The organism is uncultured Ferrovibrio sp., assembly GCF_937960835.1.
Classification (GTDB): Bacteria; Pseudomonadota; Alphaproteobacteria; order Ferrovibrionales; family Ferrovibrionaceae; genus Ferrovibrio.
Genome location: NZ_CALGPC010000003.1, coordinates 1 through 57671 on the forward strand (window position 1 = coordinate 1; position 57671 = coordinate 57671).

Annotated in this window: 51 protein-coding genes (1 of these 51 running past the window's edge); 28 read left to right on the top strand and 23 right to left on the bottom strand. The window is 62.3% G+C overall.

Annotated features, from left to right (window positions below):
• The first annotated feature begins 295 nt into the window (after positions 1-295).
• From Q0603_RS02340 to Q0603_RS02360, 5 genes are all read left to right on the top strand, one after another.
• Positions 296-994: an LON peptidase substrate-binding domain-containing protein gene (locus tag Q0603_RS02340; protein WP_298721470.1), complete on the top strand. Its 699-nt coding sequence runs from the start codon at positions 296-298 to the stop codon at positions 992-994.
• Positions 995-1007: 13 nt separating this feature from the next.
• Complete coding sequence (locus tag Q0603_RS02345; RefSeq protein ID WP_298721473.1) at positions 1008-1235, top strand: Trm112 family protein; 228 nt, start codon at positions 1008-1010, stop codon at positions 1233-1235.
• A 6-nt stretch (positions 1236-1241) separates the two neighbouring features.
• Complete coding sequence (locus Q0603_RS02350; protein WP_298721476.1) at positions 1242-1625, top strand: DUF971 domain-containing protein; 384 nt, start codon at positions 1242-1244, stop codon at positions 1623-1625.
• A gap of 132 nt (positions 1626-1757) precedes the next feature.
• Positions 1758-2141, top strand: coding sequence for a YciI family protein (locus Q0603_RS02355; protein WP_298721478.1), 384 nt, complete (start codon positions 1758-1760; stop codon positions 2139-2141).
• Complete coding sequence (locus tag Q0603_RS02360; protein ID WP_298721481.1) at positions 2138-3397, top strand: RNA polymerase sigma factor; 1260 nt, start codon at positions 2138-2140, stop codon at positions 3395-3397. The genes Q0603_RS02355 and Q0603_RS02360 overlap by 4 nt, the downstream gene beginning before the upstream one ends.
• 8 nt (positions 3398-3405) lie before the next feature.
• Here the strand turns inward: Q0603_RS02360 and Q0603_RS02365 are convergent, their stop codons facing one another.
• Positions 3406-4689, bottom strand: coding sequence for a UbiH/UbiF/VisC/COQ6 family ubiquinone biosynthesis hydroxylase (locus tag Q0603_RS02365; protein ID WP_298721483.1), 1284 nt, complete (start codon positions 4687-4689; stop codon positions 3406-3408).
• 118 nt (positions 4690-4807) lie between these two features.
• On the opposite strand from Q0603_RS02365, the gene Q0603_RS02370 reads away from it, so the two are divergent.
• From Q0603_RS02370 to pgi, 4 genes are all read left to right on the top strand, one after another.
• Positions 4808-5671, top strand: a complete 864-nt coding sequence (locus Q0603_RS02370; RefSeq protein WP_298721486.1) for a DUF1194 domain-containing protein — start codon at positions 4808-4810, stop codon at positions 5669-5671.
• 133 nt (positions 5672-5804) lie between these two features.
• A complete protein-coding gene (gene glpX / locus Q0603_RS02375) occupies positions 5805-6767 on the top strand; it encodes a class II fructose-bisphosphatase (RefSeq protein WP_298721489.1) in 963 nt (320 codons plus the stop codon).
• A 16-nt stretch (positions 6768-6783) separates the two neighbouring features.
• Entirely contained in the window at positions 6784-8421 is a 1638-nt protein-coding gene (locus Q0603_RS02380) for an alpha-D-glucose phosphate-specific phosphoglucomutase (protein ID WP_298721494.1), read from the top strand.
• A gap of 31 nt (positions 8422-8452) precedes the next feature.
• A complete protein-coding gene (pgi, locus tag Q0603_RS02385; protein ID WP_298721497.1) occupies positions 8453-10111 on the top strand; it encodes a glucose-6-phosphate isomerase in 1659 nt (552 codons plus the stop codon).
• Positions 10112-10128: 17 nt separating this feature from the next.
• On the opposite strand, the gene Q0603_RS02390 is transcribed toward pgi, so the two are convergent.
• From Q0603_RS02390 to Q0603_RS02430, 9 genes are all read right to left on the bottom strand, one after another.
• Positions 10129-11535, bottom strand: coding sequence for a hypothetical protein (locus Q0603_RS02390; protein WP_298721501.1), 1407 nt, complete (start codon positions 11533-11535; stop codon positions 10129-10131).
• Complete coding sequence (locus tag Q0603_RS02395) at positions 11532-12641, bottom strand: hypothetical protein (protein ID WP_298721506.1); 1110 nt, start codon at positions 12639-12641, stop codon at positions 11532-11534. The genes Q0603_RS02390 and Q0603_RS02395 overlap by 4 nt, the downstream gene beginning before the upstream one ends.
• A 79-nt stretch (positions 12642-12720) precedes the next feature.
• Positions 12721-13149, bottom strand: coding sequence for an NUDIX hydrolase (locus Q0603_RS02400; RefSeq protein ID WP_298721509.1), 429 nt, complete (start codon positions 13147-13149; stop codon positions 12721-12723).
• A 19-nt stretch (positions 13150-13168) separates the two neighbouring features.
• Positions 13169-15484, bottom strand: a complete 2316-nt coding sequence (locus tag Q0603_RS02405) for a xanthine dehydrogenase family protein molybdopterin-binding subunit (RefSeq protein ID WP_298721510.1) — start codon at positions 15482-15484, stop codon at positions 13169-13171.
• 157 nt (positions 15485-15641) lie between these two features.
• Positions 15642-16892 carry an MFS transporter gene (locus tag Q0603_RS02410; protein ID WP_298721513.1) on the bottom strand — a complete coding sequence of 417 codons (1251 nt, stop codon included), beginning with the start codon at positions 16890-16892 and terminating at the stop codon, positions 15642-15644.
• Positions 16893-16894: 2 nt separating this feature from the next.
• On the bottom strand, positions 16895-18055 hold the full coding sequence (locus tag Q0603_RS02415) for an acyl-CoA dehydrogenase family protein (protein ID WP_298721516.1): 1161 nt from the start codon (positions 18053-18055) through the stop codon (positions 16895-16897).
• A gap of 70 nt (positions 18056-18125) precedes the next feature.
• Positions 18126-18911, bottom strand: a complete 786-nt coding sequence (locus tag Q0603_RS02420; RefSeq protein ID WP_298721519.1) for a TIGR02186 family protein — start codon at positions 18909-18911, stop codon at positions 18126-18128.
• A complete protein-coding gene (locus Q0603_RS02425) occupies positions 18908-19840 on the bottom strand; it encodes a sulfite exporter TauE/SafE family protein (RefSeq protein ID WP_298721522.1) in 933 nt (310 codons plus the stop codon). Before Q0603_RS02425 ends, Q0603_RS02420 begins: the two co-directional genes overlap by 4 nt.
• An 80-nt stretch (positions 19841-19920) precedes the next feature.
• A complete protein-coding gene (locus Q0603_RS02430; protein WP_298721525.1) occupies positions 19921-20286 on the bottom strand; it encodes a DUF962 domain-containing protein in 366 nt (121 codons plus the stop codon).
• A 166-nt stretch (positions 20287-20452) separates the two neighbouring features.
• Between Q0603_RS02430 and Q0603_RS02435 the strand changes: the two genes are divergently transcribed.
• The 10 genes from Q0603_RS02435 to Q0603_RS02480 all read left to right on the top strand — a co-directional run bounded on the left by Q0603_RS02435 (position 20453) and on the right by Q0603_RS02480 (position 34929).
• A complete protein-coding gene (locus Q0603_RS02435) occupies positions 20453-20908 on the top strand; it encodes a MerR family DNA-binding transcriptional regulator (RefSeq protein ID WP_298721528.1) in 456 nt (151 codons plus the stop codon).
• Between the two features lie 49 nt (positions 20909-20957).
• Positions 20958-22094: a thiolase family protein gene (locus Q0603_RS02440; RefSeq protein WP_298722167.1), complete on the top strand. Its 1137-nt coding sequence runs from the start codon at positions 20958-20960 to the stop codon at positions 22092-22094.
• A gap of 19 nt (positions 22095-22113) precedes the next feature.
• Positions 22114-24432: a 3-hydroxyacyl-CoA dehydrogenase/enoyl-CoA hydratase family protein gene (locus tag Q0603_RS02445; protein WP_298721530.1), complete on the top strand. Its 2319-nt coding sequence runs from the start codon at positions 22114-22116 to the stop codon at positions 24430-24432.
• A 38-nt stretch (positions 24433-24470) separates the two neighbouring features.
• Positions 24471-26264, top strand: a complete 1794-nt coding sequence (locus tag Q0603_RS02450) for an acyl-CoA dehydrogenase C-terminal domain-containing protein (protein WP_298721534.1) — start codon at positions 24471-24473, stop codon at positions 26262-26264.
• Between the two features lie 48 nt (positions 26265-26312).
• On the top strand, positions 26313-27461 hold the full coding sequence (locus tag Q0603_RS02455) for an acyl-CoA dehydrogenase family protein (protein WP_298721537.1): 1149 nt from the start codon (positions 26313-26315) through the stop codon (positions 27459-27461).
• A 51-nt stretch (positions 27462-27512) separates the two neighbouring features.
• Entirely contained in the window at positions 27513-28721 is a 1209-nt protein-coding gene (locus Q0603_RS02460; protein WP_298721540.1) for an acetyl-CoA C-acetyltransferase, read from the top strand.
• Positions 28722-28750: 29 nt separating this feature from the next.
• Positions 28751-30886, top strand: a complete 2136-nt coding sequence (locus Q0603_RS02465; RefSeq protein ID WP_298721544.1) for a 3-hydroxyacyl-CoA dehydrogenase NAD-binding domain-containing protein — start codon at positions 28751-28753, stop codon at positions 30884-30886.
• A 317-nt stretch (positions 30887-31203) separates the two neighbouring features.
• A complete protein-coding gene (gene dctP, locus Q0603_RS02470; RefSeq protein ID WP_298721549.1) occupies positions 31204-32346 on the top strand; it encodes a TRAP transporter substrate-binding protein DctP in 1143 nt (380 codons plus the stop codon).
• A 112-nt stretch (positions 32347-32458) separates the two neighbouring features.
• On the top strand, positions 32459-33556 hold the full coding sequence (locus tag Q0603_RS02475; protein WP_298721552.1) for a TRAP transporter small permease subunit: 1098 nt from the start codon (positions 32459-32461) through the stop codon (positions 33554-33556).
• Positions 33439-34929: a TRAP transporter large permease subunit gene (locus Q0603_RS02480; RefSeq protein ID WP_298721555.1), complete on the top strand. Its 1491-nt coding sequence runs from the start codon at positions 33439-33441 to the stop codon at positions 34927-34929. The genes Q0603_RS02475 and Q0603_RS02480 overlap by 118 nt, the downstream gene beginning before the upstream one ends.
• A gap of 96 nt (positions 34930-35025) precedes the next feature.
• Here Q0603_RS02480 and Q0603_RS02485 read toward each other — a convergent pair whose 3' ends face one another.
• Complete coding sequence (locus Q0603_RS02485) at positions 35026-36171, bottom strand: aminotransferase class V-fold PLP-dependent enzyme (protein ID WP_298721558.1); 1146 nt, start codon at positions 36169-36171, stop codon at positions 35026-35028.
• Positions 36172-36245: 74 nt separating this feature from the next.
• On the opposite strand from Q0603_RS02485, the gene kynA reads away from it, so the two are divergent.
• The 4 genes from kynA to Q0603_RS02505 all read left to right on the top strand — a co-directional run bounded on the left by kynA (position 36246) and on the right by Q0603_RS02505 (position 39936).
• Positions 36246-37064, top strand: coding sequence for a tryptophan 2,3-dioxygenase (gene kynA, locus Q0603_RS02490; RefSeq protein ID WP_298721561.1), 819 nt, complete (start codon positions 36246-36248; stop codon positions 37062-37064).
• Positions 37065-37223: 159 nt separating this feature from the next.
• Complete coding sequence (locus Q0603_RS02495; protein WP_298721564.1) at positions 37224-38213, top strand: ABC transporter substrate-binding protein; 990 nt, start codon at positions 37224-37226, stop codon at positions 38211-38213.
• Between the two features lie 24 nt (positions 38214-38237).
• A complete protein-coding gene (locus Q0603_RS02500) occupies positions 38238-39017 on the top strand; it encodes an ATP-binding cassette domain-containing protein (RefSeq protein WP_298721567.1) in 780 nt (259 codons plus the stop codon).
• Position 39018: 1 nt separating this feature from the next.
• Positions 39019-39936 carry an ABC transporter permease gene (locus Q0603_RS02505; protein ID WP_298721570.1) on the top strand — a complete coding sequence of 306 codons (918 nt, stop codon included), beginning with the start codon at positions 39019-39021 and terminating at the stop codon, positions 39934-39936.
• An 8-nt stretch (positions 39937-39944) separates the two neighbouring features.
• On the opposite strand, the gene Q0603_RS02510 is transcribed toward Q0603_RS02505, so the two are convergent.
• From Q0603_RS02510 to Q0603_RS02540, 7 genes are all read right to left on the bottom strand, one after another.
• Entirely contained in the window at positions 39945-40883 is a 939-nt protein-coding gene (locus Q0603_RS02510; RefSeq protein WP_298721573.1) for an AEC family transporter, read from the bottom strand.
• Between the two features lie 111 nt (positions 40884-40994).
• Positions 40995-42356, bottom strand: coding sequence for a thioesterase family protein (locus tag Q0603_RS02515; protein ID WP_298721576.1), 1362 nt, complete (start codon positions 42354-42356; stop codon positions 40995-40997).
• A gap of 62 nt (positions 42357-42418) precedes the next feature.
• Complete coding sequence (locus Q0603_RS02520; RefSeq protein WP_298721580.1) at positions 42419-43063, bottom strand: TetR/AcrR family transcriptional regulator; 645 nt, start codon at positions 43061-43063, stop codon at positions 42419-42421.
• Positions 43053-43904 carry a crotonase/enoyl-CoA hydratase family protein gene (locus Q0603_RS02525; protein ID WP_298721583.1) on the bottom strand — a complete coding sequence of 284 codons (852 nt, stop codon included), beginning with the start codon at positions 43902-43904 and terminating at the stop codon, positions 43053-43055. The genes Q0603_RS02520 and Q0603_RS02525 overlap by 11 nt, the downstream gene beginning before the upstream one ends.
• A gap of 54 nt (positions 43905-43958) precedes the next feature.
• Complete coding sequence (locus Q0603_RS02530) at positions 43959-44444, bottom strand: GNAT family N-acetyltransferase (protein ID WP_298721586.1); 486 nt, start codon at positions 44442-44444, stop codon at positions 43959-43961.
• Between the two features lie 128 nt (positions 44445-44572).
• Positions 44573-45364 (bottom strand): PhzF family phenazine biosynthesis protein, encoded by a 792-nt coding sequence (locus tag Q0603_RS02535; RefSeq protein WP_298721590.1) that lies wholly within the window; start codon positions 45362-45364, stop codon positions 44573-44575.
• A gap of 72 nt (positions 45365-45436) precedes the next feature.
• Positions 45437-45703 (bottom strand): DUF1127 domain-containing protein, encoded by a 267-nt coding sequence (locus Q0603_RS02540; RefSeq protein ID WP_298721593.1) that lies wholly within the window; start codon positions 45701-45703, stop codon positions 45437-45439.
• A 106-nt stretch (positions 45704-45809) separates the two neighbouring features.
• On the opposite strand from Q0603_RS02540, the gene Q0603_RS02545 reads away from it, so the two are divergent.
• Together Q0603_RS02545 and Q0603_RS02550 are read left to right on the top strand one after the other, a co-directional pair.
• The gene (locus tag Q0603_RS02545) at positions 45810-47237 is read left to right on the top strand and encodes a PLP-dependent aminotransferase family protein (RefSeq protein WP_298721596.1); all 1428 of its coding nucleotides are present in this window, start codon (positions 45810-45812) and stop codon (positions 47235-47237) included.
• Between the two features lie 17 nt (positions 47238-47254).
• Positions 47255-48694, top strand: a complete 1440-nt coding sequence (locus tag Q0603_RS02550) for an L-lactate permease (protein WP_298721599.1) — start codon at positions 47255-47257, stop codon at positions 48692-48694.
• Here the strand turns inward: Q0603_RS02550 and thiD are convergent.
• The 3 genes from thiD to folP form a co-directional block, all read right to left on the bottom strand.
• Positions 48691-49521 carry a bifunctional hydroxymethylpyrimidine kinase/phosphomethylpyrimidine kinase gene (thiD, locus tag Q0603_RS02555; RefSeq protein WP_298721602.1) on the bottom strand — a complete coding sequence of 277 codons (831 nt, stop codon included), beginning with the start codon at positions 49519-49521 and terminating at the stop codon, positions 48691-48693. The genes Q0603_RS02550 and thiD overlap by 4 nt on opposite strands.
• A complete protein-coding gene (gene glmM / locus Q0603_RS02560; protein ID WP_298721604.1) occupies positions 49518-50864 on the bottom strand; it encodes a phosphoglucosamine mutase in 1347 nt (448 codons plus the stop codon). The genes thiD and glmM overlap by 4 nt, the downstream gene beginning before the upstream one ends.
• A 133-nt stretch (positions 50865-50997) precedes the next feature.
• Complete coding sequence (folP, locus tag Q0603_RS02565) at positions 50998-51783, bottom strand: dihydropteroate synthase (RefSeq protein ID WP_298721606.1); 786 nt, start codon at positions 51781-51783, stop codon at positions 50998-51000.
• Between the two features lie 344 nt (positions 51784-52127).
• Between folP and Q0603_RS02570 the strand changes: the two genes are divergently transcribed.
• The 3 genes from Q0603_RS02570 to Q0603_RS02580 all read left to right on the top strand — a co-directional run bounded on the left by Q0603_RS02570 (position 52128) and on the right by Q0603_RS02580 (position 54506).
• Positions 52128-52757, top strand: a complete 630-nt coding sequence (locus tag Q0603_RS02570; protein ID WP_298721608.1) for a LysE family translocator — start codon at positions 52128-52130, stop codon at positions 52755-52757.
• A gap of 46 nt (positions 52758-52803) precedes the next feature.
• Complete coding sequence (locus tag Q0603_RS02575; RefSeq protein WP_298721611.1) at positions 52804-53499, top strand: type 1 glutamine amidotransferase; 696 nt, start codon at positions 52804-52806, stop codon at positions 53497-53499.
• 242 nt (positions 53500-53741) lie between these two features.
• Entirely contained in the window at positions 53742-54506 is a 765-nt protein-coding gene (locus Q0603_RS02580) for a glucose 1-dehydrogenase (protein ID WP_298721613.1), read from the top strand.
• Positions 54507-54635: 129 nt separating this feature from the next.
• On the opposite strand, the gene ftsH is transcribed toward Q0603_RS02580, so the two are convergent.
• Both ftsH and tilS read right to left on the bottom strand, forming a co-directional pair.
• Positions 54636-56573: an ATP-dependent zinc metalloprotease FtsH gene (gene ftsH, locus Q0603_RS02585; RefSeq protein ID WP_298721615.1), complete on the bottom strand. Its 1938-nt coding sequence runs from the start codon at positions 56571-56573 to the stop codon at positions 54636-54638.
• A gap of 153 nt (positions 56574-56726) precedes the next feature.
• Positions 56727-57671, bottom strand: partial view of a tRNA lysidine(34) synthetase TilS gene (gene tilS, locus Q0603_RS02590; RefSeq protein WP_298721617.1) — the 3' portion only. The gene runs 396 nt beyond the window's last position; 945 of the gene's 1341 nt are visible here — the last part of the coding sequence; its start codon lies beyond the right edge, outside the window; the stop codon is at positions 56727-56729.

The following is a 57671-nucleotide window of genomic DNA, read 5'->3' on the forward strand; positions in this document are numbered from 1 at the left end:
CATACGAGATTGGTCAGTGACTGGAGTTCAGACGTGTGCTCTTCCGATCTCCGCTGGAGCAGGCCGTTGCTGCCAATCCGAACGACCATCAGGCGCGCTATGATTATGCCGTAGCGCTGTTCGGCGCGCAGAAGACGCAGGAAGCCATCGATCAGCTGCTCGATCTGGTGAAGCGCGACCGCAAATGGAACGACGAAGCGGCGCGCAAGCAGCTCGTGAAGATTTTCGAGGCGCTGGGGCCGATGGATCCGCTGACTGTGGAAGCGCGTCGCCGGCTTTCTTCCATCCTGTTCGCATGAATGACCTGCCGCCTCCCGGCGATATCGGTGCATTGAGCCGCACAATCCCGATTTTTCCGCTGAGCGGCGTGCTGCTGCTGCCGAACACCGTGCTGCCGCTCAACATCTTCGAGCCGCGCTATCTGGCGATGACACGCGACGCGCTAAAGAAAGCGAAATCGGGTGGCGCAGCGCTGATCGGCATGATCCAGCCAACCGAATCCGAGCGTCGTAATCCACGTCCGGATGTCTACAAGGTCGGCTGCGTTGGCGCGATTGCTGATGCAGCCGAAACCCAGGATGGCCGCATCCTGATCACCCTGCGCGGTTTGTGCCGGTTTGCCGTGGCACGCGAGCTCGATGTCGATACGCTGTATCGGCAGGTGGAAGCGGATTACACCCCTTATGCAGATGATTTCACGCGCGTGCAGAGTGGTGAGGCGGACCGCGATCGCCTGCTGAAGGCGCTGAAGGCCTATGGCGAGCGGCGCAACCTGCCTATTGACTGGGACTCGATCCATGCTGCACCCGATGAACTGCTGGTGCATTCCTTGAGCATGATCTGCCCCTTCACCGCCGGCGAAAAGCAAGCCCTTTTGGAAGCCGCACATTTCCGCGACCGCGCCGCGCTGCTGACTACGCTGCTGGAGATGGCGGTGCTAGAATCGGGTAGCCCGCATTATTCCGGCTCGGGTAACAACCCGAAGCTGAACTGACCGGAGCATTATCATGACCGAAGCCACGTCCGCTCCCTCGCCCGCCGCGGCGCCTGTCGACCCCAAGTTGCTCGAATTGCTGGTCTGCCCGGTGACCAAGGGGCCGTTGGTCTATGACCGCGAGAAGAACGAGCTGATCAGTGAGAAGGCCGGGCTGGCTTTCCCGATCCGCGATGGCATCCCGATCATGCTGGTGGACGAGGCGCGCCAGATCGACGACCGTCCGTCTCACGTCGGTTAAATGTCCATGTCGCCATACCAGCAGGCAGGCCGACCCGCCTGCACTGAACTGCGCTACAAATCAGCCGAGAAGCTGCTGGAAGTGGAATTCGCCGACGGCAAGAAGTTCTCCTTCACGGCGGAGTTTTTGCGTGTCGAAAGCCCGTCGGCCGAAGTGCAGGGCCATGGGCCGAACACGAAAACCCTGGTGCCCGGCCGCCGCCATGTCGGCATCATCGGGATCGAACCGGTCGGCACCTATGCCGTGCGGCTGAAATTCGACGATCTGCATGACAGCGGCATCTATAGCTGGGAGTGGTTCTACGACCGCGGCCATGACCAGCAGGAGTTGTGGGCTGCCTATCTGGCCGGCCTGGAGGCCAAGGGCCTGAGCCGCGATCCGCAACGCTGATCTTCACTGTCAACGCCTTAAGCGGCGGGTGTCTGTGCTACAGGCTGCTGGATGCCGCCATACGTTTTTTCTCCGCACCTGTCGGGACAAGGCGGGCATCGGCGTCCTTGGGATAAGACGAAGGGAAGATCCATGCTCTATGCAATCCTTTGCTACAATGACGAAGCGGCGGTCGAAGCCTGGCCCAAGGAGAAGGACGATGCCGTAATCGCCAGACGCCGGCAGGTGACCGATGCCTTGGCGGTGAACGGCAAGCTGGGCCCGGTCTTGCGTCTGATGCCGACAACGGCCGCAACTACCGTACGCTATGGCAAGGAGCCGCTGGTGCTTGATGGACCATTTGCCGAGACCAAGGAGCAGTTGCTGGGCCTTTATGTGATCGATTGCGCCAGTCTCGAAGAGGCCATCGAGACTGCGAAACGCATCGGCGGCAATGAGGATCGCGGCACCTTTGAAATCCGGCCTTTGCGTTATTGCAATGCCGGCGCCCTGGCATTGGAGAACCTGTCCGCATGAGCGACCTGGCCTGGACTGACACGGCGTTGCGCGCTGCGCGTCCTCAGGCCTTGGGTGCTTTGCTGCGTTATTTCCGCGACCTCGACCGCGCCGAGGAAGCCTTTCAGGAAGCCTGTCTCAGAGCCCTGAAGCATTGGCCGCTGAACGGTCCGCCGCGCGATCCGGTTTCCTGGCTTGTCTTTGTAGGACGCAACGCGGGCCTTGACGACATGCGCCGGCGGCAACGACAGGAAGCTCTGCCCGATGAAGCCGTGATCTGCGACCTGGAGGACGCCGAAAGCTGGCAGGCCGAGCAGATTGACCATGCGCAATACCACGACGATGTGCTGCGGCTTTTATTCATCTGCTGCCATCCCGAACTGCCGGCGACGCAGCAGATAGCGCTGGCTTTGCGCATCGTCTCCGGCCTGACGGTGGCTGAGATCGCTCGCGCCTTCCTGGTCAGCGAAGCCGCGATGGAGCAGCGCATCACACGCGCCAAGCGCAAGGTGAGCGATGCCGCCCTGCCCTTCGAGGCGCCGGGCGCGCCGGAGCGGGCCGAGCGGCTGGGCGTGGTCGCGGCGATGATCTACCTCGTATTCAATGAAGGCTACTCCGCCAGCGGTGGCAAAGCGCAGATCCGCGCCTCGCTATGCGAGGAAGCAATCCGGCTGGCTCGGCTTTTGCTGCGAATGTTTCCATCCGAACCGGAGATCATGGGCCTGCTGGCGCTGATGCTGCTGCAACATGCGCGCACACCGGCACGGCTCGATGCGGACGGGCAGATCGTCCTGCTGGACGATCAGGACCGCAGCCTGTGGAATGCCGGGATGATCGCCGAAGGAACGGCACTGATCGACAAAGCGATGCGGCATCGCCGCACCGGGCCTTATCAGGTGCAGGCGGCAATTGCCGCCTTGCATGCGCAGGCCAGCCGCCCGGAAGATACCGATTGGGCGCAGATCGACATGCTCTACGCCACCTTGGAGCGGCTGCAGCCCTCACCCGTGGTAACACTCAACCGCGCCGTCGCGGTATCCAAGCGGCTGGGGCCGGCAGCGGCACTGGAGATGATCCAGCCCCTGGCCAAGCCTTTATCAAGCTATTTCCATTTCCATGGCCTGCAAGGCGCATTGCTCATGCAGCTTGGCCGCAACGAGGAAGCGGGCATCGCTTTCGGCAAGGCCATTGCACTGGCACGTACGCCGGCAGAGGCCGCGCATATCCGCCAGCATCTGGATCGGCTGCAGAAAGACAGCAATCAGCCGGCGGCTTGAGCCGACGGTCACCCCAGCCGCTCGCCCTTCAAAAGCCGCGGCAGGGTTCCGACATCGCCCATCGCATGGCGCATGAAGAACTTCTTCAGCGGCAGAATGCGATCCACGATGCCAAGCCCCAGATCGCGCACGATGCGGACCGGCACGATGTCATTGGAGAATAGCCGGGTCAAACCATCAGTAACCGCGCTGAGCACCAGCGTATCGGTGCGGCGCCAGCGGGCGTAACGCTCCAGCACATCGGCCTGACCAAGATCGAGACCCAGCCGCTTGGCATCCACCAGCGCCTCGGTCAGTGCGGCGATATCGCGCAGCCCCAGATTGAGTCCCTGTCCCGCGATGGGATGGATGCCATGGGCCGCGTCGCCGATCAGCGCCAGACGGTGATCGGTATAGCGCTCGGCATGCAGGAAGCTGAGCGGATAGGACCAACGCGGTCCCACCACATGGGCCTCGCCGTAGCCGTCGCCGAACCGGCGGCGCATCTCAGCTTGGAAATCCGCGTCAGTCAGCGCCATGATAGCTTTGGCGCGCCCGGTAGGTTCGGTCCAGACCAGCGACGAGCGGTGTATGCCATTCTCGTCATCGGTCATCGGCAGAATGGCGAACGGTCCTGCCGGCAGGAAACGCTCCTGTGCCGCGCCCTCATGCGGCAGTTCATGCGCCACTGTGCAGACGATGCCGGTCTGGTCGTAAGCCCAGGTCACTGTCTTGATGCCGGCCTGCTCGCGTACCATGGATTGCCGGCCATCAGCGCCAATCACCAGCCGGGCATGCAGACGGCGGCCGTCTTCCAGTTCCACCATGGCCGGAGCCCCTGAACCGGGGGTACCGCGCTCAATGCGGCTGACGCTCATCGGCGCGAAGAGCCGCAGCGCTGGCAGTTCTTCCAGGGCAGCTTGCTGGGCCAGCCGCATCACGCGGTTTTCGACCATATAGCCGAAAGGCGCATCGCCGAGATCGCGATGATCGTAATGCACGAAAAGCAGCGAATCGCCGTCCGAGACGCGGATGTCCCACATCGGCTGGGCCTCGCGCACATGACGCCACAGGCCGATCGCCTCCAGCATGCGCTGCGAGGCCAGGGCAATTGCCGAGACTCGGCCGTCGAATGCGGCCTGGGTGGCACGTACCGGATCCTCCCGGTCGATCACCGCGACCGAAATGCCGTGACTGGCCAGCGCGATCGCCTCGGTCAGTCCTGCCAATCCGCCGCCGATGATGACCACATCGCAGGACTCCGTATCGCGGGAATCCGTGGCCGCTTGGGAAATTGTTGCCTGCTCGATCATGCAATGCCTCTGGAGTCCGTACCATCGACGGGGCGGGCTGGATTGTCCAGAGCCAAAGGTGCCGTCAAGCGCAAAGCTGATATGGACGCGACACTGTAGCCGTACTAGCTTCTCAGCCATGCATCGTGGATGGCTGGTCCTTCTTGTGCTGGCTTGGCTCACGGCCCTTTTCCCGCCCCTGCCGCGGGAAGCGGCGGCGCAAGAAAAGATTCCCGTCGATCTGGAATTGCTGCTGGCTGTGGATATTTCCGGCAGCATCGATCCCGATGAAGCCAAACTTCAGCGCGAAGGTTATGCCCGCGCCATCGTCGATCCCGCCGTCATCAAGGCGATCCGTTCCGGCATCCATGGCCGCATTGCGCTCGCCTATTTCGAATGGTCGGACAACTACATGCAAACCGACATGATCGAATGGACCCTGGTGCATGACCAAGCCAGCGCCGAGGCCGTGGCCCGGCAGTTGCTGGAACATCCGGTGCGTACCGCACGGCGAACCAGTATTTCCGGCGCCATCCTTCATGCGGTGCCGCGTTTCGGCAGCGGGCCGTATCAGGGCCTGCGCCGCGTGCTGGACATCTCGGGCGATGGGCCGAACAATGATGGCGGGCGGGTCGATCTGGCGCGCGACCAGGCACTCGCCGCGGGTATCGTCATCAATGGCCTGCCGATCATGAACGGACGGGTCAATACCTGGGGTTTTCCCGTCCTGGAGGATCTGGATCGCTATTACGAGGGCTGCGTGATCGGCGGGCCAGGCGCCTTCGTGGTGGCGGCCGAGGGGTTTGATACCTTCTTCGAGGCGATCAGGCGCAAGCTGGTGCTGGAGATCGCGCAAAGGCCTGCGGCCCCCGTCCTCCAGCCGGGTCCTCGTCAGCCGAAATCGGGTCCGATTCTCAGGACTGAGAGTCCGGGCTATGAAAAAGGCTGCGACATCGGCGAACGGCAGAGCCAGGAATTCTGGCGCCGGCGCTTCGACCAGTAAACGGGTGGAACCCCAGCAAAATCACCGGCCTCCGGTCTTGGCCTTGCCCGCCTTTTGCCGTATTTCCAAGGAATAAACCGTCCGGAAGCAACCGGCCCACCTGATACGACTGACCCTCTGGGAGTTCCCGCCAATGACCTCGCGTACTGGTCCGTTCGACCGCGCCGATTTTCCGTTCGCCCTTCGCCTCGTCACCGAAGCTGCCGCCATCGCCGCCTATGACTGGGTAGGCCGCAGCAAGAAGGAGGAAGGCGACGGCGCCGCCGTGGAGGCAATGCGCAAGGCCCTGAACGAGATCAACATCAATGCCGTGGTGATGATTGGCGAAGGCGAGAAGGACAACGCGCCGCTGCTCTATCGTGGCGAACGCATCGGCACAGGCGAGCCGGAAATCGAAATCGCCGTGGACCCCATCGAGGGCACCACCAACATGGCCAACGGCGTCGACAATTCGATGGCGGTTTTCGCCCTGAGCCCACGCGGCTCGATGTTCGATTTAGGCCCCAGCTTCTACATGGACAAGCTGGTGGTGCCGGCTGCGGCCAAAGGCAAGGTCGACCCGACCTGGCCAGTGAAGAAAAAGCTGGAAGCGCTGTCGGCCGCGCTGAACAAGCCGATCTCCGAGCTGCGTATCTTCGTGCTCAACCGCAAACGCCATCATGCGATGATCAAGGAAATCCATGAGGCCGGCGCGCGCACGGTGCTGCAGGAAAACGGCGATGTGGCCGGCGCCTTCATGGCGCTGCAGAAGGGCCATAACGTCGATGCCTTGTTCGGCACCGGCGGCTCACCAGAGGGCGTGATCACGGCAATCTTTGCCAAGGCTCTCGGCGGCGAGTTCTTCGGCCGCGTCGATCCGCAAAGCGACGAGGAAGCTGCCAAGGTGAAGGAATTCGGTCTCGACAGCACCAAGTGGCTGAGCGGCAGCGAACTGGTAAAAAGCGACGATGCGATCTTCGTCGCCACCGGCATCAATTCCGGACCGCTGTGCCGCGGCATCACCATCGACCGCGGCGAAGTCCGCCTGCATACCGTGATCCTGATGGCAAAGACCGGGGCGCGCTACGACCTCGTCAGCCGAATCCCGAAGCGCTGATCAGGAGCATCGCGCGATGAACCTGCGCGAGATTCCGCTCAAGCCTTTTGCCGGACAGAAGCCCGGCACATCGGGCCTGCGCAAGAAGGTCACTGTCTTCCAGCAGCCAGGCTATCTGGAAGCCTTCGTGCAGTCGGTATTCGACACGCAGGAGGCGCTGAAGGGCGGCCTGCTGGTGCTGGGCGGAGACGGCCGGTTCTTCAACCGGCAGGCAATCCAGATCATCCTGCGCATGGCGGCTGCCAACGGCATTGCCCGCGTGCTGGTTGGCCGCGGCGGCATCCTCTCCACGCCGGCGGCCAGCGCGGTGATCCGCCGCCATAAGGCTCAGGGCGGACTGATTTTGTCTGCCAGCCACAACCCAGGAGGACCGGACGGCGATTTCGGCATCAAGTTTAATATCGCCAATGGCGGCCCTGCCCCCGAAGCGGTGACGGAGGCCATCTATCTGTGCAGCGAGCGGATTAAGCGTTATCGCATCCTGGAGGCTGCGGATCTCGATCTTGACCGTGTTGGCGAACAGCGGCTGGGCGGAATGACGGTCAGCGTGATCGATCCCGTCGAGGACTATGCCGCGCTGCTGCAGACATTGTTTGATTTCGACGCTATTCGCGCGCTGATCCAAAAGCCGGATTTCCGCTTCCGCTTCGATGCCATGCATGCAGTGACCGGACCTTATGCGCGCCGCCTGCTGATCGACATGCTGGGTGCGCCGCAAAGCGCGGTCGTCAATGCCGAGCCGAAAGAGGATTTCGGCGGCGGCCACCCCGATCCCAACCCAGTCTATGCCGACAAGCTGTACAAGGACGCGGTGATCGACGGCCAACTCGACTTCGCCGCGGCATCCGATGGTGACGGCGACCGCAACATGATTTTGGGCAAAGGCGTCGCGGTGTCGCCGAGCGACAGCCTTGCCGTGCTGGCCGCCAATGCACGCCTAGCGCCGGGTTATGCCAACGGCATCGCGGGCGTTGCGCGTTCGATGCCAACCAGCCGCGCGGCCGATGCCGTGGCCAAGGCACTTGGCCTTCCCTGTTTCGAGACGCCGACCGGCTGGAAGTTCTTCGGCAATCTGCTGGATGCCGGCCGAATCACGCTCTGTGGTGAAGAAAGCTACGGCACCAGTTCCGATCATCTGCGCGAGAAAGACGGCCTATGGGCGGTCCTGTTCTGGCTGAACATCCTGGCGAAACGCCCGGGTGAGACGGTGTTGTCCATCCTGCAGGATCACTGGCGGCGCTATGGCCGGCATTATTACAGCCGCCATGATTATGAAGCGGTCGATGCCGTGAAGGCCAAGACGGCGCTCGATACCCTGCGTGTCAGCCTGCCGACGCTTTTGGGAAGCAAGATCGGTGAACTTACGATAACGAACGCCGACGATTTTGCCTATCGCGATCCGGTGGATGGCAGCGAAAGCAAGGGGCAGGGTCTGCGCGTGATCTGCGGCGAACAGGCGCGCATCATCGCGCGGCTATCGGGCACCGGCACCGAAGGCGCGACGATCCGGCTTTATTTTGAACTGTTCGAGGCGGATCCTGCCCGCCAGAATGAAGATGTGCAGGCAAAGCTGAAACCGCTGATCGATTTTGCCGAGCGCCAGACCGGCATCCGTCAGCATACCGGTCGCGCGGAACCAGATGTGATTACGTAGCATCCATTACGTAACATCCCAGGGAGAGGCCATGTCGTTGCCACTGCCGATCGACCAGACGCCCGCCTGGCGAGCGCTTGCCGCCCACGCTCTTGCTATGAAGCAGCGGCACTTACGTGAATTGTTCGCGTCCGATCCACAACGTTTCGAGCGCTTTTCCTTCCGTTGCGATGAATTTTTGCTCGACCTGTCGCGCCAGCGGCTGGAGAGCGAAACCTTAAACCTGCTGCTCGATCTTGCCCGTGAGGCAAAGGTCGAGGAGTGGCGGGACCGCATGCTGCGCGGCGAGCGTATTAACGTCACCGAAGATCGCGCCGTACTGCACACCGCTCTGCGCCTGCCCAAGGGCAGCAGCCTGATTGTCGACGGCGAGGACGTGGTGCCACATGTACATCGCGAATTGCAGCGCATGGCCGCGATGGTGGACGCCATCCGCGGCGGTCACTGGCGCGGCGTTACCGGTGAACGCTTCAAGCATGTCATTGCCATCGGCATCGGCGGCTCGGATCTTGGCCCGCGCATGGTCGTGGAGGCGTTGTCGCCCTATCGCCAGCCCGGCCTCGATATCCATTTTGTCAGCAATGTCGACGGCGCGGATATCGCCCGCGCTCTGCAGCGTTGCGATCCGGCTTCGACCCTGGTGATCGTCGCCTCCAAGACCTTCACCACCCAGGAAACCATGATGAATGCCGAGACGGCGCGCGACTGGCTGCGCCGTTCGCTGGGTGCAGATTGCGACTGGGCCAAGCATTTCACCGGCATCTCGGCCAATCCCGGCATTCCCGGCAAATTCGGCATCCCACCCGAGCGCGTGCTGCAATTCTGGGATTGGGTTGGCGGTCGGTACTCGCTGTGGTCGGCGATTGGCCTGTCCATCGCGCTTGCCATCGGCATGCCGCGCTTCCGCGAGTTGCTGGCCGGTGCCCATGCGATGGACCGCCATTTCGCCACGGCGCCGCTGGATAAAAACCTGCCCGTGCTGATGGCGCTGGCAGGTATCTGGAACATCAATTTCCTGGGCTTCACCAGCCTGGCTGTGCTGCCTTACGATCATGGCCTGTCGAAGCTGGCCGCCTATCTGCAGCAGGCGGATATGGAGAGCAACGGCAAGGGCGTCGACCGCTGGGGGCGCAGCGTCGGTTATGCCACCGGTCCGACGGTGTTCGGCGAGCCTGGCACCAACGGCCAGCATGCCTTCTATCAATTGCTGCATCAGGGGCCACAACCAATCCCAGCCGATTTCATCGTGCCGCTGGGCAGCCATTACCGGCTGGACAAGCATCACGACATCCTGCTGGCCAATGCCTTCGCGCAGGCTGAGGCTTTGATGAAAGGCCGTACCCGCGCCGAGGCCGAGGCCGAATTGCGCCAGGAAGGCTTGCCGGAGGATAAGGTCGCCATGCTGGCGCCGCAGAAAGCCTTCCCCGGCAACCGTCCAAGCACGACGATCCTGCTACCGCGCCTGGACCCGTATTATCTGGGGATGCTGATCGCGCTGTATGAGCACAAGATCTTCGTGCAGGGCGCGATCTGGGGGATTAATTCCTTCGATCAGTGGGGGGTCGAGTTAGGCAAGCAGCTGGCCAAGCCGATCCTGGAGGAATTGACAAACAGCAATGTGCAGCATCCGCATGATGCCGCAACCAGCGCACTGATCAATATCGCGCGCGGCTATCCACGCCAGACCTGAACGATTCGAGCAGGTAATCAGGCCGGCAGCTTGTCTATGGCAGTCAGGCCGTCCTTCATCAACCGGGAGGCGGCCTGAGCGCCGCCAACCAGTTCCAGCATGCGTACGGCACCATAAAGCTGCTGCTTGGCTGCATCCTTGCCAAGGCCGTTGAACTTGCCGGATTTGATATCGGCGATCAGCGCAGCCCCACCCTGTTCGATCTGCTGCGTCAGCGTCTTCAGCGCGCTGGCGACTTCCTTCTCGGCGCCGATTTCGTTCGCGACCTTGGCTACCTTCTGCAATGCGAAGGCCCGATTCTCGGCCTGCAGCTTGGCTTCGAACAAAGCCTCCTGCGCCGCGGAGGGATCGTCGCGGCGCGGCGCATCGAGCGCCGCCATGATCTTCGTATCGGCACCGGCGAGGACGCCGGTCTTGACCATCTCGCGCAACCTGGCCTCTGCCGCCTCCATTTCGGGCTGCGGACCATCCGCGATGCCATCGGCCTTCAGCCGGCCGATCATACGGACGAAATCATCAACCATGGCGGCGATGTTGCTGTCGCCGAGCTTCTCGGCATTGGCGCGGCCGATCGACTTGAAGAAACGCCTGCTGTCGCCCGAGATCATCCGGCGGACAAACTGACCGGGCTTCACCCCCTCAATGCCGGTAGGCTGATCACCCAGCGCATCGAAGACCGGCAACAGCTGGAACGGATCACTCGTGCGCGCCAGCACGACAGCGATCATCATTCCGGGCATCGCCGCGCCGCTCAGGCAGAGGGCCGTATAGTCCTCGCGGATCGCCTCGATTTGCTCCGGCAGCAGCTTGCCCACGGGCTTGGGCGATAACTCATCACGCAGCTTTTCCAGCGCGCCCGCAATCTCCAGCGCGCCAAGCATATCGACCAGGTCAAGGAACGGCGTTTCGCCGCCAAGCTTGGCAATCAGTGCCTCGCGATGGGGTGGCTCGTTGTTCGCGCGATCGATTTCCTCGCGCAGGCGCCGCGCGGCAATATTCCACAGCGTCGCGCCGAATTTCGCGATCCGCGGATCCGCACTAGCGCCAATGGCCGGCGGCGACGAGGCACGCAGACTGGCCTCCAATTCCTTCACAGCGGCCTGATCGAGGCAGGACAGCACGAAATCCCAGCACGGCGCCACGGAGGCGCGCGAGATTCGTCCGAACTGCTTGTCACCGTCTTCCGGCAAAACCAGCAGATCTTCAAAGGGATGGCAGAATATGCGCTGCAGCGTCAGATGCCGCGGCGGTCGGGTCTTCACCAGACGCGGCCGCAACGTGCCTAAGGCCGCATCGGCCATGGCGGCCGACAGAACGACGGCGCGCGAGCGCTCAATCAGCAAGGTGAGCTGCGCTACCTTCTCGTCTGGAATTTCGAATAGCTTGCGCTCAATATCGCGCAGTTCGGCAGTAAGGTCGCTCATATGCGCCCCCGCTTCACCGTCTCCACGCGACGGACCATCTCAAGGTCGAGCATACCGGAATTCCACCCCTCCAACGCGCGCACCTGCATACGCGAGCTCTCCTGTATCCCGTGGAGATTCGGCCGGTTGGCCGCCTCCTTCTCCGGGATGATGGGCAAAATCCGGTAAATTTCCGTTACGGCCGCGCGCTGGGCGTCGCGATCCCTGTCCTCATGGGCGCGCCAGAGCAGGATGATGAACTCCCAGCCATCTACGGTCCACCACAGGCGCTCCAAGTCCCGCTTTAGCGGGATGACTGCCTTGTCCCAATTGCTCAGTACACGATCTGCATATTCCACTGGCCGGAGGGCTGCGGTGGCGAGTTCGCGAGCAAATTCTTCGGTAAAACGGGCCATACGCGCCGACGCCCGGGCCAGACCGGCCGCCTCCGACTTGTCGGTGCTCGCCCACCGGTCCAGCCGGTCGGCCAGATCGCCGATGGCCTCTATCAGACGTCCTATCCGGCATTTCTTGGGCATCCCCGGCAGGCCGATCGGCGCCAGCAATTCGCCCCACCGCTCAAGCCGGATGTAAAGCTCATGGGAATTGGTGCCGAGCCGCTCGGCAATATCGCCCAGGCCGCTGCGGATGCGTTCCCGGCCGCTGGACGTCGTCAGGTCGGAGACCTGCAGGGTCATCTGCCCGTCCGACATTCCATCAATCACCTGCCGGAACAAAAAAAAGCGGGTCAGCAGGATCTCGTTTTCCAGTTCGGCCAGTTCCTCCTCGGCGGAACGCTGCGCCTCGGGGCCGGCCAACCCGGTCTTGGCGGTTTCCAGGGTGGCCTGGCGGATATCCGGCGGCAGGCATGACCGCCGCGCCAGGATGGCGTCCTGCAACGCCCGGTCATGCATGGTCAGGGAAAAGATTTCCGGCACATCGCGCCAGCGGATCACGTAATTCCCCTTGGCGCCGGAAAAGGCGGATACCGTCAGCTCAAGCTGCTCGCGGTCATCCATGCGCACGCGCGACTGGCTCAGCGCCGGCGTCGTGAAAGAAACGGCGGTACCGCGTTCTTCAAATCTCGTGGGCTGGAACTGCTGTCCTACGCCGCCCGGAAAAGTCATCCCCCGTCCAACCGTCTGTTGGCCTACTTCGGCGCCACTAAACCACAAGGCCGAAGCGGCGAAAACAATTCGGCGGGGTTCAGGCCAACCAGGACCGCGATTTTTCGATCACCCGGATGGTCTCGTCCCAAAGTTCGAATCGGGGAAGGTCGGCCGGATCGACCCAGGCGACCGCTGCTGCGTCATCGCCGGCAACCGCCTCGCCGCTGACCCAGCGGGCGGCATAGTCGACAATGGTGTAGTGGTAGAGCAGACGCCCGTCCGCGTCACGATGCATCGCATCTATAACCTCCACCAACCCGAGCAGCTCGATCTCAACGCCGGTCTCCTCGCGCAATTCCCGCCGGATGCCTTCGGCAACGGTCTCGCCCAGATGCTGCGCGCCGCCGGGCAGGCTCCAGATACCGGCGCGCGGCGGCCGGCCGCGCTGCACCAGCAGTACCTTGCCGTCTTTCCAGACGATGGCGCCAAGCCCCACCAGGGGCTGGGTGGGATATTCGCGCGACATCGCGGCGCCGGCCCGCCGCCTATTCCGCCGCCTGGCTCAGATCGCCGTTGAGGATGCGCCAGATCTTCTGCGGCGTGGCCGGCATGTCGATATGGGTCACGCCAAGATCGGCGAGAGCATCGACCACCGCATTGATCGTCGCCGGAGCCGAGCCGACCGCGCCCGCTTCTCCCGCGCCCTTCACGCCGAGCGGATTGGTCTTGCACGGCACTTCGCAGAGAATGACTTCGATCTCCGGGAAGTTGTCGGCACGCGGCAGGCAGTAATCGGTGAAGCTGCCGGTCAGCAACTGGCCGTCGGCATCGTAGACGACGTTTTCATAGAGCGCCTGGCCGATACCCTGCACCACACCGCCATGGATCTGGCCCTTCACGATGGTGGGGTTGATCACGCGCCCCATATCGTCAGCGACGACATAGCGCACCACCTCGATCACGCCGGTGGCCTCGTCGATCTCCACCTCGCAGACATGGCAGCCATTGGGGAAGGTGATCGCCTGGACCTGCCAGTCGGCCGCAGTGTCGAGGCCGCGTTCACTGCGTTTGCGCGCCTCGGCGGCGACCTCCATGATGCCGACAGCTCGATCGGTGCCAGCCACGGCAAAGCGGCCAAGCTTGAACTCGATATCGCTCTGCGCGGTCTCCAGCATGTCGGCGGCGATCGCCTTGCCCTTTTCGATCACCTCGTCCTTGGCCTTGAGGATAGCGCCGCCCTCGGAATAGAGAGACCGCGCGCCGCCGGTGCCGCCGCCGGTTGGAATGGCATCCGAATCGCCCTGCTTGATACGGATCTTGTCGAAATCGACGCCAAGCTGCTCGGAAACGATCTGGGTATAGGCCGTCTCGTGGCCCTGACCGGTCGACTGCGTGCCGACATATACCTCGACATAGCCGTCTTCGGTGAACTTGATCTCGGCGCGCTCGGTCGGCGCGCCACCGGTAGCCTCCAGATAATAGGCCATGCCGATACCGCGGCGCTTGCCGTGCTTGCGGGCTTCGGCGCGGCGCGCTTCGAAGCCGGCCCAGTCGATCGCCTGAAGCGCCGTGTTGGAAGTATTCTCGAATTCGCCGGAATCGTAGGTAAGGCCCATGGCGCTGGTCCAGGGGAAGGCGCTGGGCGGGATGTAGTTCCTGCGGCGCAGCTCGGCACGGTCGATCTTCAATTCACGCGCGGCGACGTCGATTAAACGCTCCATGATGTAATTCGATTCCGGACGGCCGGCACCGCGATAGGCGTCCACCGGCACCGTGTTGGTAAACACGCCTTCGACATGGGCATGCACCGCCTGGAAACGATAAACCGAGGACAGCACCTTGGTGCCGGCCATGGTCGGGATCATCGGCGCATAGGTCGACAGATACGCGCCCATATCGGCGATGTTGTGAATGCGCAGAGCAAGGAAGGTATTATCCTTGTCCAGCGCCAGCTCGGCATGGGTGAGATTCGCGCGGCCATGGGTGTCGGTCAGGAAAGCCTCGCTGCGATCCGAGGTCCATTTCACCGGACGCCCCAAGGCTCGGCTGGCAAATAGCACCATCACCTGCTCGGGATAGATGAAAATCTTCATGCCGAAGCCGCCGCCGACGTCGCTGGTGACAACGTGGAACTTGTCCTCGGGAAGACTGAGAATCTTGGCCAGCAGCTTCTTCTGAACCCAGACGCCCTGGGTTGGCACGTAGAGCGTGAAGCGGCCGCTATCCTTGTCAAAATTCGCCAATGCGGAGCGCGCCTCCATCGAGGCGACAACGATGCGGTTATTCTCAAGCGTCAGCTTGACCGTCTTGGCGGCTGAAGCGAACAGCGCATCGACCTTGGCCTTGTCTCCGACTTCCCAGTCGAAGGCGCGGTTGTTCGGCACCTCGGGCCAGATCTGCGGCTGGCCCGGCTCCATCGCAGTCGCCAGGTCGACAGCGGCCGGCAGCGGATCGTAATCCACCTCGATCATCTCTGCCGCATCGCGCGCCTGGGCAACAGTTTCGGCCACCACGAAAGCAACCGGATCGCCGACATGGCGCACCATACCGTCGGCCAGCGCCGGACGCGGCGGGTCGGCGCGCAGCGAGCCGTCGCGGTTTTTCAGCGGAATGGTGCAGGGCAAGTCGCCGATATTGGCCGCCTTCAGATCGGCAATCGTATAGACCGCCTGCACGCCGGGCGCACCCTGGGCTGCCGTGGTATCGATCTTGAGGATCTTGGCATGGGCATGCGGCGAGCGCAGCATCACGCCATAAAGCTGGCCAGGAAGATTGATATCGTCGGTATAACGCCCCTTACCGGTGATGAAACGCTGGTCCTCCACACGGCGAACCGGTTGGCTCTGGCCGAACTTGGTCATCTGGGGATTCCTTTCGGGGCGTGGTATCTACGCAGGACGCTGGCGGAAATGATAGGGATTCCGCCTGCCCTTTCAACCCGTCCAAACACCGGAGATTGCACCCCTTAAACACCGCGGATTGCACCCCTGCTCTGCGTTCATTCCTTCAAATGCATCCTCAAGGCCCATACCGGCGCAAAGACCGGTAAGTCCAGAACGGCAGGGCTCCCATGACAACGCAAAAGCCGGAAAACAGGAATACCGCCGTATAGCCGCCGGTGATGTCGTGCAGCCAGGCGCCCAGCAGTGTACCGGTCGAAACGCCGAAGCCTGAACCCACCATGATGGTCCCGAAAATCATCCCGAAGCGGCGGCCCTGAAAAATCCGGGCCGCCGTGGCGCCGACCATCGGTCCGCGCGCGCCGAAAGACAGGCCAACCAGCAGTACGAAGGCAGACAGGAAAAACAGGTTCTGATGCGCCTTCAACGCCCAGAGTGAGGCCAGGCCGGCCAGGCTGAAGGCATAGGAGATTGCTGCTGAAGCATGCCGGCCGATACGGCCATCGGCCCAGGCAAAACCGATAATACCGATCGGCGTCAGCACGCCGACCAAGCCATAGATCGAGGCGGCCTGCAGCGGCGCATAGCCGAGTTCGACCAGATAGGCGACCGCCTGCACCATCACCGAGAACATGCCGGCGCTGGTGAAAAAGAAGACCGAGGCCAAACCCCAGAAGGCGGTGGTGCGCATCGCGCTCCACAAGGTCCATTCGGTTGCGACCGGCCTCTCCTCGGTTGGCGCTGGCAGAGCGACGCGGCCGGCCTGCGCCAGCGGCCATTGCACCAGCAGCAGCGCCGGCGCCACCAGGATCGCAATGCACGCCAGAACGACATAGGCTGTGCGCCAGCCCCAGGTCTCGATCAGGAACTGCGCCAAAGGCACCAGCATGAGCGAGCCCAGGCCCAGCGCGGCATAGACCACGCTCATCGCCCGCGACAGGGAAGCCCCTTCGAACCAGCGCGCCAGCAGGGCGGAATGCGGCGCATTGCCCAGCGACGATGCGGCGCTGCCGACACTGATGCCTATGAACAGATAGAGTTGCCAAAGCTGGCTTGCCTGCGACGCTGCCAGCAGGCCGGCGGCGAGTAAAATCAGACCGCCTATATAAAGTTTCAACGGCCCGAAACGGTCAAAGCAATAACCCGCAAGCGGCGCGCTGCAGCCTGCCAATAACATCTGGAGCGAATAGATGGCGGCGACTTTCGCGCGGTCCGCCTGAAATTCATCGGTCAATGCCAGCAGGAAGGTGGTGAAGGTTTCACCAGCGCCACGCGACAGCGCATTCAGCAAAAAGCATATGCCAACAAGAATAAGGGCTGTGCGCGCGACATCGCGATGTCGCGCCTGACTTGATCCGTCTTCAGGCATGTCTAGACTCCGGCTCCACTCTCGGCCTGACGCAGCATGTTGCGCGCAATCACCAACTGCTGAATCTGGCTTGTACCCTCATAAAGCCGGAACAGGCGCACATCGCGATAAAAACGTTCAACGGCAAATTCCTGGATATAGCCCGAGCCGCCGTGTATCTGCACGGCGCGGTCGGCAACACGGCCAACCATCTCGGACGCGAAATACTTGCAGCACGCGGCTTCCATCGACACATTTTCGCCGGCGACATAGCGTTTGGCGGCGTCGCGGATCATGCAGCGGGCAGCATAGGCCTCAGTCCGGCTGTCGGCCAGCATGGCCTGGACCAGCTGGAATTCGGCAATCGGCTGGCCGAACTGCTTGCGATCCCGCGCGTAGCTGACCGACTCATGGATCAGCCGCTCGGCGGCACCAACGCACATGGCGGCGATATGCAGCCGGCCGCGATCCAGCACCTTCATCGCGGTCTTGAATCCCTGCCCTTCCTTGCCGCCGATGATATTGGCCGCAGGCACCTTCACGTTATCGAAAATCACATCGGCCGTATGGGCGCCGCGCTGGCCCATTTTCTTGTCTGGCTTGCCAATGGTGATGCCGGGCGAATTCGCTTCCACAATAAAGGCCGTCACGCCGCCCGCACCCTTGTTGTTCGGGTCGGTGCGCGCCATCAGCGTGAAAATGCCGGCATGCGGCGCATTGGTGATGAAGCGCTTGGTGCCATTGACGATATAGACATCGCCCTGGCGTTCGGCCCGGGTACGCACCGAGGCGGCATCGGAGCCGGCTTCCGGCTCGGTGAGCGCGAAGGATGCGATCACTTCACCGCTCGCCAGCTTGGGCAGCCAGCGCCGCTTCTGCTCCTCGGTGCCGTCGATCAGGATGCCCTGGCTGCCGATTCCGACATTGGTGCCGAACATGCTGCGGAAGGCGGGCGAGGTCCAGCCCAGCTCGAAAACCAGTTCGATTTCCTCGGCAAGATCAAGGCCAAGGCCGCCATATTCCTCAGGGATCGAAAGGCCGAACAGGCCAAGTTCGGCGCAGGCTTGCCGGATATCGTCAGGGATGCGGTCTTCGTCAGCGACTTGTTTTTCCAGCGGCACCAATCGTTCACGCACGAAACGGCGCAACGTGGCGCGGGTCTGCTCGAGCGTTTCCAGGTCCATTGCCTATACTCTTCCAAATCGGTCTGCGGCCAGCTTGGCATAACTTGCCGCAGACGCAAAGCGCATCGCATCACCCCTTGCGGAAGGCGATGGCCGCCGCCCAGCCGGCAAACACGGCCAGAAGTACGGCCACCAGGCCGTAGACCGCCGGCTCCGCCCGCGAGAAATCATATATCTGCTGCTCGACGCCCTGCTTGTCGATGAAAAGCGGCGTCGACTGCGCCGCCACGATGCGGTCGTCCCGCACCAGATAGACTTCCGCCTGATAGGTGCCCACCGGTACGGTTGAAGGGAAGCTGATTTCCGTGCGGAACAGCTTCGGCCCGAGGAAATCGATGCCGCCGACCAGTTCGTGGTAGAGGCCCTCGCGGATCTTCTGCCGCGCGATGGCGTTGCGGAACTCGACAATATCTGGCGGTGGCTCAGTGCCGATATAGCGGAAGCGCAGGTTCGCCGTGCCGATCTGCAGGCGCTGCAACAGGCTCTGCGGCGCGATTTCTTCCAATGGCGCGGTGCTGATGACGGCATAGTATCCCGGCACGCCGTCGAAACTTTCTGAGCGGCGCGTCAGCCAGAAGCCCAGCGTGCGGCGCTTGCGGCGCACCACCGCGGTACTGACCGGTCCGCGGATGACCACGATCACTTCGCCCGGCTCGTCAATGGCGCCGAACAGCAGCAGTTCGGTGCCCGTGAAACTGGAGGTGATCGCGATCAGATGCGACGATAGATCGGTGATGAGCGGCGCATCGGCAGGGGCCGGGCCGCGCGGTGCGTTGCGCGTGGCCTGAGCCATCGCCTGCTGCCATAGCAGCACTGCCAGCAGCCCCAGAGCCAGGATGATGACGCGCCGCCTCATCGCGTGGTCCCCGGCGCTGCTTCAAGGAAGTAGGCATCTTCCGGCGGCACCACCAGTTCGATGGCGAGCGCCACGGCGACGATCAGCACCAGCGCAGCCAGAAGTCCGCGAATCTGCTCGCCCCGCAGCCGGGCGCCATGGCGAACGCCGTATTGGGCACCGACCACCGATCCGATCAGCAGCAGCAAAGCCAGCGTGACATCCACTGTCTGGGTCGTGATTGCATGCAGGATGGTGACGTTGGCGGTGACAAAAATGATCTGGAACAGCGAGGTGCCGACGACCACGGCGGTCGGCATGCCAAGCAGATAGATCATCGCGGGCACCAGCATGAAGCCCGCGCCGACGCCCATGATGGCGGCCAGGATACCGACCACGATCCCGAGCCCCACAGGCAGCAGCATGCTGATGTATAGCTGCGACCTGCGGAACCGCATCTTGAAGGGCAGCGCACGGATGAAGGGATGATCGTTCAGCCGCTTGCGGCGCGCCGGCAGCGGCGCGTTCGGCTTGCGCCGCAGCGCGCGGATGCTTTCGATCATCATCAGGCTGCCGATAAAGCCGAGGATCAGCACATAGGACAGCGCGATCACTGCATCGAGCTGGCCGATCCGCTTGAGCACGCCGAACAGGTAAGCACCGAAGCTGGAGCCGATCAGGCCGCCGACCAGCAGCACCGCGCCCATCTTGAAATCGACATTGTTCTTGCGCCAGTGGGCGTAGACGGCGGAAACACTGGCGGCGACGACCTGGTTCGCCGAGGTGGCCACAGCCACCGGCGGCGGCACGCCGATGAAGATCAAAAGCGGCGTCAGCAGAAAGCCGCCGCCGACGCCGAACAGGCCGGAGAGATAGCCCACCGCCCCACCCAGCCCGAGCAGCAGCCACAAATTGACCGACAGCTCGGCGATGGGGAGGTAGATGGGCATAATTGTTTAATTCTTAAGCTGGAGCCGGATGAGCCGGGATGTAACGCAAACTGCCATGATAATCGTTGCTATTTGGTGACTTATTTGCTGGCCGCTGCCGCGTTCCCCGGTGCGGGAATCACCCCGGCCCGCTCCAGCTCCCGTCCCAGCGATCCGGTCAGGAAGCAAAAATACATTCTGAAATCGGAAAACAGCGACCAGAACGGATAGCGGAAAGTCGCCGGCCGATTTTTCTCGACGAAGAAATGGGCGATCCAGGCGGGGCCATAGCCCGCCACCAGGCCACCCAACAGCCAGCGCCAGTCCCCGGTCGCCGCCAGGGCCCCCAGGCAGATCAGCGCCAGGGTGGTTCCAAGATAGTGCCAGGCCCGGGTTGCCGGCTTGGCATGTTCCCTCAGGTAATAGGGCCAAAAGTCCGTATATGCGGTTATCCGATTGTCGGACATGGCTATTTCCTCCGCCTCAGCCTGGTGGAATCATACGCCTCTAAAATGCGGATTTCCAAGCCGAATTCGGCATATTCGCCGGGCCGGGAGATTCTGTTTGACGTTTACGTTAACGTAAACTAAGACTCCCTGCCGACTCAGAAAATCGCCCTTAGGGAGGCCTGCCGTGTCGGACAAGACCTACACGATCACTGATCTGGCGCATGAATTCAAAGTCACTGCGCGCGCCATTCGCTTCTATGAGGATAAAGGGCTGCTGCACCCGTCCCGCCAGGGGATGATGCGCGTCTATACCAAGCGCGACCGCGCCCGCCTGATGCTGATCCTGCGCGGCAAGCGGGTTGGCTTCAGCCTGGCCGAAATCCGCGAGATGATCGACCTCTACGATCTGGGCGACGGCCGCGTGGAGCAGATGAAGCTCACCCTGAAACGCTCGCAGGAGCGGCTGGCCGCGCTGGAAATGCAGCGCCGCGACATCGATACGGCCATTTCCGAGCTGAAACGCGACATCCGCATCATCGAAGACTTCCTGAAGATGAAGGAACGCGACCGCGACAACACGCCCTCCTTCAAGGAATTCGTTCTGTCGCGCACCGGTACCCTGGCGAACGTCGCCGAATAACACTTCAACCTTAAATTTCAGTCCGCTTACTCAAGGAGACGCAGTCATGATGCGCAACGTGGTGATCGCCGGCTATGCCCGCTCGCCTTTCACGCTGGCCCGCAAGGGAGCGCTCACCAAGGTCCGTCCCGACGATCTGGCCGCTCAGGTGGTCAAGGCGCTGGTCGAGCGCACCGGCATCGATCCCAAGGCGATTGAAGACGTCATCGTCGGCTGCGCGTTTCCTGAGGGCGAGCAGGGCCTGAATGTCGCGCGCATCATCAGCTTCCTTGCCGGCATCCCGCTGGAAGCCGCCGGCACTACAGTGAACCGTTTCTGCGGTTCGTCGATGCAGGCGATCCATCAGGCCGCCGGCGCCATCCAGATGAATGCCGGCGAGGCCTTTATCTGCGCCGGCGTGGAAAGCATGACCCGCGTGCCGATGGGCGGCTTCAATACGCTGCCGAACCCGAAGCTGCTGAAGGAATATCCGCAGGCCTACGTCTCGATGGGCATCACGGCGGAAAACCTGGCGAAGAAATACGGCATCGACCGCAAAGCTCAGGAGCAGATGGCGATTGAAAGCCATGCCAAGGCCGCTGCGGCGCAGAAAGCCGGCAAACTGGCGGATGAGATCGTTCCTATCGTCGACGGCAACAATCGCGTCGAGCTCGATGGCTGCATCCGCCCTGACACTTCGGCGGAAGGCCTCGCCGGCCTGAATCCGGCTTTCGACGAAAAGGGCACGGTCACGGCCGGCACCTCCTCGCCGCTCACCGACGGCGCCTCGGCGACGCTGGTCTGCTCGGAAGATTTCGCCAAGGCCCATGGCCTGAAGCCGCTGGCCCGCATCAAGTCGATTGCCGTTGCCGGTTGTGCGCCGGAGATCATGGGCATCGGTCCGGTGCCGGCGACCGAAAAAGCGTTGAAACGCGCCGGCCTGTCGCTGCAGGACATCGATATCATCGAGCTGAACGAAGCCTTCGCCGCGCAGGCGCTGGCCTGTGTCAAGCAAGCCGGTTACGACATGAGCAAGGTCAACCTCGATGGTGGTGCCATTGCGCTCGGCCATCCGATGGGCGCCACCGGTGCGCGCATCACCGGCAAGGCAGCTGCCTTGCTGAAGCGCGAAGGCAAGCAATTTGCGCTGGCCACTCAGTGCATCGGCGGCGGTCAGGGTATCGCCACCGTCCTCGAGGCCGTCTGATCCGCTGGAGCAAGACGTTATGACCGAGATTAAGAAAGTTGCGGTGATCGGCGCCGGCGTGATGGGCTCCGGCATCGCCGCCCATGTCGCCAATGCAGGCATTCCCGTGCTGCTGCTGGATATCGTGCCGCAAGGCGCGAATGACCGCAGCGCGCTGGCCAAGGGCGCCATCGAGAAGATGCTCAAGACCAAGCCTGCGCCCTTCATGCATCCGCGCGTGGCCAAGCTGGTCACCCCTGGCAATCTGGAGGACGATCTCGACAAGCTTGCCGATGTGGACTGGATCTGCGAGGCGATCATCGAGAATGTCGACCTGAAGCGGAAGCTCTATGCCCAGCTTGAGCAGAAGCGTAAGAAAGGCTCGATCGTCACCTCCAATACCTCGACAATTCCGCTGGATTTGCTGACGGAAGGCCTGCCGGAAAGCTTCGCCCAGGATTTCGCGGTCACTCACTTCTTCAATCCGCCGCGCTACATGCGGCTGCTGGAACTGGTGAAAGGACCGAAGACCAAGCCTGAGGTGATCGAGGCGCTGCGCCGCTTCGGCGATGTCAAGCTTGGCAAGGAAGTGGTCGATTGTAAGGACCGCCCGGGCTTCATCGCCAACCGCATCGGCATCTATTGGTCCACCGTTGCTACCGCTCTGGCCTATGACCTGGGCCTGACGGTGGAGGAAGCGGACTCCGTCGTCGGCAGGCCGATGGGCGTGCCCAAGACTGGCATCTTCGGCCTGGCCGATCTGACCGGCATCGATCTTGGCCCTTATGTGGTTGGCTCGATGCTAAAGACGCTGCCGAAGACCGACGCGCTGCATCAGTTCTACAAGGCCGATCATCCGCTGAATGCGCTGATGCAGAAGCTGATCAAGGAAGGCTATACCGGCCGCAAGGGCAAGGGTGGCTTCTATCGCGCCAAGGGCAAGGAAGCGCTGGATCTGAAGACCGGCGAATTCCGTCCCGCGCAGAAGGCCAATCTGGATTCCGTAAAAGCTGCGAAGAAAGGCCTTCGCGCCCTGGTCGAGCATCCTGACAAGGGCGGCCAGTATGCCTGGGGCGTGCTGAGCCGCGTACTGTCTTACGCTGCTGACCTGGTGCCGGAAATCGCCGATGACATCCTCGCCGTCGATACGGCGATGAAGACCGGCTATGCCTGGAAGTACGGTCCCTTCGAACAGATCGATCAGCTCGGCACGCAATGGTTCGCCGACAAGCTGAAGGCGTCTGGCATGCCGGTTCCGAAAATGGTCGAGATCGCGGCCGGCCGTCCCTTCTATAAGGAGGAGGGCGGCAAGGCCTATCGCCTGACTCCGAAGGGCGACTATGCCGAAATCGTGGTGCAGCCAGATGCCTGGACCCTGGCTGACATGAAGCGCGGCAAGCAGCCGATCGCCTCCAACAAGGGCGCGAGCCTGTGGGATGTCGGCGATGGCGTCGCCTGCCTCGAACTGCATACCAAGATGAATGCGGTCGACGCCGACATTATCGCGATGGTCAAGGAAGCCGCAAAGATCGACAAGAAGGGCTTCAAGGCTCTGATCATCGGCGGCGACTACGATAATTTCTCGGTCGGCGCCAATGTCGGCATCGCGCTGTTCCAGGCGAATATCGCGATGTGGCCTGCCATCGAACAAGGCATCTCGGAAGGCCAGGATGCCTATATGAAGCTCAAATACGCACCCTTCCCTGTCGTGGCGGCGGTGGCCGGCATGGCTCTGGGCGGCGGCTGCGAACTGGCGATGCATTCCTCGGCGATCCAGGCCCATGCCGAAAGCTATATGGGCCTTGTCGAGGTCGGCGTCGGCGTCATCCCCGGCTGGGGCGGCTGCAAGGAGCTGGTCACCCGCGCGATTCTGAACAAGAAGCGTCCCGGTGGTCCGATGCCGGCCCTGGCGCAGGTCTTTGAGGCCATCTCGACGGCCAAGGTCGCGACCTCCGCGATGGAAGCGCGCGACATGCTGATCCTGCGCGAGACCGACGGCATCACCATGAACCGCCGCCGCCTGCTGGCCGATGCCAAGGCAAAGGCCTTGGAACTGGCCAAGGACTACCAGCCGCCCAAGCCGGTCGAGATCAACCTGCCGGGTCCGTCCGCGAAGGCCGCGATGAGCCTGGCGGTGGAAGGCTTCCACCTGCAGGGCAGGGCAACCAAGCATGACGTCGTCGTCTCGATGGCGTTGGCGAATGTCGTCTCTGGCGGCAACACCGATATCACCGAAGTGGTCACCGAGAAGAAGCTGCTCGAGCTTGAGCGCGAGAACTTCATGTCGCTGATCAAGACCAATGCCACGCTCGACCGCATCGAGCACATGCTCACCACAGGCAAGCCCCTGCGGAACTGACCCTGTGGAATGAGATGCGGATTTGAGGAGATAAGGCCATGCCGAGCTATACCGCGCCTGTAAAGGACTTCCAGTTCGTGCTGCACGACGTGCTGCAGATGGAAAAGATGAGCAATCTGCTGGGCTTCACCGAAGCCACGCGCGACGTCGTCGATGCTGTTCTCGAAGAGGGCGGCAAGTTCATGAGCGAGGTTCTCGCCCCGCTCAACCAGGTCGGCGATCGCGAAGGTTGCAAATGGAATAATGGCGAAGTCACCACGCCGACCGGCTTCAAGGAAGCCTACAGGCAGTATTGCGAAGCCGGCTGGGGCGCTTTGACCGCCGAAGAGAAATACGGCGGCCAGGGCCTGCCGCATGTGCTGGGCATTGCCATGGCCGAGATCCAGTCGGCGGCCAACATGGCCTTCGCGATGTATCCGGGCCTGACCCACGGCGCCTACGAGGCGCTGCTGCGTCATGGCTCGGAGGAGCAGAAGAACATGTATTTGCCGAACATGGCGTCCGGCAAATGGACCGGCACCATGAACCTGACTGAGCCGCATTGCGGCACGGATCTCGGCCTGATGCGCACCAAGGCCGAGCCGCAGGAAGACGGCAGCTACCTGATCACCGGCACCAAGATTTTCATCTCGGCCGGCGAGCATGACTTGGCCGAGAACATCATCCATCTGGTGCTGGCCAAGATTCCAGGCGGCCCGGAAGGCATCAAGGGCGTCAGCCTCTTCCTGGTGCCGAAATTTTTGGTCAATCCGGATGGCAGCCTGGGCGAGCGCAATGGCGTGACCTGCGGCTCGATCGAGCACAAGATGGGCATCCATGGAAATGCCACCTGCGTGCTGAATTACGACAGGGCCAAGGGCTGGCTGGTCGGTCAGAAGCACAAGGGCATGCAGGCGATGTTCGTCATGATGAACGCCGCCCGCCTTGGCGTCGGCGTGCAGGGCCTGGCTCAGGCCGAAGTCGCCTATCAGAACGCCCTGGCCTATGCCAATGACCGTCTGCAGGGCCGCTCGATCACCGGTGCGAAATACCCCGACAAGCCGGCCGATCCGATCATCGTGCATCCCGATATCCGGCGCATGCTGATGACGATCAAGGCCTTCACCGAAGGCGCCCGCGCGCTGGCCTTGTGGACCGGCATCGAGCTGGACATCGCGGCCAAGCACCCCGATCCGGAGCGCCGCAAGGAGGCCGATGATCTGGTCGCCTTCCTGACGCCGATGGTGAAGGCCTACATGACCGATTTCGGCTATCAGTGCACCACCATGGCCCAGCAGGTCTTTGGCGGCCACGGCTATATCGCCGAATGGGGTATGGAACAGTTCGTGCGCGATGCCCGCATCGCCATGATCTATGAGGGCGCCAACGGTATCCAGGCGCTTGACCTCGTGGGCCGCAAGCTACCGACCGGCATTGGCCGGCTGGCGCGCCGTTTCTTCCATCCGGTGTCGCAGTTCATCGAAGAGAACATGATGAACCCGGAGATCGGCAAGGACTACGTCATGCCGCTGGCTAAGGCCTTCGCACGCTTCCAGACCGCGACGGCGCTGATCAGCGAACGCGGCCTGAAAAATCCGGACGAAGCTGGCGCGGCCTCCTGGGATTATCTCAACATGTTCGCGCTGGTGGCGCTCGGCTTCATGTGGGCCCGCATGGCCCAGGTCGCCAAGCAAAAGTTGGCGGAAGGTGCCGAGGACAAGGAGTTCTACGAGACCAAGCTGATCACCGGCCGCTTCTTCATGGAGCGGATGCTGCCCGATACCGCGGCGCAGCTCGCCAAGATCCAGGCTGGCGGGGAAAGCATGATGATGCTGAAGGCCGCCAATTTCTAAAGTCCGCCATGCAGTGCATGGCCCAGGTCTAGGAGGAAACAAAAACAAATGACCCAATACGGCATCCCGCGCGACATCTATAACGAAGACCATCAGATGTTCCGCGAGGCGGCGCGCAAATTCTTCGAGCGCGAAGTTGTCCCCTACCACGCCAAATGGGAAGAAGACGGCATCGTGCCGCGCGAGGTCTGGCGCAAGGCTGGCGAGGCCGGTTTCCTGTGCTCGACCATGCCGGAAGAATACGGCGGCTCGGGCGTCGACCGCCGCTATTCGGCGATTCTGATGGAAGAGCAGGCCTATACCGGCTGCACCGGCCCGGGCTTTTCACTGCATTCCGACATCGTCGCTCCCTATATTTTGAATTACGGCACCGAGGAGCAGAAGAAAAAGTGGCTGCCGAAGATGGCCACTGGCGAGGTGATCGGCGCCATTGCCATGACCGAGCCGAGCGGCGGCTCCGATCTGCAGGCGGTGAAGACCACCGCGATCCGCGACGGCAATGAGTTTGTCATCAACGGCCAGAAGACCTTCATCACCAACGGCCAGAATGCCGATCTGGTGATCGTGGTCACCAAGACCGATCCGAAACAGGGAGCCAAAGGCACGACGCTGTTCCTGGTCGAGGCTGACCGCGAAGGCTTCACCAAGGGCCGCAATCTCGACAAGCTCGGCATGAAGGCGCAGGACACTTCCGAGCTGTTCTTCTCCGATGTGCGGGTCCCGCCGGAGAACATGCTGGGCGGCGAAGGCCAGGGCTTTTTCTATCTGATGCAGGAACTGGCCTGGGAGCGGCTGCAGATCGCCATCATGGCGGTGGCCGGCTGCGAAGCAGCCCTGAAATGGACGATCGACTATACCCGCGAGCGCAAGGCCTTCGGCAAGAGCGTGCTGGATTTCCAGAACACCAAGTTCGAACTGGCCGAAATGAAGACCGAGACGCAGATCGCCCGCGTCTTTGTCGACAAATGCATCGATCTGGTTGCCGAGCATAAGCTGGATGCCGCCACTGCGGCGATGGCGAAATACTGGTGCAGCGACCTGCAGTGCAAGATCCTGGACCGCTGCCTTCAGCTTTTCGGTGGCTACGGCTTCATGTGGGAATACCCGATCACCCGTGCCTATGCCGATGCCCGTGTGCAGCGGATCTACGGCGGCACCAACGAGATCATGAAGGAGTTGATCAGCCGCACGCTGTGACCCACTTCATGAAGGTTCCAAGAGTCAACTGATGCTGAGGGAGAGAAACGAATGACCGAAGCCTTCATTTATGATGCCGTCCGCACACCGCGCGGCAAGGGACGCGCCAGCGGCGCATTGCACGAAGTCACGCCGATGCGGCTGGCTACCACGGTTCTGGAAGCCGTGCGCGACCGCAACGAACTCGATACTTCCCTGGTCGATGATGTGGTGCTGGGCTGCGTCATGCCAGTTGGCGAACAGGGTGCCGATATCGCCCGCGTCGCCGTGATCCAGTCGGGCTATGCCGAGACCACGGCTGGCGTGCAGATCAACCGTTTCTGCGCTTCGGGCCTGGAAGCCTGCAACATGGCAGCCGCTCAGGTGATGTCGGGCCAGTCGCAGATGGCCATTGGCGGCGGCGTCGAAAGCATGAGCCGCGTGCCGATGGGTTCCGATGGCGGGGCCTGGTCGACTGACCCGGCGGTGGCATTGCCGACCTATTTCGTCCCGCAAGGCATCTCGGCTGACCTGATTGCCACCAAATACGGCTTCAGCCGCGATGATGTGGATGCCTATGCGGTGGAAAGCCAGAAGCGCGCCAAGCGCTCGTGGGATGAAGGCCGGTTCAAGAAGTCCATCGTGCCGGTGAAGGACATCAACGGTCTGACCGTTCTGGACCGCGACGAGCATATGCGTCCGGACACCACGATGCAGACCTTGGCGGCGCTGGAGCCCTCCTTCGCCACCCTCGGCGAGCAGTTCGGTTTCGATTCCGTTGCGACCCAGCGCTATCCGGAAGTCGAGCGGATCGAGCATGTGCATCATGCCGGCAATTCGTCGGGCATCGTTGATGGTGCTGCTGCCGTGCTGATCGGCAATGCCGAAGCCGGCAAGAAAGCTGGCCTGAAGCCGCGTGCCCGCATCCGTGCCTTCGCCTCGGTCGGTTCCGAGCCGACCATCATGCTGACCGGCCCGAGCTTTGCCGCCGAGAAGGCACTGAAGATCGCCGGCATGACGCCCTCCGACATCGATCTGTGGGAATTGAACGAGGCTTTTGCCTCGGTGGTGCTGCGCTTCATGCAGGCGCTCAACATCCCGCACGACAAGATCAACGTGAATGGCGGCGCCATCGCGCTGGGCCATCCGCTGGGCGCGACCGGCGCGATGATCCTCGGCACCATGGTCGACGAGCTGGAGCGCAGCGGCAAGAGCACCGCTCTGGTCACGCTCTGCGTCGGCGCCGGCATGGGCACCGCCACCATCATCGAGCGCGTCTAAGCGCCACCAATTAGAGTTCGGAGACTGACATGATCGACTATTCCGTCGACAGCACTGGCGTTGCATCCATTGTCTGGAATATGGCCGAGCGCCCGATGAACGTCATGAACGGCGAAAGCCTCGCCGCCTTCAGCGACGCCGTCTACAAGGCCATCAATGATAAGGGCGTCAAGGGCGTAATCGTCACCTCGGCCAAGAACGACTTCGTCGCTGGCGCCGATCTGGTGAACCTTCTGAAGGAAAGCGCTGACGCCGCAAAGGCGTTGGCAAATTCCTTCAAGCTGCAGAAGCTGTTTCGCGATATCGAAAAGGCCGGCAAGCCCTTTGTTGCCGCCATCAACGGCACTGCCTTGGGCGGTGGTTACGAGATCTGCCTCGCCTGCCATCGCCGCATCGCTGCCGACAACCCGAAGGCCCTGATCGGCCTGCCGGAAGCCACCATTGGCCTGCTGCCTGGCGCTGGCGGCACGCAGCGCCTGCCCCGCATGATCGGCGTGTCCAAGGCGCTGCCGATGCTGCTGGAGGGCAAGAAGGTCGACCCGAAGACCGCGCTCGGCCTTGGCATGGTGGACGAAGTCGTTCCCGCTGCCGACCTGTTGGCCCGGGCCAAGGACTGGATCCTAGGCGACGGCCAGAGCAGCCATGTGAAGCCCTGGGATCAGAAGGGCTTCCGCGTGCCGGAAGCCGCCAACACCCCACGCGGCGCGCAGGTCTTCACTGCCGGCAATGCCATGCTGCGGGCCAAGACCTACGGCAATTACCCGAATGCGCAATACATTATGTCCTGCGTCTATGAGGGCACGCTGGTCGATATTGATACCGGCCTGAAGATCGAAAGCCGCTACTTCGTTGCCTGCACGCAGTCGAAGGAAGCGCGCAACATGATCCGCTCGCTGTTCTTCTCAATCGGCGAGGCCAACAAGCTCGCCAACCGTCCGAAGGGTGTGCCGACGCAGAGCTATACCAAGATCGGCATCCTGGGCGCCGGGATGATGGGGGCAGGCATTGCCTGGGCGGCCTCTTCGGCCGGCCTGCAGGTGGTGCTGCTGGATACCACGCAGGAAGCCGCCGAGAAGGGCAAGGCCTATTCTGCTGGCCTGCTGGACAAGCGCATCAAGGCGAAGAAGGCCACCGAGGCCGACAAGGAAAAGCAGCTTGGCCTGATCAAGGCGACCACGTCTTACGAGGATCTGAAGGGCTGCGAACTGGTCATCGAGGCCGTGTTCGAGGACCGCGCCATCAAGGCCGACGTGACCAGGAAGGCGGAAGCGCAGCTTGAGCCGACCGCGATCTTCGCCTCCAACACCTCGACCCTGCCGATCACCGGCCTGGCCGAGGCGAGCGCACGGCCAGCCAACTTCATCGGCCTGCATTTCTTCTCGCCAGTCGACAAGATGCCGCTGGTCGAGATCATCCGCGGCAAGCAGACCTCGGATGAAACGCTGGCCCGCGCCATGGACTTCGTGAAGAAGATCCGCAAGACGCCGATCGTGGTGAACGACAGCCGCGGCTTCTACACCAGCCGCGTTTTCGCCACCTACGTGACCGAAGGCCTCACCATGCTGGCCGAGGGTGTCAATCCGGCGATCATCGAGAATGCCGGCAAGGCCGCCGGTATGCCGGTCGGTCCCCTGGCGCTGGCCGACGAGGTTTCGCTGGAACTGATGCACCGCGTCCGCGCCCAGACCAAGAAGGATCTCGGCGACGCCTACAAGTCAGACGGCTCCGAGCCGGTGCTGCAATTGATGGTCGAGAAACTCGGCCGGATCGGCAAGAAGGCTGGCAAGGGCTTCTACGACTATCCCGCCGATGGCAAGAAGCGGCTATGGAAGGGTTTGGCCGAGCATTTCCCGGTCAAGCCGGAAACCGAGCAGCCGGCTCTCGCAGATGTGATCAAGCGGCTGATCTATATCCAGTCGGTCGAAACCGCCCGCTGCATCGAGGAAAAGGTTGTTCTCGATGTGCGCGATGCGGATGTCGGCTCGATCATGGGCTGGGGTTTTCCACCCTTCCGAGGCGGCACGATCAGCAATATCGACACAGTGGGCGTGAAGCCTTTCGTGGCCGAATGCGACCAACTGGCGCAGAAATTTGGCGCCCGCTTCACGCCGCCGAAGCTGCTGCGCGATATGGCGGATCAAGGCAAAAGCTTCTACACCGTCTGATCATACAGGCGTCACAAAAGGAAAGGCCGGCATCTGCCGGCCTTTCTTATTTTATGCTGTCGCGGCAGCATGGCATGCTGCGCTGCAAAATCAGTTTCCGACTGATCTCTCAATCCGCGATTGACCGCCCTGTGTCCGCGACATAGCTTAACAAAAAATTTGTTGCCTCCCGAGCGTTTCGAGTAGGCCTGCGGTCAAGCATCCGATCATGGCGTTCGGCGCAAGACGCCGAGCACCGCCACACTCGAAGTTCCGCTGTCCGGCGAGCCGGTGGCCATTTGTTGCGTGAGTCATTCAACCAACAAACGGGAGGCAACATGAAAGATTTCCGAAAGGCAAAAACCGCCGCCGCCAATCCTACGCGGCGCAAAACTCTCAAAACCCTGGGAGTTTCGGCCGCGCTTGGTGTCGGAACCGCCGCTGTCGGCGCCCCCTTCATCAGTGATCCAGCCAAGGCCGCTACCACCACGTGGAAGGTGCAGACGTCCTGGCCAGCGGGCGCCGGCCTTAACACATTCAAGGCTTGGTGCGCCACGATCAAGGAACGATCGGGCGGCGAACTTGAATTCAAGCCCTTTGCCGCCAAGGAAGTGGTTGGCGATTTTGAGCTATTTGATGGCGTGAAGAACGGTGTGCTGGAGGCAATGAACTCCTTCACTGTCTACTGGGTCGGCAAGCTGCCAGCCACTGCCTTCCTCAGCTCGTATCTGATGGGTCTGCGCTACCCCCACGAGTGGGATGTATTCTTCTACAGCAAGGGCGGGCTGCAGATGGCTCGCGAGATTTTCGCCAAGCAAGGGCTTTATTACGTCAACCGCATCCATCACGGTCCGAATATCGTTCATTCGAAACGGCCGATTCGCTCGATCGAGGATTTCAAGGATCTGAAGCTGCGTGTACCGGGAGGCATGATTGCCGAAGGATTCGCCGCAATCGGCGCCAAAACCACTCTGCTGCCGGGCGGAGAAGTCTTCTCGGCTCTCGAAAAGGGCACCATCGAAGCGGCCGATTATACTGGCCCTGCGGTGAACTGGGATCTCGGCTTTCAGCAGGTCACCAAATACATCTGGATGGGTCCGCCGGGACTGGAGTCGATCTATCAGCCGGTCGACTTGATGGATTTCTGCGTCGGCATGAATCACTGGAACAAGCTGTCACCCCAGATGAAGCAGTTCGTCGAATCGGAAGTGCAGGTTTATTCCAATATTCATCATGCCGCGATCCAGAAGGCGGACCTCGAGGCCTGGGACAAATTCGCCAAGGCTGGCATTGAGGTAAATCGCCTGCCCGCCGAAGATCTGCCGAAATTTCAGCGCATCGCCGTGCCGATATGGTTCAAATGGGCCAACAAGGACAAGGATGCGGCCCGTGTTTTCAAGGCGCAGCTTGAGCTGATGGAATCGCCCAGCTTCGGCTATGTGACACCCGATATGTACGCAGGCCTCAAGCTCGATCTGTAACGCGCATTCCCGGACATAAGAGCGCGCGCGAAGTCAGAGTCGGTGTACCAGGTGGGGCGAAGCGATTGCCCCACCTGTCATCGAAGTCTCCACGCACATCATCGAGGGATGCATGCCAAGCCTGACTTTCACCCCGCCGCACTGGCTCTACTGGGCAGTCTTGCTCCTCTTTCCGCTTGTCGCGCAATACATGGTCATGCGTGAGAAAAAGCGCGGCATCTCGCATGGCCCGTCGCTCGGCGTCGCCTACCTGTTCCTGATCTGCTCTGGCTTTGCCGGTCTGCACCGCTTCTATCTGCGCAGCCGCCTAGGGTATGTATTCATTCCGGTTTTCCTGGCCATACTGTTCGTAAACAGTCAGATCAGCGACTCGCGCGAGGACGTATCGCGTACCCGTGCCGCCGTTGAGAGTTCACATTCCGCCGTAACGCGGGCAAAAAACCAGAATGTCGCCGATCTGAGCCAAGTGGAGGCCGAACTCGCTCGCAGCGAGGCGGAGTTCAAGGTCGCTCAGGAAGAACTGGCGCAACGGCGCCGCCACTCCCAATGGCTTGCCATCCTCATGGGATTGATGCTCCTCGGCGACGCCATCCTGCTGCCACGCCTGACGCGACGGCGGCGTGAAGCCGAACGAGGCGCCGCATCCACTGCGACAACGATTCCACCCATAGAGTTCCATGAGATCGGGACCGGTCAGGATCCGGCGCGTAATCTGCATACCCGCGTCACTGACGCTGTGGAATGGGTAAACATCAAGGTCGGCGAATTTGTCGCCTACTGGGCCGTCATTGCAGTCTTTGCCTACTTTTATGAGGTGATCGCGCGGTACGCGTTCAATTCTCCCACCAACTGGGTGCATGAAAGCATGTTCCTGATGTTTGGCATGCAGTACATGCTATGCGGCGCCTACGCCTATTACGAGGATCAGCATGTTCGCGTCGACGTGCTCTATACCCGGTTCTCCGTGCGCGGCAAGGCCCTGGCTGACATCGTCACATCGCTATTCTTCTTCATCTTCACAATAACGCTGATGTGGACTGCCTGGCGCTTCGCCAGCGACGCTGTCAGCATGAACGAGCACTCCTTCACAGAATGGGGGGTGCAGTACTGGCCGGTAAAGCTTGCCATGCCGATAGGTGCCGCACTGATCGTTCTTCAGGGCGCAGTCAAACTGATCAAAGACATCCTTATCGTTACCCGGGGAGCCTGACCGTGGGACTCGAAATTGGCATTGAATGGCTGAGCCTTCTGCTCTTCGGATCACTCGGGCTGCTGCTCCTGCTCGGCCTTCCCATGGCCTTCTGCACAGGCAGCCTAGCGGTGATCTTTCTATATGTGTTCGGCAACGAATACATCCTCAACATGTTGCCGTCACGCATCTTCCCGTTCATGACGGATTACCAGCTTTCTGCGGTGCCGCTGTTCATCTTCATGGCTGCGGTTCTGGAGAAGGCCGGAATCATCGAGGAACTTTTCGACGTCATCTATAAATGGCTCGGTGCCGTGAAGGGCGGTCTGGCGGCCGCCACTGTGATTGCCTGTACGGCACTTGCCGCCATGGTAGGCGTGGTCGGCGCCACCGAAGTGACCATGGGCATGATCGCATTGCCGGCGATGCTGAAGCGTGGCTACGAGCCAAAGCTTGCCTGTGGCGCACTGCTGTCCGGCGGCACGCTAGGTATCCTTATCCCGCCTTCGGTTATGGCGATCGTCTACGCCGTGGTGGCCCAGCAGTCGCTAGGCGAGCTTCTGGTCGGATCGATTTTCCCGGGCTTCCTGCTCTCTGGTATCTACATCGCCTACGTGCTCATCCGTTGCTATATCAATCCAGCAATGGGTCCGGCCTTACCGCCCGAGGAGCGTGTAGATTTTATCGAAAAGCTGCGCCTGCTGCGCAATACCATTGCTCCGATCCTTTTGATCATTCTGGTGCTTGGCGTCATCTTCGTTGGCATCGCGACGCCGGTTGAAGCGGCCGGTATCGGCACCTTCGGCGCACTGTTCGTGGCCGGGCTGCACCGCCGCCTGACCTGGACCGCCATCAGGCAAGCTTCTCTAGATACGCTGAAGGCCACCGCAATGGTGATGTGGATCTTCTTTGGCGCTACGATGTTCGTCGGCTTTTTCATCGTAAAAGGAGGGCAGACTTTCGTGGCGAATTCCATCCTGGATACCGGGCTGCCCCCCTACGGCATCCTGTTTCTGATGATGGCGATCCTGGTTATCCTCGGCATGTTCCTCGATTGGGTTGGCATTTTGCTGCTGACTGTTCCCATCTTCCTACCGATCATGAAAAGCTTGGAGTTCAATGGCCTCTTCGGTTTACCGGGCATCGCCGCGCAGGATGTGCCGCTGTGGTACGGCGTGATCTTTATGGTCAACATGCAGATGGCTTTTCTGAGCCCGCCCTTCGGCTATTCGCTGTTTTACCTGAAAAGCGTCGCTCCGCCGCAGGTTAGTATGGCGATGATCTTCAAGGCTGCGGTACCCTTTCTGTGCCTGCAGGCTTTCGGACTGGTCCTGTGCATCATCTTTCCCGACATCGTCATCTGGCTGCCGAGGACGATCTATGGCGGACATTGAGATATGAGCGTGCATTGCCAGGCACACACCCAGCGGTCGATTTCGGGTAATTGCCCGACCAGTAGCGCATACCGGAAATATGAGGGTCTGACCGCCTTATAAATTTCGCAGCCGGTCAAGCAACGCGTCGACCACATCGAACGTGTGATAGATGCCGAAACCTATGCGCAGGCGCGCACCGCGATGGTCGGTGACGACTTTGGCAGCCGCCAGCCTCCGTTGAACCTCGTCAGCATTTTCCAATTCGAAAGTCAGAAAATTGCCACGCGGTAGACCAGCCGGTACAACAAGCTGGCTAGAGGCCAGCGGCCCAGCCGGCAGGGATGCCACGAAGCGCTCCTGCAGCGCCTGCACATGCGCATGAATTGTTGTCACGTCCACTGCTTCGCGCTGCAGCCAGTCTTGCACAGCGTTGAAGCGATACAGCCCGCTCGGATCAAACGTGGCGCCCATGAACCGCCAGCCGTCGCCGGCATAAGGCACCTGTCCGGGCTGTGCCGCACTCAAAGCGCCGAAGGCTGCATACCAGCCGGTATCGCGCGGCCGAGCACCCCAGCCGGGCGGGCAATACATGAAGCAGACGCCCTCGCCCGCCATGGCGTATTTATATCCACCGGCGATATAGAAGGCGCGATCGGCGTAAGGCGACCAGTCGGTCGGCCGAGCCATAAATCCGTGATAGCCATCGACCACCAGCATCGCATCGCCCGATGCCGCTGCCAGATCGGCGAAATCTCCCACCGCAAAGCCGGAGTTGAAGAAAACCTGGCTGACATAGATCAGGTCGAAACCCTGCTTTGCCGCCTCGGCAAATCGGGCGGAAAAGCTTGCGAAAGGCATCGCGGCGATACGCTGAACCTGTACAAGCCCGTCTTCCTCCAGCCGGGCGATCTGCCGGGTGAAGGAATGAAACTCGCTGTCGCTGGTCAGAATGCGCAGCGGCCGTGAGGCCGGCAGGCACGAGAGCAGCCGCATCAGCAATTCATGCGTGTTGGGTGCGAAGACAATACTCTTTTCGTCAGGCAGCGCCAGACGCTGGGCGATATGCCGCTGTGCCTGCGGCAGGATGTTGCCTAGCACATGGTCCCATTTGCCATCGATCAGCTTCGCCGCATCCTCCCAGCATTGCATCTGTGCTGCGCGCGTGACATCGGGCCAAGGATGATGGCTATGCGCAGCAAAATGCAGACGCGCCAAATCGGCATTCAGGAAACTGGAGAAGTGCGACGCTAGATCAAGCAAGAGGAACTCCGCTTCAGAGGCTTTCCCAAGTCGGCTCGCTATTTTAGGCTTCAAGCATTTTCAGGAGCAAGACGATGACTACTGACGGCATCCAGACCGATTTCGAAGGCAGGATGAGCTATGGTGACTATCTGAAGCTGGACCAGCTTCTGAACGCGCAAGTTCCATTGTCCGAGGAGCCGGACGAGCTGCTGTTCATCATCATCCATCAAGTGCAGGAATTGTGGATGAAACTGCTCAACCGCGAGCTGGATACCGCCATGATGCATATCCGGGCGGATGCGTTGCGTCCGGCCTTCAAATGCCTGGCCCGGCTGTCGCGCATCCAGATGCAGCTCATCCAGGCCTGGGATGTCCTTTCCACCATGACGCCCAGCGATTACCTGCACTTCCGGCCTGTGCTTGGCTCGTCTTCCGGGTTCCAGTCCTGGCAATACCGGCTGCTGGAATTCAAGCTGGGCGCCAAGAACGCGCTGATGATCAAGCCGCACCGCCATCGCCCCGATATCCTGGCCCTGCTGCAGGCGGCTTACGATGCCCCGAGCCTGTATGACGAGGCTTTGCGCCTGCTGGCCCGCCGTGGCTTTGCCGTGCCCGACGATGTCCTGCAGCGCGATGTGACCCAGCCGCACCGGCCCGATCCCCGGATCGAAGATATCTGGGCCATCGTCTACCGGGAATCGGATACCCATTTCGACCTGTACGAGATGGCTGAGGAACTGGTCGACATCGAGGACAGCTTCCAGCAATGGCGCTTCCGCCACATGAAGACGGTGGAGCGCATCATCGGCATGCGGCCCGGCACGGGCGGCAGCGCCGGCGTGCCCTACCTGAAACAGGCACTGGACCGCAGCTTCTTCCCGGAACTCTGGTCCGTCCGCGGGACGCTGTGATTGCCTGCGATTTGGCTGCGGAATTGCCCGATTTCTAACGATATTGCCCAATCCGGCAGCTCCCGCAGCCAGGCGATAGATTCAGCGCCCGGTCCGCATGGACAGGGGGGGCGGACGCGCCTAAAACATCGCGCCATCTTCCTGCCAACGAGGGCCGCCATGCTCGCGCTTCTCCGCTGCTTCCGCTTCGCCCTTGCCGCTGCTGCCCTGATCGCGGGCAGCGCCGGTAATGCCGCCGCCCAGCCGATCAAGATCGGCATCGCGCAATGGGGCCCGCATCCGCAGCTTGAGAAGACGGTCGAATCCTTCAAGGCGGAACTGACCCGCCTTGGACTGCAGGAAGGCAAGGACGTTACATATGAAATCGATCAGGCGAATTTTGATGTCGCGCTGCTGCCGCAGCTTTTGAACAAACTGAAGGCGACCAAGCCTCAGCTGATCTACACTATCGCCACACCCGTCACCCAGGCAGCCAAGCAGGCGCTGAAGGGATCGGGCATTCCCATCGTCTATGCCGCCGTGAACAATCCGGTGAAAGCCAATCTTACGCCATCCTGGGATCAGGGCGTTGATGACATGGCCGGGGCTTCCGACCAGCAGGACATGGATGCGGTGCTCGCTTTCATTCGCAAGCTACTACCCAACGCCAGACGGGTCGCGGTGGCCTATAATCCCGGTGAGGACAACAACCTCGCGGTTTTCGAGCAGGTCAAGGCAGCAGCATCGCAGCACGGCTTCAGCGTGGTTGGCGCAGGCATCGACAATCCTGCCGATATCCCGATCCGCATTGCCGCTCTGAAAGGCCAGGCAGATGTGATCTACACGCCGACCGGCGGCCTGATCCAGCCGGGCCTGCCGGCGATCGCCGCCTCGGCCGGGCAGATCGGCCTGCCGGTGGTCAATGCCGGTGTCGAAGCCGCCAAGCAGGGTATCGTACTGGCCGGCTATGCGGTGGATTACGCCAAGGTCGGTGCCAATGCAGCCAACGTCGCTTACAAGATCCTCAAGCAGAATGCCAAGATGAAGGATCTGCCGCCGGTGCGCGCTACTGCTGCCGACCATGAAGGCGCGATCAGCGGCAAGCAACTGGCCAAGCTGGGGCTGGCGCTGCCGCCCGCCCTGGCCGATTGCAAATGCGTGGCCGACTAAACCGTTCCCGCCGAGACAGCGCCGATGCTGGCCCTCACCGATCTGCGCAAGCGCTTCTTTCCCGACACCCCGAATGAGCGCGTGGCGCTGAACGGCGTCTCGGTGACCTTCAGGACCGGTACCTTCTGTATCATCATCGGCTCGAACGGTGCCGGGAAAAGCACCCTGCTCAACGCCATCGCAGGCAAGTTTCCGCTTGATGGCGGCAGCATCGCCATCGACGGCGAGGACATCACCAAAGACCCACCGCATCGCCGCGCCCGCCTGGTGTCGCGCGTATTCCAGGACCCGATGGTCGGCACCGCCGCCAGCATGACCGTGGAAGAAAACCTGCTGCTGGCTGAGCTGCGCGCCGCGCCGCATCGCCTGCGCTGGGGCCTGACGGAGACTCGGCGAAACGCCTATCGCGAGCAACTCGCGCTGCTTGGCCTTGGGCTGGAGAACCGTCTGGGCGATCGGGTCGAAACTCTGTCAGGCGGCCAGCGGCAGGCGGTGTCGCTGATCATGGCGGTAATGGGTGAGCCGAAGGTGCTGCTGCTGGACGAACACACCGCGGCGCTCGATCCGCTGACGGCCGAGCGCGTCATGGCAGCGACTTTGCGCGTCGTGCAGGAGCGGTACCTGACCACCCTGATGGTCACGCATAACATGCAGCACGCCATCGACCATGGCGACATGCTGCTGATGATGGATGCCGGGCGGATTCACTTCGCAGCTTCGGGCGCGGAGAAAACCAAGCTCGACATTGCCGATCTCATCGCGCGCTTCCGCGACAAGGAAGACCGCATCCTGCTGGCCGGCTGACATGGATATTCTTGTTCGCTTCTATGAACTGGTGCCGGTGACGCTGGCGCAAAGTCTGATCTACGCCTTTGTTGCCTTCGGCGTGATGCTGCCATTCCGGCTGCTCAGTTTCCCCGACTTGACCAGTGAGGGCTCCTTCCCAATCGGCGGCTGCATCTGTGGCGCCCTGATTGCAGTGGGTTTTCATCCCGCTTTGGCGATGCTCGCCGGAACGCTGGGCGGCTTCCTTGCCGGCACGGCTACAGCGATGGTCAGCCTGAAATTCCGCATCTCGTCGCTGCTGGCCGGGATCATCATCGTCACCATGGTCTACAGCGTTAATCTGCGGATTATGGGCCGCTCGAATATTGCGCTGTTCCAGTTCGATAATATTTTCGACCTGATCTATGCCGGGATGAATAACACCTTATCCCTCAAGATCGCCTTCCTTGCGATTCTGGTCGTCCTGCTGCTGATTCTGGCCCACGCCTTCCTGCGCACCGAGAAAGGCATTGCCTTCCGCGCTGTCGGCGCCAATCTCGATATGGCGGAGGCGCAGGGTATCCATAGCTGGTGGCATATCGTGCTGGGTTTCGGCTTTGCTGGCGGCTTCTGCGCCTTTGCCGGGGCCATGCTGGTGCAGTCCCAGGGTTTTTCGGATGTGAATATCGGTTTTGGCGTACTGATCAACGGCTTGGCTGCTGTGATCATCGGCGAACTGATCACCGGCCGCTCCAGCGTGCTGCGGCAGTTGCTAGCACCTGTTATTGGCGCCATCGTCTATTTTCAGATCATTTCGGTCTGCCTGGCGCTGGGCCTTGCGCCGACCGATCTGAAATTCGCCACCGGCGCATTGGTGCTGCTGATGCTGGCTGCGCCAAAGCTTCTGCCGCGCCTGCGCCGCGGCGAGGACAAGGACCGAATCCGCGAAACTGTTTAACGCCGCCCTCAATAGGCAGTGAACAGCACCATGAAGGCCGAGACGGTCACCGTGGCGATGATGGTCGTCACCAGGATGGTGCTGGATGTCCGCTCAACGAAAGTGTTCTGCGCGGTGGCAAGAATATAGACATTCGCTGCTGTGGGCATCGAAGCCTGGATCACGGCGACAGCGGTCAGAAACGGATCGAGCTTGAGCACATAGGCCGACAGCATCCAGACCATCAGGGGATGCACCGCCAGCTTGCCCACGGCTGTCAGGGTTACCTGATCCAGTCCCTCTGAGATCGGCCGTCCCACGAGCGTCAGGCCAAGCGCAAAGAGCGCGCAGGGTGCCGCCGCATCCGAAAGCAGCTTAAGCAAGGCTTCCAGCGGCACCGGCAATTGCAGGCCGGTCAGCCCCCAGAGCAAGCCAGCGAAGGTGGACAGGATCAGGGGGTTGCGAGCCATGCCTTTGGCGACTTTGCGGAAGATGCCCTGCAGCGAAGCCTGGCCGCTGCTGGACGCCTCAATGATCGCAGTGGTCAATGGGATCAGGATGATGTGATCGAAGACGATCACCAGCACTGCCGGGAGCACGGCGGCGTCGCCGAACAAGGTCACCAGGATCGGCAGGCCCATGAAGCCGACATTGCCGAAGGAAGCGCCCATGCCCTGCATGGCGCGTTCGCCCCATTGCAGCGGAAACAGCAGTCGGCTCAATCCCACCACCAGGCCATAAGCGACCAGGCCGCCGCCGGTATAGGCAGCGACGAAGCGCGGATCGAAAGCCTCAAGAACCGGCGCTTGGGCCATCTTCAGGAACAGCATCGCCGGCAGGGCAAACCAGATCACAAAGGCATTCAGGCCCAGATAGGCCTGCGCCGTGATCAGACGCGTATAGCCGGCGCCGAGCCCGGCAAAGATCAGCCCGAAAAAGGGCAGCGAGACGTTAAGAAGGGTTTCCATAGATAAAGGCTTGATCCGGAGAACGGCTTGATCGCGACGAGGATCAATCAACCATATTCACCGCCGCCGCGAAAGCGCGGAAGCTGGTGATAACGGACGAAGCCGCCATCCTCAGCTCACCGGAACCGTAATGAGCCGCTTGGAAAAAGCTGTCCGCACACGCTCTGGCATGATGATCGACTTGCGTGCATTCAGATCGAACAGCACGGCGACGACCTCGGCGCGGGCCAGCGGTTGATGCGTATTGCTGTCGAGCAGGAAATGACAGAAGCGCCAGGTCTTCTCGCGCAGTTCCAGAATGCCGGTACGTGTGTAATAGGCATCGCCGACAGTCAGCGGACGGAAATAATCGATGGCGTAATCCAGCGCCGCCGAGCCCAAGCCCTGCTGGCGCATCTGATCGGCGGTGAGATCGCCGCCCGCCAGCATATTGCCGGCTGCTTCCGAGAAGCGTGCCATGAAGAAACGCGTCGCCATGCGGCCGGTCTCCTCGGCCTCCCAGCGATCCACCGAACCGCGGCATGTCTCATACATCCCATCCACCGGCGCCGACGGCGGCAACGGCGCGCCAGCGGACTTGGGCGGCGGCGGCGCATCGAGCTCTGACGCAAGCTGCCGCGCTTTATCGACGACATCCGCCGGCAGAGCAACAAAGCCGCTGCCATCCAGATGGTCCAGCGTCACCGTCGCTTCTGCGGTAGCCGAGAGCGTGCCGGTCTCGGCGTCGCAAAGCTCGTGATAGAGATGCAGCCGGTCGGCTTCCACGGCGCGTATGCCAGTGCGCAGGCGCAGCACGGCGCCTTCATGGTTCTCACGCTTGAACTGGATGCGATGCCGCAAGGGACGGATCGCTGTCTTGTCTGCCCGCCGCCGGCCCGGGCCATAGCCCAGCGCCAGCAGAAGATGCTTCTCAGCCTCGGCAAAGCGCGAGAGATAGAACTGCACGTTCAGATGCCCCATGCGGTCGCATTCCCAGGGCTGAACAGGCGAACGGCCGGTGGACAGGAAGCCTTTCTCCACCGCCGCAAGCGCAACCGGCGTTGGCGGTTCGTCGCCGCGCACCAGCAGCGACTGGAACCCGGCCTGTATGTCGTTTGGCATAGGCACCGATTTACGCTGCTCAAGATCAAAGCACAGCGCCAGAACATCAGCCTTCATGCACAGGGCGCCGGTCTCGGCATTGTAGAGCCGGTGATGGAAGCGCATCTTGCGACCCTCAGCCAGAGTCATGCCGCTTTCCATGCGGATCAGATCGCCGGCATGCAGCTCATTCAGATAATTGATGTCCTGATGGACGGCGACCGCGCCCAGCTTGTGCTTGACAAAAGCATCCCGCCCGAAGCCAGCTTCCATCATCACGCTGGCTGCTGCATCGCTGATCCGGCCGACATAAAACTGAATATTCATATGGCCGTATTGGTCGCATTCCCAGGCGGCGACCGAGCCGCGGTAGGTTTCGCGGAAATTGCTCACGTCAGACTCTCTTTATGCTGGCTCGTTTCTGCGTCATCCGGAGAGAGGGACATGTTCGCCTGTCAGGCGGACAGGCGCAACCGCTCAAGCCGCATGCCAAGTGTTTCGACCTGGCGGCGGACCACCGCCTCGCCGCTATCGCCCAGGATTTTCAGGCGGCCCGTGGCCTCCAGCACCAGGGCACCGGTAATGCCGGCCGCTAGAGAGACCGTTTCCGCCCGTATCGCTTCCGCGTCCATCGGCGCCAGATGGCGCATGCCCTCGCCCAGCACCGTATAGCATTGGATCAGCCGGCCATTGAGCAGGCGGTCCAGCTCCGCCGTCAGTCCCACCGGCTTCAGGCCCTGGGCAAGATAAAGCCCGAGATAAAGATCATCGGGCCGTTCGCGATAGAAGCGATAGAAGGCCAGCGCTGCAGCCAGCAGCCGCTCTTTCTCCGGCACATTCGTCACCGCCTCGCGCAGGCTCTTCAGCAGATCGGCCAGCGATCCCGCCAGCATGTCGGCATAGAGCGCTTCCTTACTGGGATAATGCAGATAGACCGTACCGACTGCGATCCCGGCTTCGGCCGCGATGGCGCGCAGGGTTGCGCCATCCAGCCCGTCGCGGCTGAACACGCTGCGCGCGGCCTTGAGGATTGCCTCCCGTTTGAAGGCCTTTACGGCGGCGCGGCGGCCCTGCCGCGCCGTGGCAAGATCAGCGGGCATTGCGCCAGGTCAGCGGATCGCCGCTGTCGCGTTCTCTCACCGCTTCCTTGAAGCCGATCTGCTCGCAGCGCGCCTTGAAGGCGACGCCTTCCGGTGTGTGGCGCGTGATCCCGTCGAACAAGGTGGCGATCGTCTGCGTCGAGTTCAGGCCCATATTGTCGTAGGCTTGGTTGATCATCAGCTTCTGCATCATCAGCTGGTTCTTCGGCACGCTGGCAATACGCTGCAGCAGGGCTTCAACATAGTCGTCCAGCTCAGCCTCCGGCACCGCATCGATCACCAGGCCGTATTCCTTGGCCGTCCTGCCGTCAATCAGATCGCCGGTCAGCAGCATGCGCTTGGCCTTCTCAGCACCCAGGCGATAAACCCACATGCCGGTGGTCGGGCAGCCCCAGATGCGGGCAGGCGGATAGCCGATCTTGGCATCCTCGGCCATGACGACCAGATCGGAGCAGAGCGCGATGTCGCTGCCGCCCGCCACGGCGAACCCGCGGATCTTGGTCACCACCGGCTTCAGAGAGCGCCACAGGCTCATGAAACAGTCGGTGGCCTGGCGCATCCACTGGTAATCGATCATCGGATCCCAGGGCATGTTCTGGCTGCCCAGCACGGGGCGCGGGGCCTCGGCGAATTGTTTGAGATCGTAGCCGGCGCAGAATGCACGGCCAGCGCCGGTCAGGGCGATGACATGGACCTCGTCATCCCAATTGGCCCGCTCGACCGCTTCGCGCAGCCTGACCGGTGTATCCGCGGCAATGGCGTTGAGATGCTCGGGCCGGTTCAGGGTGATGCGAGCGATCCGGCCGTCACGCTCGTAAAGGACAATGGGTTCCTCGGACATGGTTTCCTCCTGTTATGGAGAAACCGTAACATTGATCATTTTAATGAACAATGTTCATAAATCGACCTCGCGATACCGCACATCCGGTAGCGGGTTATGAATGTATGGCGGAATATCGCGGAACCCCAGGGAATCGTAGAGACGGTTCGCCTCGGCCATCCGCTGCAGGGTATCCAGCCGCATGGCGCGGTATCCCAGCCGCCTACCCTCGGCCAGGATCGCCTCGGCCAGTTTTCGGCCCAGCTTCAGCCCGCGCGCCCTCGGATCGACGAAGAGCCGCTTCATCTCGCAGATGCCATCGCCCAGGTCGCGCAAAGCCACCACGCCCATCGGCTGGCCATCCACCTTGGCCAGCAGCAGCGCGCCGGATTTTTCCGGCGCGTATTTGCCCGGCAGCGCCTCCAATTCCTTGTCGAATCCCTGGAAGCACAGGCTGAAATCCAGGGATTGCGCATAGGCGATGAATAGCTGCTTGGCAGCAGCCAGGTCTTCAGGCCCGGCAGCGGGCGCGATGCTGATGACGGGTGCCGTGTCGGTCATGGGGCATCAATGACTGATTCCATCAAAAAGAAAAAGGGCGAGGCACTCAACAGGGGAAAGTGCCTCGCCCGGCCGGCCATTGTCACACGCGCCGGCATCGGCGGCATCGGGGCAGCCGCCGAACTCATTCACAGCTCGATACTGCCCTCCAGGTAAGGCACGCAGTTCCCCGCCAGCCGCACGCGCTCACCTTCGTCGCGGCAATACAATGTGCCGCCACGGGCGGAAGCCTGATAGGCAACGATGTCGCGTTTCCCCAGCCGCTTCGCCCAGTAGGGAACCACGCTGCAATGCGCGGAACCTGTCACCGGATCCTCGGGGACGCCTTTGGACGGCACGAAATACCGCGAGATGCAGTCGACGCCGTCTTCATCAGATGGTGCCGTAACGATGACGCCGTCGCGGTCGATATCCATCAGCCCGGCCATGTTGGGCTGCAGGCTGCGCACGATAGCTGGATCGTCGTAGACCAGCAGGTATTTCGCAGCCCCCAGCACTTCCTTGGGCGGAGCGCCAATCGCCTGGATCAGACCCGCGCAGGCCGTCACCGGCTGCGGTGGACGCGAGGGAAAATCCATTGCCAGACGGCCGCTTTCGCCATCCTGCGTCACCGTCAGCGTGCCGCTTTTGGTGAAAAAACCGATCTGGCTGCGCGATCCGTCCAGCTTGTTGAAAATCACCCATGCAGACGCCAGTGTGGCGTGCCCGCAGAGATCGACTTCCACAGCGGGTGTGAACCAGCGCAGGCCGAATCCATCGCCCTCGGGAACGAAGAAGGCGGTTTCGGACAGATTGTTCTCAGCGGCGATCGCCTGCATCGCGGCATCGGGCAGCCACTTCTGCAATGGCACCACCGCCGCCGGATTGCCTTTGAAGACCGCACTGGCAAAGGCATCGATCTGATAAATCGGAAGCCGCATCGAATTCCCCTTGAGGATCAACGGCCAGCCTGCTGCGAATCAACCGGGCAGGCCGGCGGAAATGATCAACCCCTATCGAAGCCAGAGGGGCTTGCGCAGCTCGGCATGGATATCGGCGCGGCTCAGGCCGACATCCTTCAGAATCTCATCGGGCAAGGTTGCCAGACAGGCCCGCTCGCGAGCCCGGCGTTGCCAATCGAGCAGCATGAGTATGACGGCCGTCGCGCCCTCGGCGCTGACAGCAACCACACGGTCGATAACCCGGCCGATCGTGCTGCCCGCGCGTTCGACCGGGCCGATACCATATGGCCGGTCGATTGTACTAGTACAATTTGCCATGACAATTTCCTCCAAATGCATCCGTTATGGCCAATTGAACCCCGACAAACGGGGTAATCACATATTTGATTGACTCATTGAGAGGGTCAATGCAAAAATTGCCACCATGACAATGTGGCTACCCAAACTCGAACAATTCCCCGGTCCGCGCTATCAGGCCTTGGCCGCCGCCATCGAAGCGGCCATCCGGACGGGCGAATTGCCGGTCGGCGCCAAGCTGCCGCCCCAGCGCGATCTGGCCTGGAAGCTCGGCGTCACGGTCGGCACCATCAGCCGCGGCTACATGCTGGCCGAGCAAAAAGGGCTGCTGTCCGGCGAGGTCGGCCGCGGCACCTTCGTGAAACCGATCCATCCGCCCGGCCTCCATGAGGCCGCCAACGGCAACGACGGCGGCGTCTATCAGGGCGAGATCGTCAGCCTGGCGACACCGGGCGTGATCGAACTGTCCCATAACGAGCCGAGCCTGCCGGAATATGACGAGATCCTGCGCCGCTCGCTGCAGCGCCTTGCCGGCTCACGCGGTTTGCAGCATCTGCTCGGCTATAGCCGCACGCTCGGCGATCCGGCCCATCGCGCTGCCGCCGCAAAATGGATTGGCCGCACCGGGCTGAGCATCTCCGCCGATCAGGTGATCGTCACGGCCGGCGCGCAGCAGGCACTGGCCGTCGCCATCGCGGCAATGACGATGCCGAATGAACCGATGATGGTCGAATCACTCACCTATGGCGGCGTGCATGAGAATGCGCGGCTGCGGCCCGCGCGCCTTGAGGCCGTGGCGATGGATGAGGAAGGTATCATCCCGGAAGCTTTGGCCGAAACGGCAAGACGCACCGGCAGCCGCCTGGTGCTGGTGCAGCCGACCATCCATAACCCGACCACGGCCACCATGTCCGCCAGGCGGCGCGAGGATGTCGTCGCCGTCGCCCGCAAGCACGACCTCACCATCATCGAGGATGACGTCTACGGCTTCGTCGTACGCGAACGGCCGCTGCCGCTCGCAGCGCTGGCGCCGGAGCGCACGATCTATATTGCCTCTGCCTCCAAATGCATGGCGCCTGGCCTGCGCGTCGGCTGGATGGCGGCGCCGCCAGCCCTGATCGAACGCTTTGCCGATGCGCTGCATGCCTATTCGGTCAACAACCCGCGGCTCAACCAGGAGATCGTGCGGCAATGGATCGAAGACGGTACGGCGGAAATGCTGGTGGAACGCCTGCGCGAGGAAGCCGGCATCCGCAACGCCATGGCGGCCGAGATTCTGGAAGGGCTGAACATGCGCAGCCATCCGGCCAGCCTGCATTGCTATCTGGAACTGCCGGAACCCTGGCAGCCGAACGATTTCACCAACCAGGCGCTGGGCCAGGGCGTACGCATTGCAAGCTGCACATCCTTTGTGCCCGACAATCGCGCCAATCCACCGCCGTGGGTGCGCATTTCGCTGGCTCCCTCGCCCGATCGCGAACAGCTTGCTGAGGGTCTGCGGCGTCTGCGCAGCCTGCTGGAGCGCGGCCCGAGCGCGCGGCGCGCCGTCGTCTAGCGCGGACCATACCGCCGGTGACAACGCTTCTTTATCTCGCGCCGATCATCGTGGTGATCGGCCTGGTTGGCAGCGGCCGCGTGTCGCTGATCAAAGCTGGTTTCGGCGGATTGATCGCGACCCTGCCTGTGGTCGCCGTCGCCATGGATGGCCGCGCCGACTATACCGCCTTCGTCCTTACCGAAAGCCTGAAAGGCGCCTGGCTCGCCTGGCATAACGTGGCGGTGATCTTCGCCGGGCTTCTGCTGCATCACGTCATTCGTACGGCTGCGCCAAAGGCAGGCGACACGCGCCAGCCCGATGCCACAATGCGGCACCGACAAGCTTATTTCCTCTGCTTCGTCACCGCCGGCGTGGTGGAATGTGCCATCGGATTTGGCGTCGGCTTCGGCATCGCCATCTATGGTCTGCTCCGTCTCGGTGCGCCCGTCCATGCCGCGGTCGCGCTTGGACTGATCAGCCAGATGCTGGTGCCTTGGGGAGCGCTGAGTATCGGCACCGTGATCGGTGCAGCATTGGGCCATCTGCCGCTGGACCCGTTCGGATATACCAGCGCCCTGCTGATGCCGGCTTTCGGCTTGGGCCTGCTCAGCTGGTTCTGGTGGTGGTCGCATAGCCTCAGCTTCGGCCTGACTGTGAAGAATGCCGTTCTCGATCTGCTCTGGACCGCGGCCTTGCTGGGGCTGCTCTATCTCGGCAACCGATATGTCTCGGTCGACACAGCCGGTCTGGTCGCGACTGCACCGCTGCTGGCGTTGGGTTATCTGCTGGACCGGCAGAGACTGGCCATTCCGCGCATGCTGCGCATCGCCGCGCCCTTCGTGTTGTTGGTTGGAGTTCTGCTGTCGACGCGGCTGGTGGCGCCGCTGGGCGAGGCGCTGCGAGCCTATCTGGTTACGCATCCGTTCGGCGACCTGCCGCCGTTCCCCTGGCTGTATCACGCAGCAAGCATGCTGCTGCTGACCGCTGGGATCTACGGCGCCGTCATGCTGCGCCCGGCGCAATGGCGCAGCGCGATCGCAGCGACATGGCGCGGCGGACGCGTTGCGATGGCAACGACGCTGATCTTTCTGGTGATGGCACGGCTTTTCTCGGCCGCCGGCATTCCCGCCGAGCTGGCCGCAGCATGGCAGAGCGTCGCTGGCGATCATGCCCTGCTGGCGACGCCGATCTTTGCCGCCGTTGCAGGCGGGCTTACCGGTGGCAATACCGCATCGAACAGCCTGCTGCTGCCGCTGCAGGCGGCACTGGCTCAATCTGCTGGCGCATCGGTGCTGTGGGTCGGCGCATTGCAGAATGTCACCGGCAGCATGTTCACGCCCTTCGCGCCAGGCAAGGTGGCATTGGCCTGTGCCTTTGCCGGCTGGGCTGGCGGCGAGCGGCAGGCCTACCGCGCCATCCTGCCGCTGGGTTTCATCCTGCTGCCAATCGCGCTGCTGATTGCCGCATTGCTCTAGGAGCGCGTCACCGTATGCGCATGGTTGAGCGGGCCATGACCATGGCCCAAACCCGGCGCGGTCTCGATGGCCTTGCGCACATAGCGCCGCGCCTGCTCGACTGCTGCCTGAAGCGGCAGGCCGAAAGCCAGGCCCGCGGCGATGGCCGATGCGAGTGTGCAGCCGGTGCCATGCGTTGAGGACGTATCGATGCGGCGGCCTTCGAACCGCTCGACGCGCCCCTCTCCGGTCGCGAGATAATCGACCAGATCATCGCCCGGCAAATGGCCGCCCTTGAGCAGCACGGCACGCGGGCCGAGCGAGAGCAGACGCTCCGCTGCCGCCGGCATCTCGGCCTCGCCCGGAATGGTCATATCGGAAAGCACTTCCGCTTCCGGCAGGTTCGGCGTGATCAATGTGGCACGCGGGATCAGCTTGGTGCGCAGCGCATCAGCAGCCGAGGGCTGCAGCAGACGGGCGCCGCCCTTGGCCACCATCACAGGATCGACCACTAGCGGCACATCGGGCGCATAGCGATCAAGCGCATCGACGATAGCCTCGATGATGTCGGCGCGATGCAGCATGCCGGTCTTGATCGCATCGGCGCCGATATCTTCGAGCACCACGCGCAACTGCAGCGCCACGAAATCCGCCGGCACGTCATGCACCGCATGCACGGTGCGGGTATCCTGCGCGGTAAGCGCGGTGATCGCGGTCGCGGCATAACCGCCCAGAGCGGTGACTGCCTTGATATCGGCCTGAATGCCTGCGCCGCCGCCGGAGTCTGAGCCTGCAATGATCAGCACGCGGCCCGGCTTCGGCGTGCTTGCCCCCTTTTCAGCACTCATGCCGCCGCCTGCTCCAGCGCGGTGACGATGTCATCCACCACCGTCTGCACCAGCACCTCATCCTCACCTTCCGCCATCACGCGGATCAGCGGCTCGGTGCCCGAGGGGCGGATCACGATGCGACCAGCCTTGCCGAGCTTGCGTTCGGCTGCATCGATGGCCTGACGCACCTTGGGCAGTTCCAGCGGCTTGCCGCCGCTATGGCGCACGTTACGCAGCAATTGCGGATAAGGCGTGAAGCGGCGGCAGAAATCGCTCGCCGGACGGCCGGATTCACAGAGCGCGCTCATCACCTGCAACGCCGCAACCAGGCCATCGCCGGTGGTGGCGAAGTCGGACAGGATGATATGGCCCGATTGCTCTCCACCGAGATTGTAGCCAAGCTCGCGCATCGCTTCGAGCACATAGCGGTCGCCGACCTTGGTGCGCGTCAGTTCAAGGCCCAGATCGTTGATGAAGCGCTCCAGCCCGAGATTCGACATCACGGTGGCGACCAGGCCGCCCTTGGACAGCCGGCCCTGGCGCAGCCAGCTCTCGGCGATCACCGCCATGAGCTGATCGCCATCAATCACCGCGCCGCGCTCATCCACCATCACCAGACGGTCGGCATCGCCATCAAGCGCAAGGCCGAGATCGGCGCCATGGGCGACGACGGCTTCCTGCAGCGCACGCGGATGCGTCGAGCCGCAATCCTTGTTGATGTTGAAGCCATCAGGCTTCACCCCGATGGGGATGACTTCGGCTTCCAGTTCCCACAGTACGGTGGGCGCAACCTTATAGGCAGCGCCATTGGCACAGTCGACCACGACTTTCAGTCCGCGCAGGTTGCGCCCCTTAGGCAAGGTCGCCTTGGCGAACTCGATATAGCGGCCATCGGCGTCGTCCAGGCGCTTGGCGCGGCCAAGCTTGGCGGAGTCGGCAAGCTTGGGCTCGGTCTCGCCCAGGATCATCGCTTCGATCTCGCGCTCGGTGGCATCCGACAGCTTGTAGCCATCGGGACCAAACAGCTTGATGCCATTATCGTGGAAGGGATTGTGCGAGGCGGAGATCATCACGCCGAGATCGCAGCGCAAGGCGCGCGTCAGCATCGCCACCGCGGGCGTCGGCATCGGGCCGACGAGAAAGACATCCATGCCCACCGCAGTAAAGCCGGCCACCAGAGCAGGTTCCAGCATGTAGCCCGAAAGCCGCGTATCCTTGCCGATCAGCACGCGATGACGGTGGTCGCCATTGGTGAAATAGGCGCCGGCCGCCATGCCGACACGCAAGGCCGTGGCAGGGGTCATCGGCTCGACATTGGCGAGGCCGCGAATGCCATCGGTTCCAAAAAATTGACGGGTCATTCCTGTCGTCCAAACGGTCAGAATTTGGCCGGACTATGCCACAGAAAACGCAGCGACAGAACCCGATCGGCACGCGAAAATGCTGCGGAAAATCAAGGGTTGTTACGAGTTGTTACAGTGGCTCGCCGCGATCTTAGTACAGCTCCTGGGAAAGTCCCTGCCAGACTTTCAGCGCCTGCACCGTCTCGGCCACGTCATGCACACGGATAATCTGCGCGCCGCCCTTCTCCACGGCCCAAAGCGCGGCGGCGAGCGAACCGGGCACGCGGCGTGCGGGCGCGGCCTCACCCGTCAGCCCGCCGATCATCGACTTGCGCGAAACGCCGACCAGAACGGCGCAGCCGAGATCGTGGAATCGCTGCAAGCCGCGCATGAGCGCGATGTTATGCTGCAGCGTCTTGCCGAAGCCGAAGCCGGGATCGACAACGATCTTGGCACGCGGAATGCCGGCGGCCTCGCAAGCGGCGATGCGGCGGGCGAGATAGTCGTAGACCTCGGCCACCACATCCTCGTAATGCGGCGCCTGCTGCATGGTGCCGGGCTCGCCCTGCATGTGCATCAGGATGACCGGCAGGCCGCTTTCGGCGGCGGCGGCGAGATTGCCCTCGCCTTCCAGCGCGGTGATGTCGTTGAGGATGGCGGCACCGGCCATGGCGGCAGCGCGCATCACGGTGGAGCGGCGGGTATCCACCGAGATGGGAACGCCAAGATCTTGCAAGCCTTCCAGCACCGGCAGCAGCCGGGCGATTTCCTGCTCGGCCGAAACCGGCTGGGCGCCCGGCCGGGTCGATTCGGCGCCGAGATCGATCAGATCGGCCCCGGCCGCGACCTGCGCGCGCGCCTGGGCGATGGCGGCGGCCGGATCGCCCTTTAATCCGTCTCCGGAGAAACTGTCATCGGTGACATTGACGATGCCCATGACGAGCGGACGTGACCAGTCCCAGCCCAGTAGCGGCGCCGGGCGCCCGGGGATGGCTGCGGCCGGTTTTGAACCGGTTGGCTCTAGCCCATATGGGCTCGTCTGTGCCCGATCCGGTTCATTTGGAACCGTTTGGGTTCGTTTGAGCCCGTCTGAGCCCGTTTGTGCTCGCTCGGCTTTTCCCTGATTCAGCTGAGACAAAATTTCGACCGGAATATAAGGGGTTTAAATTTTGATTTGACGGAATTGTTCTTATCATGTTCTTATCATTTCCGCAACCTGGATCTCGGTATTCCGGCCGGGTCTGTCGCCATGCGGTCCAGGCCAAGAAAAGAGGAAGCTAGATGAGCCTCGCCTTTCCCGATCTGGAATTTCTCGTCATTGCACTGATCGTCGTGGCGACGCCGGGCACCGGCATGATCTACACCGTGGCGGCCGGGCTGACGCGCGGCGCCAGGGCAAGCCTGGTGGCGGCGTTCGGCTGCACGCTTGGGATCGTGCCGCATATGCTGGCGGCGATCACGGGCCTTGCGGCTTTGCTGCATGCCAGCGCGCTGCTGTTCGATGCCGTGAAATATGCCGGCGTCGCCTATCTGATCTGGATGGCGTGGCAGACCTGGAATGACCGCGGCAGCCTGAGCCTCACCGGCCAGGGACCGCATAAATCCTCGGCGCTGCAGGTGACGGTGGAAGCCGTGGTGATCAACCTGCTCAACCCGAAACTTTCGATCTTCTTCTTCGCCTTTCTGCCGCAGTTCGTGGACCCCGCTGCGCCAGGCGCGCTCTGCGCCATGCTGGCGATGAGCGGCGTGTTCATGGCGATCACGCTCGTGGTTTTCGCACTCTATGGATTATTTGCAGCCGCCGTGCGCGACCATGTGATCGGCCGGCCGAAAGTGCTGCTCTGGATGCGGCGAAGTTTCGCCGCCGCGTTTGTGGCATTGGGCGCGAAACTCGCGGTGACGGAACGGTGAGAGGCGGCCCGGAAAGGCAAAGAGTTCCTCCACTGGAAGCATAGAAATGAAGATCGGCATCATTGAATGCGGGCCGGTGCCTGGGGTGCTGCAGGCGAAATACGTCAGCTATCCCGCAATGTTCGAGGCACAGTTGCGGCCGCTGCTGCCCAATGCTGCATTCACTACCATCTCGGTCGTAAACGGCGAGCCCCTGCCTGCGCCAGATGCCTGCGATGCCTGGCTGATTCCCGGTTCGCGGCACGGCGTCTACGATCCCCTGCCCTGGATCGAACCGCTGAAAGCCTTCATCCGCGAGGTAGCAAGACTGAAACGGCCGATGGCGGGCGTGTGCTTCGGGCACCAGATCATCGCCGAGGCGCTGGGCGGCAAGGTGGAAAAAGCCGCGATCGGCTTTCGCATTGGCATGGAGCAGTATGAAACCACACTGGGCGGCAACGGCCCGCGCAATGTGACGATGCCGGCCTTTCATCAGGATCAGATTGTCGTGCAGCCGCCAAATAGCGACGTGGTGGCCAGCACCGCAGCCTGCACTTTCGCCGCCTTGCGCTATCGCGATGCGCCGATCTTATCGGTGCAGTTCCATCCCGAATTCAGCATGGATTACCTCGCCGATCTGATCGACTGCATGGGACAGCAGGCAGCACAGCCGGGCCTGTCCGCAGGAGCCGCTTATGATGGCGCTGGAATGCGCTGGATTGCAGCGGCGCTGGCTGGAGAGATGATGACAGGCCTTATCTGAGTAGATCCGCGATCCACGAAATGCTCCTCTTCCGTGCCAGAGGGTAAGAAGCCCGGCAGGAATGTCGGGCTTTTTTTGCGTGCTGGCAGAAGATCCCGGGGCAACGCATTATCTCAGGCCAGCCCCGATCTGCCGGAATCGGGCACAAAATGCCTCCGTTTTGAGCTAGATCATCTTCCCGCAGCACCCCTTGCGTTAGACTTCCTCATCATTGTTCCGTCCAGAGCAAGGAGAGTGCTGCAATGGGTCGTGTTGAAGGCAAGGTCGTGATCGTCACCGGCGGCGCCGTGGGGCTTGGCGAGGCCATGGCGCGGATGATGGCGCGCGAAGGCGCGAAGGTCGTCGTCGCCGATGTCCAGGATGCGCGAGGCGAGGCGGTGGCCAAAACGCTGCCCGATGCGATGTATCAGCATCTCGATGTATCGCGCGAGGAAGAATGGGAGCGCGTGATGCAGCGCGTGCGCGAGGCCTATGGCCGCGTGGACGTCGTCATCAACAATGCCGGCATCGCCATCAGCGGTCCGCCCGAGGAACAGACCCTGGAGGAGTGGCGCCGGCTGATGAGCATCAACCTCGACGGCGTGTTCCTCGGCACCAAGCATGCAATCCGCGCCATGAAGCAGAACAATCCGCGCGGCGGCTCGATCATCAATCTTTCCTCCATCGAAGGGCTGGTGGGCGATCCTAATCTTGGCGCCTACAACGCATCGAAAGGCGGCGTGCGGATCTATACCAAGTCGGTTGCGCTCTACTGTGCGCGTGAGCGCCTCAACATCCGGGTCAACTCGATCCATCCCGGCTATATCTGGACGCCGATGGTGGAGGCGCATCTCGCCCGCCAGGGTGACGTCGCCGCGGGACGCAAGGTGCTGGATGCGATGCACCCGATCGGCCATATTGGCGAGCCCGACGACATCGCCTATGGCGCGCTCTATCTCGCCTCGGATGAATCGAAATTCGTCACCGGCGCCGAACTGGTGATCGACGGCGGCTATACCGCGCAATAAGGCAGCGGGAGGGCCGATTGGCCCATCGCTGAAAAGAAAAAGCCCGGCAGCACCGCCGGGCTTTTGTCTGTCTGATCCTCTCCACGAGGCCCCCGGGTCTGCCCGGGGACAGGTGCTTAAGCGGACCGCTTAAGCGCCGGGCTGCGGTTCAGGCTCGAAGCCGCCGCTGGCGCCGGGCTTCTTGCCGCGCGCGCTGGTCGGCACGGCGGAGCGCGGACCGGTATCGCCAGACGATGACGGCGACTTGTCCTCCGGACGCACGATCGGCTCGCCGCGCAGCAGTGCCTTCACCTCGTCGCCCGAGAGCGTCTCGTATTCGAGCAGCGCCTGAGCGAGCTTGTCGAGGTCGTCGCGATGTTCGGTCAGGATGCGGCGCGCAGCCGCCTCGGCCTCGTCGATGATGCGGCGGATTTCCTCGTCGATCATCTTGGCGGTGGCATCGGAGACATTCTTGCGCTGCGTCACCGAATGGCCGAGGAAGACCTCTTCCTCGTTGTCGGAATAGCGCAGGCGGCCGAGCTTTTCGCTCATGCCCCATTCGGTGACCATGCGGCGCGCAAGGCCCGTGGCCTGCTGGATGTCGTTGGAAGCGCCGGTGGTGACGTTGTCCGGGCCAAAGATGATTTCCTCGGCAATGCGGCCGCCGAACATCATGGCAAGCTTGGATTCCAGCTCCAGCTTCGACATGGAGAGGCGATCCTTCTCGGGCAGCGACATGGTCACGCCCAAGGCGCGGCCGCGCGGAATGATCGTCACCTTATGCAGCGGATCGCATTTCGGCATGAACAGCGAGACCAGCGCATGGCCCGCCTCGTGATAGGCGGTCAGGCGCTTCTCCTCCTCGCCCATCACCATCGAGCGGCGCTCGGCGCCCATCATCACCTTGTCCTTGGCCGCTTCGAAATCGGCCATGGTGACGACGCGGCGATTCTTGCGCGCGGCCAGCAGCGCGGCCTCGTTGACGAGGTTCGCCAGATCGGCGCCGGAGAAGCCGGGCGTGCCGCGGGCGATGATCTTCGGATCGACATCGGGCGCCAGAGGCACCTTGCGCATATGCACGCGCAGGATCTGTTCGCGGCCGATGATGTCGGGGTTCGGCACGACGATCTGGCGGTCGAAACGGCCCGGACGCAGCAGCGCCGGATCGAGCACGTCGGGGCGGTTGGTGGCAGCGATCAGGATCACGCCTTCGGTCGCCTCGAAACCGTCCATCTCGACCAGCAGCTGGTTCAGGGTCTGCTCGCGCTCGTCGTTGCCGCCGCCAAGGCCGGCGCCGCGATGGCGGCCGACCGCGTCGATTTCGTCGATGAAGATGATGCAGGGCGCGTTCTTCTTCGCCTGCTCGAACATGTCGCGGACGCGGCTGGCGCCGACACCGACGAACATCTCGACGAAGTCAGAGCCTGAGATGGTGAAGAAGGGCACGTTGGCTTCGCCGGCGATGGCGCGGGCCAGCAGGGTCTTACCGGTACCCGGCGGGCCGACGAGCAAGCAGCCCTTCGGAATCTTGCCGCCGAGGCGCTGGAACTTCTGCGGGTCGCGCAGGAACTCGACGATCTCTTCCAGCTCGCTCTTGGCTTCCTCGATGCCGGCGACGTCCTCGAAGGTGACGCGGCCATGGCGCTCGGTCAGCAGGCGGGCCTTGGACTTGCCAAACCCCATCGCCTTGCCGCCGCCGGACTGCATCTGGCGCATGAAGAAAATCCACACGCCGATCAGCAGCAGCATCGGGAACCAGGAGACGAAAATGCTGAACAGCGGATTGCCCTCGTCGGGCGGCACGGCGGCAACCCGCACGCCGCGCTCGGTGAGCTTGTTCACCAGGCCCGGATCGTTGGGCATGTAGGTGGTGAAGCCGCGGCCGTCGCGGAAATGGCCGCTGATGGTGCCGTTATTCTGGATCTGAACGTCGGTGATCTGGCCGTTCTGGACGTCGTTGAGGAAGTCGGAATAGGCAAGCGACTGGCTTCCGGTGCGGACCGTCGGGCCCTGAAACAGGTTGAACAAGGCGACCACCAGCAAGCCGATGATCACCCATAAAGCCAAATTGCGACCGAACATGTTCACGGAAGCATAGTCCTCATCAACACCGCGCCACCTGCGCGACCAGGAATAGTGGATCGGAAGTTTAGCCGACTTCTCCAGCTACAGACCATAGATATGAGCAGAGACGGCATAAACAAGCGGTTACCCGGGCATTTCTGCCATATCACGGTCAGGTCAGAGAATTTCCCCGATTCCCCCAAGCGAGCCGCCGGGCGTCCCGGCCGGGCGGAACACGATTGTGATACCCGGCGGCGTAACCCCCAGATGTAGTGGCGGCACGGCCAGCAGCCGTTCCCGCCGCCACAGTGCCGGCAGGCTGGCGCGGACGAAGCGCGGCAGAGCGCTGAGGTTCCACTCGTCCGGCAGGGCGGCATTCCCTAGCGGCATCAGGCTGAGGCCGGGGGGAACACGACGCGGCGCTGTCACCTGAAACCGGCCGTCCCAGAGCAGAAAGGCACCGGCGGTGAGCTTCACCGCGGCGGGCAGATGGCGCGCCTCGCGGCAGACCAGAATGCCCTCCTCCATCCGGCGAAGCTGACAGCCATGCAGGGTCTGCGGCTTGGGCAGGCCATCGCGCAGGACTTGCAGCAGACGCTCGAGCCGGTCCAGACGCGGCGGCAGTGCCTGGCCGCCGATCGCCATCAGCAGCCGCGCCAGCCCCCGCAGGGCGATCTCGTCGCTGGCAGTTTGCAAGGGCGCGGGATCGAGCCAGGCGAAACCGGCGGGCGAGACTTTGGCGGCGGCGCGCAGCACGTCATAGGCCGCATCGGAAAGCGCAGCGCGCGCGCGCGCAAGATTGCGCGCCGTCTGCGCCAGATGGGTGACGAGATCGGCGCGTGCGGATGCGTCGTTCCCGGCCAGCAGATCGAGTGCCTGGCGCACCCGCACGCGGGCATAAACTGGATCGGCGTTGCTGGGATCTTCCACCCAGGCCTGCCTGTGCTGGCGCAGGGTGGCGATAAGCCGTGCCTTCGGAATGTCGAGCAAAGGCCGCAGCAGGACGAGATTATCGTCCAGCGCGCGACGCGGTCCCATCGCCGACAGGCCATCGACGCCGGAGCCGCGCAGCGCGCGCAGCAAAAAAGTCTCCGCCTGATCGTCGCGGTGATGCGCCAGCAG

Coding starts and splice junctions, on each gene's coding strand:
- Q0603_RS02395 (WP_298721506.1), bottom strand. CDS start 12,641: ATGACTTTTCCGGGCGGCGTAGGACAGCAGTTCCAGCCCACGAGATTT.
- Q0603_RS02540 (WP_298721593.1), bottom strand. CDS start 45,703: ATGGCAAATTGTACTAGTACAATCGACCGGCCATATGGTATCGGCCCG.
- Q0603_RS02535 (WP_298721590.1), bottom strand. CDS start 45,364: ATGCGGCTTCCGATTTATCAGATCGATGCCTTTGCCAGTGCGGTCTTC.
- Q0603_RS02480 (WP_298721555.1), top strand. CDS start 33,439: ATGGGGGGTGCAGTACTGGCCGGTAAAGCTTGCCATGCCGATAGGTGC.
- Q0603_RS02460 (WP_298721540.1), top strand. CDS start 27,513: ATGACCGAAGCCTTCATTTATGATGCCGTCCGCACACCGCGCGGCAAG.
- Q0603_RS02410 (WP_298721513.1), bottom strand. CDS start 16,892: ATGCCTGAAGACGGATCAAGTCAGGCGCGACATCGCGATGTCGCGCGC.
- pgi (WP_298721497.1), top strand. CDS start 8,453: ATGTCGTTGCCACTGCCGATCGACCAGACGCCCGCCTGGCGAGCGCTT.
- Q0603_RS02365 (WP_298721483.1), bottom strand. CDS start 4,689: ATGATCGAGCAGGCAACAATTTCCCAAGCGGCCACGGATTCCCGCGAT.
- Q0603_RS02360 (WP_298721481.1), top strand. CDS start 2,138: ATGAGCGACCTGGCCTGGACTGACACGGCGTTGCGCGCTGCGCGTCCT.
- Q0603_RS02400 (WP_298721509.1), bottom strand. CDS start 13,149: ATGTCGCGCGAATATCCCACCCAGCCCCTGGTGGGGCTTGGCGCCATC.
- folP (WP_298721606.1), bottom strand. CDS start 51,783: ATGGGCATCGTCAATGTCACCGATGACAGTTTCTCCGGAGACGGATTA.
- Q0603_RS02425 (WP_298721522.1), bottom strand. CDS start 19,840: ATGCCCATCTACCTCCCCATCGCCGAGCTGTCGGTCAATTTGTGGCTG.
- Q0603_RS02455 (WP_298721537.1), top strand. CDS start 26,313: ATGACCCAATACGGCATCCCGCGCGACATCTATAACGAAGACCATCAG.
- Q0603_RS02350 (WP_298721476.1), top strand. CDS start 1,242: ATGTCGCCATACCAGCAGGCAGGCCGACCCGCCTGCACTGAACTGCGC.
- Q0603_RS02355 (WP_298721478.1), top strand. CDS start 1,758: ATGCTCTATGCAATCCTTTGCTACAATGACGAAGCGGCGGTCGAAGCC.
- Q0603_RS02505 (WP_298721570.1), top strand. CDS start 39,019: ATGGATATTCTTGTTCGCTTCTATGAACTGGTGCCGGTGACGCTGGCG.
- kynA (WP_298721561.1), top strand. CDS start 36,246: ATGACTACTGACGGCATCCAGACCGATTTCGAAGGCAGGATGAGCTAT.
- Q0603_RS02475 (WP_298721552.1), top strand. CDS start 32,459: ATGCCAAGCCTGACTTTCACCCCGCCGCACTGGCTCTACTGGGCAGTC.
- Q0603_RS02500 (WP_298721567.1), top strand. CDS start 38,238: ATGCTGGCCCTCACCGATCTGCGCAAGCGCTTCTTTCCCGACACCCCG.
- Q0603_RS02520 (WP_298721580.1), bottom strand. CDS start 43,063: ATGCCCGCTGATCTTGCCACGGCGCGGCAGGGCCGCCGCGCCGCCGTA.
- Q0603_RS02345 (WP_298721473.1), top strand. CDS start 1,008: ATGACCGAAGCCACGTCCGCTCCCTCGCCCGCCGCGGCGCCTGTCGAC.
- Q0603_RS02370 (WP_298721486.1), top strand. CDS start 4,808: ATGCATCGTGGATGGCTGGTCCTTCTTGTGCTGGCTTGGCTCACGGCC.
- Q0603_RS02380 (WP_298721494.1), top strand. CDS start 6,784: ATGAACCTGCGCGAGATTCCGCTCAAGCCTTTTGCCGGACAGAAGCCC.
- Q0603_RS02545 (WP_298721596.1), top strand. CDS start 45,810: ATGACAATGTGGCTACCCAAACTCGAACAATTCCCCGGTCCGCGCTAT.
- Q0603_RS02450 (WP_298721534.1), top strand. CDS start 24,471: ATGCCGAGCTATACCGCGCCTGTAAAGGACTTCCAGTTCGTGCTGCAC.
- dctP (WP_298721549.1), top strand. CDS start 31,204: ATGAAAGATTTCCGAAAGGCAAAAACCGCCGCCGCCAATCCTACGCGG.
- Q0603_RS02445 (WP_298721530.1), top strand. CDS start 22,114: ATGACCGAGATTAAGAAAGTTGCGGTGATCGGCGCCGGCGTGATGGGC.
- Q0603_RS02430 (WP_298721525.1), bottom strand. CDS start 20,286: ATGTCCGACAATCGGATAACCGCATATACGGACTTTTGGCCCTATTAC.
- Q0603_RS02575 (WP_298721611.1), top strand. CDS start 52,804: ATGAAGATCGGCATCATTGAATGCGGGCCGGTGCCTGGGGTGCTGCAG.
- Q0603_RS02340 (WP_298721470.1), top strand. CDS start 296: ATGAATGACCTGCCGCCTCCCGGCGATATCGGTGCATTGAGCCGCACA.
- Q0603_RS02465 (WP_298721544.1), top strand. CDS start 28,751: ATGATCGACTATTCCGTCGACAGCACTGGCGTTGCATCCATTGTCTGG.
- Q0603_RS02580 (WP_298721613.1), top strand. CDS start 53,742: ATGGGTCGTGTTGAAGGCAAGGTCGTGATCGTCACCGGCGGCGCCGTG.
- Q0603_RS02570 (WP_298721608.1), top strand. CDS start 52,128: ATGAGCCTCGCCTTTCCCGATCTGGAATTTCTCGTCATTGCACTGATC.
- Q0603_RS02440 (WP_298722167.1), top strand. CDS start 20,958: ATGCGCAACGTGGTGATCGCCGGCTATGCCCGCTCGCCTTTCACGCTG.
- glpX (WP_298721489.1), top strand. CDS start 5,805: ATGACCTCGCGTACTGGTCCGTTCGACCGCGCCGATTTTCCGTTCGCC.
- thiD (WP_298721602.1), bottom strand. CDS start 49,521: ATGAGTGCTGAAAAGGGGGCAAGCACGCCGAAGCCGGGCCGCGTGCTG.
- Q0603_RS02405 (WP_298721510.1), bottom strand. CDS start 15,484: ATGACCAAGTTCGGCCAGAGCCAACCGGTTCGCCGTGTGGAGGACCAG.
- glmM (WP_298721604.1), bottom strand. CDS start 50,864: ATGACCCGTCAATTTTTTGGAACCGATGGCATTCGCGGCCTCGCCAAT.
- Q0603_RS02415 (WP_298721516.1), bottom strand. CDS start 18,055: ATGGACCTGGAAACGCTCGAGCAGACCCGCGCCACGTTGCGCCGTTTC.
- Q0603_RS02390 (WP_298721501.1), bottom strand. CDS start 11,535: ATGAGCGACCTTACTGCCGAACTGCGCGATATTGAGCGCAAGCTATTC.
- Q0603_RS02525 (WP_298721583.1), bottom strand. CDS start 43,904: ATGTCCGAGGAACCCATTGTCCTTTACGAGCGTGACGGCCGGATCGCT.
- Q0603_RS02420 (WP_298721519.1), bottom strand. CDS start 18,911: ATGAGGCGGCGCGTCATCATCCTGGCTCTGGGGCTGCTGGCAGTGCTG.
- Q0603_RS02495 (WP_298721564.1), top strand. CDS start 37,224: ATGCTCGCGCTTCTCCGCTGCTTCCGCTTCGCCCTTGCCGCTGCTGCC.
- Q0603_RS02530 (WP_298721586.1), bottom strand. CDS start 44,444: ATGACCGACACGGCACCCGTCATCAGCATCGCGCCCGCTGCCGGGCCT.
- Q0603_RS02510 (WP_298721573.1), bottom strand. CDS start 40,883: ATGGAAACCCTTCTTAACGTCTCGCTGCCCTTTTTCGGGCTGATCTTT.